General features: G+C 39.3%; 38 protein-coding genes. 4 read left to right on the top strand and 34 right to left on the bottom strand.

What is annotated here, in order from left to right; all coding sequences use genetic code 11:
• A partial coding sequence (locus JWP71_RS08125; protein ID WP_299498449.1) for a hypothetical protein occupies window positions 1-1,691 on the top strand: 1,691 nt, incomplete at its 5' end.
• A 148-nt stretch (window positions 1,692-1,839) separates the two neighbouring features.
• On the opposite strand, the gene sprA is transcribed toward JWP71_RS08125, so the two are convergent.
• The 13 genes from sprA to JWP71_RS08190 all read right to left on the bottom strand — a co-directional run bounded on the left by sprA (window position 1,840) and on the right by JWP71_RS08190 (window position 22,417).
• Entirely contained in the window at window positions 1,840-8,901 is a 7,062-nt protein-coding gene (sprA, locus tag JWP71_RS08130; RefSeq protein ID WP_299498450.1) for a cell surface protein SprA, read from the bottom strand.
• A gap of 24 nt (window positions 8,902-8,925) precedes the next feature.
• A complete protein-coding gene (ruvA, locus tag JWP71_RS08135; protein ID WP_299498452.1) occupies window positions 8,926-9,510 on the bottom strand; it encodes a Holliday junction branch migration protein RuvA in 585 nt (194 codons plus the stop codon).
• A 94-nt stretch (window positions 9,511-9,604) separates the two neighbouring features.
• Window positions 9,605-11,878, bottom strand: coding sequence for an NADP-dependent malic enzyme (locus JWP71_RS08140; protein WP_299498455.1), 2,274 nt, complete (start codon window positions 11,876-11,878; stop codon window positions 9,605-9,607).
• 97 nt (window positions 11,879-11,975) lie between these two features.
• The gene (locus tag JWP71_RS08145) at window positions 11,976-13,217 is read right to left on the bottom strand and encodes a lytic transglycosylase domain-containing protein (protein WP_299498458.1); all 1,242 of its coding nucleotides are present in this window, start codon (window positions 13,215-13,217) and stop codon (window positions 11,976-11,978) included.
• Window positions 13,218-13,283: 66 nt separating this feature from the next.
• The gene (gatA, locus tag JWP71_RS08150) at window positions 13,284-14,711 is read right to left on the bottom strand and encodes an Asp-tRNA(Asn)/Glu-tRNA(Gln) amidotransferase subunit GatA (RefSeq protein WP_299498461.1); all 1,428 of its coding nucleotides are present in this window, start codon (window positions 14,709-14,711) and stop codon (window positions 13,284-13,286) included.
• 99 nt (window positions 14,712-14,810) lie between these two features.
• Complete coding sequence (locus tag JWP71_RS08155; RefSeq protein WP_299498463.1) at window positions 14,811-14,972, bottom strand: twin-arginine translocase TatA/TatE family subunit; 162 nt, start codon at window positions 14,970-14,972, stop codon at window positions 14,811-14,813.
• Window positions 14,973-15,002: 30 nt separating this feature from the next.
• Entirely contained in the window at window positions 15,003-15,434 is a 432-nt protein-coding gene (locus JWP71_RS08160) for a twin-arginine translocase TatA/TatE family subunit (protein ID WP_299498466.1), read from the bottom strand.
• A gap of 52 nt (window positions 15,435-15,486) precedes the next feature.
• On the bottom strand, window positions 15,487-16,779 hold the full coding sequence (locus JWP71_RS08165; protein WP_299498468.1) for a peptidoglycan DD-metalloendopeptidase family protein: 1,293 nt from the start codon (window positions 16,777-16,779) through the stop codon (window positions 15,487-15,489).
• Between the two features lie 19 nt (window positions 16,780-16,798).
• On the bottom strand, window positions 16,799-17,605 hold the full coding sequence (locus JWP71_RS08170; RefSeq protein WP_299498470.1) for a DUF4292 domain-containing protein: 807 nt from the start codon (window positions 17,603-17,605) through the stop codon (window positions 16,799-16,801).
• Window positions 17,583-19,256 carry a tetratricopeptide repeat protein gene (locus tag JWP71_RS08175; RefSeq protein WP_299498472.1) on the bottom strand — a complete coding sequence of 558 codons (1,674 nt, stop codon included), beginning with the start codon at window positions 19,254-19,256 and terminating at the stop codon, window positions 17,583-17,585. Before JWP71_RS08175 ends, JWP71_RS08170 begins: the two co-directional genes overlap by 23 nt.
• Before the next feature lie 91 nt (window positions 19,257-19,347).
• Window positions 19,348-20,871 (bottom strand): polysaccharide biosynthesis C-terminal domain-containing protein, encoded by a 1,524-nt coding sequence (locus tag JWP71_RS08180; RefSeq protein WP_299498474.1) that lies wholly within the window; start codon window positions 20,869-20,871, stop codon window positions 19,348-19,350.
• 25 nt (window positions 20,872-20,896) lie between these two features.
• On the bottom strand, window positions 20,897-21,181 hold the full coding sequence (locus tag JWP71_RS08185) for an acylphosphatase (RefSeq protein WP_299498476.1): 285 nt from the start codon (window positions 21,179-21,181) through the stop codon (window positions 20,897-20,899).
• Between the two features lie 60 nt (window positions 21,182-21,241).
• Entirely contained in the window at window positions 21,242-22,417 is a 1,176-nt protein-coding gene (locus JWP71_RS08190) for an amidohydrolase family protein (RefSeq protein ID WP_299498478.1), read from the bottom strand.
• Window positions 22,418-22,551: 134 nt separating this feature from the next.
• Here JWP71_RS08190 and rlmN point away from each other — a divergent pair, with 134 nt between their 5' ends.
• Both rlmN and JWP71_RS08200 read left to right on the top strand, forming a co-directional pair.
• Window positions 22,552-23,601, top strand: a complete 1,050-nt coding sequence (rlmN, locus tag JWP71_RS08195; RefSeq protein WP_299498528.1) for a 23S rRNA (adenine(2503)-C(2))-methyltransferase RlmN — start codon at window positions 22,552-22,554, stop codon at window positions 23,599-23,601.
• Window positions 23,602-23,923: 322 nt separating this feature from the next.
• Complete coding sequence (locus JWP71_RS08200) at window positions 23,924-24,622, top strand: phosphoribosyltransferase family protein (RefSeq protein ID WP_299498480.1); 699 nt, start codon at window positions 23,924-23,926, stop codon at window positions 24,620-24,622.
• A gap of 99 nt (window positions 24,623-24,721) precedes the next feature.
• Here the strand turns inward: JWP71_RS08200 and JWP71_RS08205 are convergent, their stop codons facing one another.
• From JWP71_RS08205 to JWP71_RS08230, 6 genes are all read right to left on the bottom strand, one after another.
• Window positions 24,722-27,847: a PAS domain-containing protein gene (locus JWP71_RS08205; protein WP_299498482.1), complete on the bottom strand. Its 3,126-nt coding sequence runs from the start codon at window positions 27,845-27,847 to the stop codon at window positions 24,722-24,724.
• Entirely contained in the window at window positions 27,840-29,135 is a 1,296-nt protein-coding gene (glyA, locus tag JWP71_RS08210; RefSeq protein WP_299498485.1) for a serine hydroxymethyltransferase, read from the bottom strand. Before glyA ends, JWP71_RS08205 begins: the two co-directional genes overlap by 8 nt.
• Window positions 29,136-29,330: 195 nt before the next feature.
• On the bottom strand, window positions 29,331-29,414 hold the full coding sequence (locus JWP71_RS08215) for a type II toxin-antitoxin system YoeB family toxin (RefSeq protein WP_299498530.1): 84 nt from the start codon (window positions 29,412-29,414) through the stop codon (window positions 29,331-29,333).
• A complete protein-coding gene (locus JWP71_RS08220; protein ID WP_299498487.1) occupies window positions 29,411-29,542 on the bottom strand; it encodes a type II toxin-antitoxin system YoeB family toxin in 132 nt (43 codons plus the stop codon). The genes JWP71_RS08215 and JWP71_RS08220 overlap by 4 nt, the downstream gene beginning before the upstream one ends.
• On the bottom strand, window positions 29,530-29,691 hold the full coding sequence (locus JWP71_RS08225) for a hypothetical protein (RefSeq protein ID WP_299498490.1): 162 nt from the start codon (window positions 29,689-29,691) through the stop codon (window positions 29,530-29,532). Before JWP71_RS08225 ends, JWP71_RS08220 begins: the two co-directional genes overlap by 13 nt.
• Before the next feature lie 118 nt (window positions 29,692-29,809).
• Window positions 29,810-30,556 carry a segregation/condensation protein A gene (locus JWP71_RS08230; RefSeq protein WP_299498492.1) on the bottom strand — a complete coding sequence of 249 codons (747 nt, stop codon included), beginning with the start codon at window positions 30,554-30,556 and terminating at the stop codon, window positions 29,810-29,812.
• A 137-nt stretch (window positions 30,557-30,693) separates the two neighbouring features.
• Between JWP71_RS08230 and dxs the strand changes: the two genes are divergently transcribed.
• Window positions 30,694-32,622: a 1-deoxy-D-xylulose-5-phosphate synthase gene (gene dxs / locus JWP71_RS08235; RefSeq protein ID WP_299498494.1), complete on the top strand. Its 1,929-nt coding sequence runs from the start codon at window positions 30,694-30,696 to the stop codon at window positions 32,620-32,622.
• A 103-nt stretch (window positions 32,623-32,725) separates the two neighbouring features.
• On the opposite strand, the gene JWP71_RS08240 is transcribed toward dxs, so the two are convergent.
• The 15 genes from JWP71_RS08240 to JWP71_RS08310 form a co-directional block, all read right to left on the bottom strand.
• Window positions 32,726-34,342, bottom strand: coding sequence for a gliding motility protein RemB (locus JWP71_RS08240; RefSeq protein ID WP_299498496.1), 1,617 nt, complete (start codon window positions 34,340-34,342; stop codon window positions 32,726-32,728).
• Window positions 34,343-34,367: 25 nt separating this feature from the next.
• Window positions 34,368-35,504 carry a GDP-mannose 4,6-dehydratase gene (gene gmd, locus JWP71_RS08245; RefSeq protein WP_299498498.1) on the bottom strand — a complete coding sequence of 379 codons (1,137 nt, stop codon included), beginning with the start codon at window positions 35,502-35,504 and terminating at the stop codon, window positions 34,368-34,370.
• Between the two features lie 115 nt (window positions 35,505-35,619).
• The gene (locus JWP71_RS08250; RefSeq protein ID WP_299498501.1) at window positions 35,620-36,183 is read right to left on the bottom strand and encodes a DUF3109 family protein; all 564 of its coding nucleotides are present in this window, start codon (window positions 36,181-36,183) and stop codon (window positions 35,620-35,622) included.
• Window positions 36,184-36,188: 5 nt separating this feature from the next.
• Window positions 36,189-36,965, bottom strand: coding sequence for a DUF3108 domain-containing protein (locus JWP71_RS08255; RefSeq protein WP_299498503.1), 777 nt, complete (start codon window positions 36,963-36,965; stop codon window positions 36,189-36,191).
• Window positions 36,966-37,015: 50 nt separating this feature from the next.
• Window positions 37,016-37,531: a DUF2480 family protein gene (locus tag JWP71_RS08260; protein ID WP_299498506.1), complete on the bottom strand. Its 516-nt coding sequence runs from the start codon at window positions 37,529-37,531 to the stop codon at window positions 37,016-37,018.
• Window positions 37,532-37,605: 74 nt separating this feature from the next.
• Entirely contained in the window at window positions 37,606-39,717 is a 2,112-nt protein-coding gene (locus JWP71_RS08265; protein ID WP_299498508.1) for a SurA N-terminal domain-containing protein, read from the bottom strand.
• A gap of 117 nt (window positions 39,718-39,834) precedes the next feature.
• Window positions 39,835-40,413, bottom strand: coding sequence for an LPS export ABC transporter periplasmic protein LptC (lptC, locus tag JWP71_RS08270; protein WP_299498510.1), 579 nt, complete (start codon window positions 40,411-40,413; stop codon window positions 39,835-39,837).
• A 7-nt stretch (window positions 40,414-40,420) separates the two neighbouring features.
• A complete protein-coding gene (locus JWP71_RS08275; protein WP_299498512.1) occupies window positions 40,421-41,752 on the bottom strand; it encodes a hypothetical protein in 1,332 nt (443 codons plus the stop codon).
• Window positions 41,745-42,488 carry a type III pantothenate kinase gene (locus JWP71_RS08280; RefSeq protein WP_299498515.1) on the bottom strand — a complete coding sequence of 248 codons (744 nt, stop codon included), beginning with the start codon at window positions 42,486-42,488 and terminating at the stop codon, window positions 41,745-41,747. The genes JWP71_RS08275 and JWP71_RS08280 overlap by 8 nt, the downstream gene beginning before the upstream one ends.
• Window positions 42,488-43,180, bottom strand: coding sequence for a phosphoribosylformylglycinamidine synthase subunit PurQ (gene purQ, locus JWP71_RS08285; protein WP_299498517.1), 693 nt, complete (start codon window positions 43,178-43,180; stop codon window positions 42,488-42,490). The genes JWP71_RS08280 and purQ overlap by 1 nt, the downstream gene beginning before the upstream one ends.
• A 103-nt stretch (window positions 43,181-43,283) precedes the next feature.
• A complete protein-coding gene (locus JWP71_RS08290) occupies window positions 43,284-44,270 on the bottom strand; it encodes a DUF6427 family protein (protein ID WP_299498519.1) in 987 nt (328 codons plus the stop codon).
• Window positions 44,271-44,350: 80 nt separating this feature from the next.
• Window positions 44,351-45,334 (bottom strand): glycosyltransferase family protein, encoded by a 984-nt coding sequence (locus JWP71_RS08295; RefSeq protein WP_299498521.1) that lies wholly within the window; start codon window positions 45,332-45,334, stop codon window positions 44,351-44,353.
• A gap of 133 nt (window positions 45,335-45,467) precedes the next feature.
• Window positions 45,468-46,322, bottom strand: coding sequence for a UDP-2,3-diacylglucosamine diphosphatase (locus JWP71_RS08300; protein ID WP_299498522.1), 855 nt, complete (start codon window positions 46,320-46,322; stop codon window positions 45,468-45,470).
• 257 nt (window positions 46,323-46,579) lie between these two features.
• Entirely contained in the window at window positions 46,580-47,110 is a 531-nt protein-coding gene (locus JWP71_RS08305; RefSeq protein ID WP_299498524.1) for a DinB family protein, read from the bottom strand.
• A 78-nt stretch (window positions 47,111-47,188) separates the two neighbouring features.
• Window positions 47,189-47,491, bottom strand: coding sequence for a GIY-YIG nuclease family protein (locus tag JWP71_RS08310; RefSeq protein ID WP_299498526.1), 303 nt, complete (start codon window positions 47,489-47,491; stop codon window positions 47,189-47,191).
• Between the last annotated feature and the right edge of the window lie 16 nt (window positions 47,492-47,507).

Genomic DNA, 47,507 nt, shown 5'->3' on the forward strand with positions numbered 1-47,507 from the left:
GCACCGGTGGTTTATATACGGTTGATTTTTCTGATGCTGAACTAAAGGTGCTGGAAGGAAAACTAATTTTTTATAATATCACTTTTAAGCCCGATACTACTGTTTACAATAAACGCAACCAGCAGCATACCGCGCCTAATACGTTATTTGAATTTCATGCCAAACGGCTCATCTTATCACATATACATCCTTTCAGACTTTATTTTAAACATGTGTTAAACATTGGGCAAATGAGCTTAAATGCTCCGGAAATAAAAATCAGTTACCTGCTAAACCAAAATAAGGATACCGTTACAATAGATCACAAAACCCTTTGGCAAAAGATCAAACCCAACCTTAAGTCAATTCATATCGGCAATATATTTTTAAGTAACGTTAATTTTAAATATTACGATCACTCTAACAGTAAGGTACTTTTAACCGAACTGAAGGAAATGAACCTGCATGGCAGTGATCTGCTGATAGATTCGGCTACGCAGACTGATAAATCGCGGTTATTTTATTTTAAGGATATTGTGGCCAATCTTAACAATTATAAAGGCAAATTGGTTGGTGGGTTATATACCTATTCTATTAAAAAGCTTGAAATTTCAACACGTACCTCCCAATTAAACGCCCAGGGAATAACATGGGAGCCTGTTAAGGCTGGATTGTTTTTTAACGGCAACTATAAGGATAGATTTACCTTAAGGTTGGATTCGCTGCAGTTAAATAATTTTGATTTTTTAACCTATCATAAATTCCGCACGTTAAGTGGCTCGAGCATGATATTAACCCGGGGTACTTTTGAAGTTTTTAACAATCCCAATAAACCACAAACATTCAATAATAAAATATCCACGTTTCCAAATGTTGCTATTCATGGTTTAAAAACCGAAGTAACGATAGATACCGTTATTGTTAAACATATTAATGTTATCTATAGTGAACTCAATAAAAAATCGCAACAGGTTGGCACTATATCTTTTAATAACACCAGCGGCAAAATATTAAACTTTACCAATAACAACGTTGCTCTGCAAAAAAACAACCTTAGTAAGATACAGCTCACCAGCTATTTTATGGGCCATGGCAAGCTTGATGTAAGTTTTACATTTAATTTAACTGACAAAGATGTATCGTATAGCTATAAAGGCATGCTGGGCCCAATGGGCCTGCAGGCAGTTAATCCTGCTACCGTGCCATTGGCTATGGTTAAATTTACATCAGGAACACTTAAAAGCTTTAATTTTGATATCAAAGGCAATAGTAAGGTATCTGAAGGAAAGGTAGCCGTTTTATATAATGATCTAAAGGTTAATATTTTAAGAGCTGATACCGCTAACGCTGTACTTAAACAAAAATTTGTAGCAAGCCTATTTGCCAATATTTTTATATTAAAGCATAATAACCCTGATAATGAGGGAGAGATACCCCGGTCATTCAATGTGCTATATAAGCGGCCCATAAACTCGCCTTTTTTTAAAACAGCATGGCAAACATTACTTATTGGTATAAAGCCGGCCGTTGGTTATGATACAAAAACCCAGCAGATGGCCACGGCCCGCATGACACAGGGCGAGCTGAATAAGCAAAACAGAAAAATTAAAAAGAAACAGAGAATAGAGAAACGCGCGGAACGAAAATTGAAAAGAGAAATAAAGCAGCAACAAAAAGAGGCAGAGAAAAGTGTGGCGAGTAACGGGCAATAGTTTAACATGCTGCTTAATTTTCAATCGCTAAACATGTTAAGTTAGTAGTTAGCTTATTTAATATTGTTTAATTCAATGATTTTCAGAAAATTACAATTTTTGGTGTCCCAGGTGTCCCAGGTGTATTCACGTGTCCCTGGGACAGTATTTATTGCAGTAATAACTTCAAATTAACCCCAAAGTTAGTAAACGAGGTATTAAATGCCTGCGAGGTAAATGGCTTTGTGAGGTTGGAGTCGTAAAATAAACTCAAATTAAATCGCTGGCTGATGCTGTAATCAATAGATGGGCGGTAAGTAATATTTTGCGCTCCTGAGGATATCTGCGCCACCGTTACATCAGACTGGTATATTAAAGTTTTATTATCGCGTAAAGCAAAGTCAAGCTTAAATTTTATATCGTTTTTAAGTATAAAATTACTAAACAATCCAAAAGGGAACCGGAAATCTTTAGTATTATAGCCAAAACCAAACGTTATTACGTTTTCGTTTTGCTGCGTAAGCTGGCTGTTTAATAAGCTCAGGCTTAATGCACGGCTTTTTCTGTACTCTAAGCTGGTGGTTACGTTATTTTTAAAACGGATATCAAGACCTATCAATGGCACAAACTGCTCAAAAATAGTTATCTGCGAAAACTGGTATAGCGGCAGGAAATCATTATTAACATCCCTTGCACTTGCAGCGCCATTAGTTTGCTGGTATTGCAATAAAGTATTATACCCGTTTACTGTATAGGTAGATTGGTACCCATTACGCACATCAAATGAATCAAACAACTCCTGGAATAACGCCATGTGGCCAAAACCGCTATAGGTTAATTGCCAGTTAGGGATAGGTATATTAGGAAACTGGCTGAGGCTTGATCCCGAAGCATTTTTGCCCGTATAAGCTGCCAGGAAAGCCGGTACCAGTACGTTTTGCGAGTTTGGCCCGTAACCATCTGCATAACCGGTAGCCGGAACAAAGGAGTTTGGATTTACGCTGCCTAACCTTCTTGAAATAATAATCCGGTTATCTAAAAACTTTTGGAACGGTGCCGAAGTATTATCCACACCACTCTCTTTTGAAAATGCTGTAGCCAGAGAAAAATAAGAAATACTATAATCACCTGATGTTATAGGCGACAGGTCTTGGAACTCGCCCGTAGTGCTTAAAAATTTAAAATTGGTTTGATAAGTTTGATCCTGAGTTTTAAAAGCTGTTAACTGTATACGCAGATCATGCGTAGGTTCAACACTTGCTTTTAAGTGCAGATCTGAACTATATGTTTTTACATACAACTGGTTTTGCAGCGTATCTGATGATATCCATCCACGGCTTACCGCCTTGTTTCGTATATCGGTCTGGCTGCCCAATAAAAACCCTATGCCGGGTGCATCATAACTCAGGTCTTCGCCAAATAAGTTTGATTGCGGCAAATAACCAGGCAAAAACGTACCTTCTGTAAGCGTATAAGAACCGCTTATGTTTTTTATGCTGGTTAACAATCCAACCAAAACCCGCGTAATGGCGGGTGCTTTCTCATTACTGCCCTGCTTTAAGAATGCTATTTTATTGTATAGCATAGTTAAATTAAGAGCAGGATCTAATTGTATTTTACGCCCGTTTTGTATGCTGTTGCCTACGTTAAACACCGGGTTGCCAATTGCAAATTCAGGCGCAGCCTGCCAATTAAAGTTGGTGCTATAATGCGCCGTTAGCGATACCCAGTCAAACCCCGGTATTTTATTTAATGGCACTATATAATTTACGTTAAACGTATGGTTATAATTAGTGGTACGGCCAAGCTTGCGTATATTTTGCCATAACGTATCCATTTTTAAACCGTCAAGCTTGCCATAAGGCTCATCAACTACCGATAGATTGGTAGCATCAATATCCATGGTTAAAGATTTTGTAAGGTTCCAGCCCATGCCGTATACCCGTCTTATATTAAAAGATTTGTTATAGGTTGTTGGTATAAATACCGGGTTGTTTGGATCATTGTTTCGCAATATGTCTTCAGAATAAAAACGGTCAAAATCAATACTGAAATTTAAACGGGTAGGTGCCAGGCTAAAATTAATATCCCTAATCAGTGCAAGCGTATTGTTTTTGATGATCTTTTCAAACGGACTAATATACTTTGGCTTATTAGCAAAATTGTAAGCTAACGATGCATGATAGGTTTTCTCCAGATCGCTCTGTGTAGTAAAATCATGGTGCAAATATTCTGTAAATGCATACGTGGCATTAAAATTTTCAACATCATACACATGTACCGGCGCAGACGCGTTTACCCTGTCTTTATGCACGTTGGTAAAGTTTATACTTTTGCGCATGGTATAATCTTCGGCAGCATTTTTTATCGAGTCACGCTGTTGGGTTGATGTTGCGCCGTTAAGTGTTTGCTTTAACAAAATATCGGGTTGCGCTGGGTCATATTGGGGTGTAGATATCTGTTGCGAAACATTGATATAAGTAGGAATTTTCACACCGCTTTTAGCTGGTAAAAACTTACCGAGGTCCATATTGGCCGATATATCATAAGCTTGATTATCGCTTAATGACCTGTCTTCCATTTTAGAATCAAGCGTGCCAAAGCCTGCTGTGCTTTTACTGCCGGATACGGTAATATCGGCAAAATCAGCCAGTTTAAAATTAGCCCGCGCCACAGCGGCCCAACCACCTTTGTTATCAAAATCGGTAAGCCGCAACTCATCAAACCATACAATTGCCGATTTTGCTAATCCGTCATCAACCCCTGCAGGTGCATTATTTCTGTACGGATTACGCACCCCCAGCATGACCGTTGCTAACCGGCTCAGATCAGGCATACCCATAATGGTAATCTTATTATTTCCGGTCAAGTAAATAAACGGAACGTTTATGGGCCACGGCTTTCCCTGGTATTTCGCGTTGTTGCGAGCCACCTTGGCATCTGTTAAAAGCGATAAATCAATATCCATCGCGTTTGATGTAGGCCATATTGCATCTGCATTAGTTGTATTGGGCTGGGTAACCGCTAATGGTATTTCGTACTCGTAATAGTTATCCTGGTAATCTGCACCTAAACGGATAAAGGCAGTAACATCATTATCTTTCAGCAAGGTTTGATTTGCTTCGGCATGGATAAACATTTGCAGGTGCTTATACTTGCGCAGGTCATTATTAAAAGTTTTAAAAGCAGCCCTTGAATAACCATCAGTAAGATTAGTTATGGTGAGTGACAATGACTGTTCATTTAACTGCGTATTGGTTTGCAGGTTATTATAATCGCGCTGGCGTGTTATGCCGGGAGGCACCATATATGGTATAGGTACACGTTTACCGTTTTCTTCAATATTTACAGTTCCTACATTAATAGCCGAGTTGTCTAACGGCGGATTTGTAATTGCAGGGTCGGCAATAACATTTAACGGGTTGTTTTCGGTATTATACGCCCGCCAATCGCCGCGCACTAATTGTAAGGTCGCTAAACGCAATACAGCGGTATCGGCAAAATTGGTCATGAACATCCGCATAAAACGAATAGCTTTAAAATCCTGTATACCACCCACTGCCGATTGATATGCTGTAATAGGTATTCTAAACTGGTACCAGGTAACAGATTGTGTGCTGCCATCAGCCAGCTTAACTTGTGATGTTACTTTATCATTTACAAAGTTTTGACCCACAACCAGATCCTTTGGCCGCATGGATACTTTGTATTGAAAATACTGGTCATCCTGGCTCATGTTGTTATCATGATCAATATCCTCCCCATCGGGCAGGGATGTTGAAGCCGATGTTTGCAAACCCAGCAACGCCAGCGATTGCTGGGCAGTTTTTGAGTTACTTTCATTGCCATTATACTTAGCATAACGCTGTAAAATACTTGCTTTAGCGGCATCCTGATCTGCACCCAGGTAATACTGGTAATCATCAGATGATGGGTCATTAACAAAAGCATTGGCGGCTTGTTGGGTAACCTTGGTTTTAACAGATTGAATTACCGGAGCAAATTTACTTTGCTCATCAGCATCACTCAAACCATCCAAACCCACATCCTGCAGCTGGCGCGATGAGGGGTTGCTATCAAAAGCATTTACAACAGGTTGTCCTTTCGGCACACGGCCCCATGCGGTGGTGTCAATTGTGCTCAGATCGCCGTTAATTGGCAAGCCATTCTCTAAACTTTTGCGCCCATCTTTTAACACGTCTTCTGATATACTGCCCAGGTTAAAATACATATCACCACCCAATGATGCCGGTTTATAAATAAACGGATCAAGCACCCAAAATTCAATGTACTGCACATTTAATGCCTGGAAATCATTGCTGGAAATACCTCTGTAAACACCACCCCAACGCGAGGTTGGGTTCTGTAACGAACCATCTGTATTAATACTATTTGTAGTATAGTTATATGGGCCGCGCACTGTAGGATAAAAAGCCAGATCGAGCGTTGACAAAGCCACTGGCTGCCCGGTTACAGATTGTTGATAAGGAAATACTTCCGTTTGCAAAACCTGCCTTGCATAATGATTTGATAGCTGCGCCCTTGTAACCGAGGTCGAACTGGTATTAGTATAAAATATGGGGTCGATATTATAAAAGGCTAAACGGGCACGATTATAACCATAACTAAGATTATCAAACAAAGCAGCCTCTGGAAAAAGCTGCGGCGTAGCCGAAATTTGCCAGGTGTTGGCGCTCTTTACATCAATTATAGATTGACTGTTCTCAAAATCGTCCAGGTAGGACGTTCCGTTTGTTGAACCAGCATAGTTTAATACGCTGGGGCTGCCTGGTAACAACTGTGCAAACTCGCCGCTAAAGTTTACTGATGATGGCGCTTTAGTATGTATAAATGGTATTTTATCTACCATCCTTGTTAATAAACGTGAGTTTGATGAATAATTACCATCAAAGCCCCATATAGTATTTGATATAGACTCCTGCCCTATTGCCTCATTTTGCGATATTGGCTGTTCTGATAGGTGCATAATAGTGGCTCCCAAAGCCAGGTTAGGATTCACCTTATAGTCAAACCGCGAGCCGAATAATGATTTTTGCTGAACACCAAAAAGTTCATTATTTTCTAAATTTACAGTAATGGGCTGCCCGGATGTGAGTATCGCTGTATTAATTATATTTAAACGGCCCACGCTGTAATCAATAGTATAATCTGTACCCTCAACTAATTTTGACGCGCCTGCAGATACAATTACAGAGCCCTGCGGAATGTTGGTTGCATTAAGCTGGTAAACACCACCACCACCCTGCGCGCTATAGGTGCCTTTAATAGCATATCGGTTTAGTTGTGGGAAAAATTGCTGGGCGACAGTTTTGGTAGAATCATATATTTGCTGGTAAACATATCGTTTGATCAGGTCCGTTTCGCCGGGATTAAATTGTTTGGACAAGTCATTTCCAAAAGGCTCTATCACCGGGAACATTATGCGCCCGTTTTGCGAATCAATAGTTATCCCCTCTAAAAAGTCGAAGTAACCGTCTGGTTGTTTTTCATTTTGCTGGTTCAGGTTATCCAGGCCGGTTAACTGCAGCCAGAGCTTGCTTTTGGTATTTTGACCCTCCTCCATTATGGGCTTCTCAATGCCTGATTTGTCATCAAGCCGGGCTATGCTCAATTTAAAACCGGTAGAACTAACCTGGTACGCGTTTAGCGTATAAATATTCTTCATCATCAGCTTCCAGGTAGGAAGGTTGGTTTTTAATAAAGTATTTTTAAGTAGTTTTAAATAAAGTACTTTAGGTGTCGTAGGATCTACCGGGATATCGGTCGAAAATTCACCAACCTGGTATTGCTTGCCATTATAAGAATATTGATAAGCCACCGCGAGCACCTCATCATTATTTAATGGATAGTTAAGCGATATATAACCCAATTGCGGATGCAGCGTATATTCTTTTGGCGTAAGCTTTTGGGCATATGTTAATTTGGCGTAGTTATCGGTACCGCCGCGGGCGGCAAAATAGCTTATCAGCGAGTTTGACGGATCATTGGTTAAACGTGCGCCAGCGGGCAGGTTATTTAACAACGAGTTTGACTGATCAGTAAATCCAGGGCCCTTAAATCCTGCAGGCAGGCCTGAAAAACCCGCGCCGCCTTGTATTTGGGTGGTATTGTAAGGTGCGTTTTCACCAAGGTCCAAAAATCCAACCACGTCGCGCGAGTCGGTAGTTGAGTTTTTGCGGTTAGTTACCCATACCTCAATTTTTGTAATGTTGATATTTGAGCTAATGATGGGGATATTGGCCAGCGCCTTATTATAATTATTACGGAAGTATTGCGACAGAAAATAATGTTTGTTTGCCTCATAATCAGATGCCAATGCCGAAAAATTTCCTTGCTGCCCCTGGTTGTTTATGGTAATGGTTTTTGATTGCGACCGTTGTTGAGACAAAATAGAGGTTACGTTTAACTTACCAAACTTTAGTTTGGTTTTTATACCAAACAGTTGCTGCGTACCTGTAATAAGCGATGTGTTTAACGGCATGCTTACAGTACCTGCCTGTATTTCCTGGATGATCTCGTCCGGGTGACCCAAATAATCAAGCTTTACCTGGTTATCAAACTGAAACTGGGCATCGGTATTATAGTTAGTGGCTATCTTTAACTTATCGCCAATATTACCCGTTACATTCAACTGGATATGCTGATCGAAATTAAAGTTGAACTGCGTGCGTTGGCTGGCATTAAACAACGGATTTTGATTGCTGTTTATTTGCCCTGTCATAACAGCCTCGGCCGAACCTTGTGGTCTTATATCAATAACAGAACTGCCAAATATCCTTTCAAAAGTTTGACTATGCACGTTTATCTGCGGTATAAAACCCGGCTGTTGCTGTTGGTAGGCATAATTATCTGCCAATTTTTTAAAATAATCGCGCTTTTCTTCGGTTTGTTTTAAGCGTATATATTCATCAAAGGTGAGGTATACCGGTGGGCGGTACAATAAATTTCCTATACGCTCATAAAGTACATATTTGTTGGTAACAGCGTCATACTCAATAGTACGCGTTACACCAAAAGGCACCGGATCAAAAATTCCCTTTCGTGCTAATGCATTTTTTGATTCGGTATACTTAAAAGGAGTTTTAACTGTCAGCGAATCTTTATTAGGTGCAGCTATTGGTTTTTGCTGAGCATAGGTATTTTTAAATCCGCAAAATGCAGCTAGAGAGAGTACGCCAATAAGAAATTTATGAGTAAAATTTCTCGCCACAGATACGGTTTAAAATAGACGTAATTATAAACTTTTTAACGCGAACTTAATTAGCTGTTCAACAGTTAATACGCCGCTATTTTTATTCATTTCCTGTTCAAGCACCTTTTCGGCTACGTTGCGTGCAAAGCCAAGCATAACTAATGCTGCGAGAGCCTCGTCCTTAACGGTTTTAACAACAGGAGTTGTACTTAATGTGTCAGGACCTTCTTTTTTCAATTTATCCTGCAGTTCCAATATAACCCGCTGTGCAGATTTTGGCCCAATACCCTTTATACGTTGTATTAAAGCAACATTACCATTAATAATAGCCGTTTGTATTTCAACAGGAGTAATAGATGATAACATCATCCGGCCCGTATTTGGGCCGATACCCGATATGGATATCAGGTGCAAAAACAACCTGCGCTCGCCCTCATCTGCAAACCCGTATAAAGTATGTGCATCCTCTTTTACGTGCAGCCATGTAAATAGTTTACATCTTTCGACATCAGCCAATAAAGAATACGTGTTTAATGAAATATTGATATGATACCCCACACCACCGGCATCAATCACCACATATGCGGGGCTTTTAAAAACTAAACGGCCATCAATATAAGCGTACATTTTCTTGAGGTTTAAGGTAAAGGCGAAAGGTTTAAGGTTGAATATTAATAAAATATAACGTCAAAACTAATCTCTAATCTTTGTTCATTAATCTCTATTTATCTGCTTTTTCCTGCGCATCCACCACAGCGATAGTTACCATATTCACAATTTCGCGTACAGAGCTATCTAACTGTAATACATGCACCGGCTTTTTAAGGCCCAATAATATGGGGCCCACAGCTTCGGCGCTGCCAATTTCCTGCAACAGCTTGTAGGCAATATTACCCGATTCAAGATTTGGGAATATAAGCGTGTTTGCTGCCCTCCCCTTTAGTGTTGAAAATGGAAAGTTATCCGCAAGTAACCCGGCATTTAGAGCAAAGTTGGCTTGCATATCACCATCAACTATCATGTCAGGATATTTTTCATGCAATATTTGTACAGCTTCCCTTGTTTTTTCGGGGATAGGGCCGGCGTTAGACCCAAAGTTAGAATAGGATAAAATAGCAACCCGCGGATTAATATTAAATTGCTTTACCGAACGCTCTATTAATACCGTAATATCAACCAGTTCTTCAACCGTTGGGTTAACATTTACCGTGGTATCACCAAAAAATACAGGACCTTTTTGGGTAATCATCATGTACATACCAGCTACGCGGCGTACTCCTTTTTCTGTACCGATGATTTGCAATGCAGGTTTAACGGTATCAGCATAGTTTTTACTTAGGCCCGATATTAAGGCATCGGCTTCGCCAAACTGCACCATACAGGCACCGTAATAGTTAGAATCTGTCATTACCTGCCTCGCTTCAAACAAGGTTACCCCCCTGCGCTGGCGTTTTTTAAAATAAAATTGCGCATATTCCTCAGACCGTTTGGTGCCCAAATGCGGATCGAGTATCTCAACCTCGCCAAACTCCAGCTCGGTTTCTTTTATTATTTGTTTTATCTTTTCTACATCCCCAAGCAATATGGGGGTAGCTATACCCTCGTCTTTTACAATTTGTGCGGCACGCAAAATTTTGTAATTATCAGCATCAGCAAATACTACCCGTTTAGGGTTGTTCTTGGCTGTGTTGGTAATGTTACGCAGCAACTTATCGTCGGGCCCTATTTTAGAGCGTAGTTCTTCTGTATAAGCGTCCCAATCCGTTATTATCAGTCTTGCCACACCAGAATCGATCGCAGCTTTTGCAACTGCCGATGAAACTTCGGTAATTAACCGCTGATCCATTGGTTTTGGGATGATATAATCGCGGCCAAATTTTAGGTTACGGGCATTATAAGCCAGGTTAACGGCTTCGGGTACCGGTTTTTTAGCTATCCCGGCTATAGCATGGATAGCAGCAAGCTTCATTTCTTCGTTTATGGCACTTGCCCTAACATCCAATGCGCCTCTAAAAATATAAGGAAAACCTAATACGTTATTTACCTGGTTAGGAAAATCAGAGCGTCCTGTGGCAATGATCAGATCTTTACGCGAGGTAACGGCTATATCATAAGCTATTTCAGGCTCGGGGTTAGCCATGGCAAACACAATAGGATTTTTAGCCATAGCCCGCAGCATATCAGGCGTAACCACATTACCTGCTGACAGGCCGATGAAAACATCGGCACCCTTCATTGCATCTGACAGTGTTTCTATATCCTTACGATCCGTAGCAAACTGCAGGCGCATTTCGTCGAGATCTGTACGGTGCGGGGTTATTAATCCGTTAATGTCAAACATCACCAGGTTTTCTTTTTTAACCCCCAGCGCCAAATATATTTTTGTACAGGATACGGCGGCGGCGCCTGCACCATTAATAACCATTTTTATTTTATCCAGCTTTTTGCCCTGTATCTCGCAGGCATTCATCAAAGCCGCCCCCGATATAATTGCTGTACCGTGCTGGTCGTCATGCATTACGGGTATTTTCATTTCGGCCTTTAGCCGGCGTTCGATCTCGAAACAGGTAGGTGCCGATATATCTTCCAGGTTTATGCCGCCAAAAGTTGGCTCAAGTGCTTTTACAATAGTTACAAACTCATCAACTGTTTTGGCGTTTATTTCCAGGTCAAAAACATCAATATCCGCATATATCTTAAATAACAAGCCCTTGCCTTCCATAACCGGCTTGCTTGCCTCCGGGCCAATATTGCCCAGGCCCAATACCGCGGTGCCATTACTTATAACGGCTACAAGGTTACCTTTTGCAGTGTATTTATATACATCGTCAACATTATCGGCAATACGTAAGCATGGCTCTGCAACACCCGGCGAATAGGCCATGGTCAAGTCGCGTTGCGAATTTGTAGGCTTGGTTGGTACTACCTGTATTTTTCCCGGGCGCCCTTTCGAGTGGTAGTTAAGTGCGTCCTGTTTACGATTAGGTTTATCCATGTTCTAAAGTCTAGGCCCAAAGTTAACTTTTTTTGACCCGGTATTATAAAAAAAGCCCGGTTTTGACTTCAAAACCGGGCTTTTTTGCATTATTTTTTTATCCTCTGCTGATCTTAGCGAAAGGATTTAATTTTAATTTTTTGCCAACTATAGCTTTATTGCTTTGCAAATGATTCCAGGCTTTTATTTCGCGTATATCAAGACCATAATCAGCGGCAATGTTTTCTAAAGTCTCGCCTTCTTTAACAGTGTAATAATCAGGCGGTTTCACCCCTGCCGGTTTAACTGCATTAACAGGATCAACAAAACTAACCGCGCGTGCCGCAGGCACTATTTGCAGCTCAGGCTGTACTACAGCAGGTGTTGACGTGTTATTTAACACATCATACAATGCATTATAATTTCTTTTTTCTGCATAAGGGATAACCAATCTGCGCGGCAAAGCTGTGGTGCCGTTTACAATTTGGCGTTTATACGATGGGTTTAAAAGGGCCAGATCGCTTAAATCGACATTTAATGCCCTGGCCACATTGCTTAAAGCAATAAACTTATCTACCATAACGGTATCTGCACGCGCAGAAAAATTCCAGTTTTGGGTTATAATGTTATGCTTGCCTGCATAATTCATCACATAGGATACTGCAATATAAGCAGGTACGTAGTTCCTCGTTTCGGGCGGTAAATATTGACGAATTGACCAAAAATCCATAGCTCCGGCTTTTTGAACAGCCCGCTCTACATTGCTTTTTCCGCAATTATATGATGCAATGGCCAACAGCCAATCGCCAAACTCCTGATAGGCGTCCTTTAGATAGGCGGCCGCCGCGTAGCTGGCCTGTATGGGGTCGCGACGCTCATCAACATAGCTATCCATATTTAAACCATACATTTTGGCCGTAGTTGCCATAAATTGCCATGGCCCGGTTGCGCCAACTCTTGATACCGCGTTAGGATCAAGCTTTGATTCAACTATAGATAAATATTTAATTTCAACCGGAATGCCCGCTTCGCGAAATATCTTTTCATAAATAGGAAAATAATATTTGGACAGCCCCATAACCCTACCCATTTCTTCTTTATGCCGGGTGTACAGGTCTATGTAATTTTGCACGTATTCATTATAATCCAATTGCACATCCTTTTGGATAGAATCCAGCCGAAGCTTAAATATGGAGGTTGAATAAATACTAAGCGGAAGGGCTAAAACTGTATCCTGTGCAATTTTTTGTGAGTAATTACCGCGTGCCACCCGAGATGACGAATCTGTAGCCAGTAAGGAATGAGCTTTGACAATTTGCAGTGATAAAAGGCCAGTAGCAAAAATTAAAAATCTCTTCATTCTTTTTCGTTGAGAACAAGCGTATACGCTTTTCGGGCGCAAAAGTTTTACTAATATATTAATTTATTATAGCTCCAGGAAATATTTAGAGAAATTCAACAATTCCTGTTCGCCAAAATGTTTAGTTAATAACTGTAATCCTAACGGTAATCCATTCGTATTATTGCCAGCCGGTAATGAAATTGCCGGCGTCCCGCTTAATGAAGCCTGCACGGTAAAAATATCAGCCAGATAATTTACAACCGGGTCTGTTACTTTTCTACCGATATCAAACGCGGGCTCGGGTGCGGTTGGCATCAGCATAAAATCATATTCTTCAAATATTTTATCAGTTTTTTCCTGAATCAGCCTGCGTACTTTTTGCGCTTTGGCGTAGTACGCATCATAATAACCGGCACTTAATACAAACGTACCCATCATAATGCGGCGCTTAACCTCTTTGCCAAACCCTTCAGACCGTGACTTTTTATACGTCGACGCCAGGTCGGTGGCTGCTTTGCTCCTGTAGCCATAATGTACCCCATCAAACCTGGCCAGGTTTGATGAAGCTTCGGCCATAACTAAAATATAATAAGCCGGAACAAGGTAGTCCAGGTATTCAAAAGCGATGGGGGTAACGGTATGCCCCGCAGCGCGTAGTTTTTCTATGGAATTGATCAGCGTATTTTTTACTTCATCATCTACAGCCGGGCTTGATAAAGATTCCTGTAAATAAGCTATTTTCTTTTTATCTGTTGGCTTTTTCAGATCAGTAGCGTAAGCCGGTACAGCTTTGTTTGATGTGGTACTATCATACTCATCGGCACCAGCCATAATTTCTAACAAAAGCGCTGCATCTTCCACAGAACGGGTTATGGTACCCGCCTGGTCAAATGATGATGCGTAGGCAATTAAACCATGCCTTGAAACGTGCCCATAGGTTGGTTTTAAGCCAATTAAACCACAAAAGGATGCGGGTTGCCTTACCGAGCCGCCGGTATCTGTACCAATTGCGGCGTGACACATATTTGCCTGTACCGCAACGGCCGAGCCACCTGATGAGCCGCCCGACACCTTGGTAGGGTCGGCATAGTTTTTTACCGGGCCAAAATAGGATGTCTCGTTTGCTGCGCCCATGGCAAATTCGTCGCAGTTACAGCGGCCAATGATGATAGCATCTTCGGCCAATAAACGCTCAACTACAGTGGATGAAAAAACAGATTGGAAACCTGTTAATATTTTAGATGAGGCGCTTACTTTATGCCCCTTATAACAGATATTATCTTTAATGGCTATAACCATGCCTGCCAATCTACCGGCAACGCCTTGCTTTAGGCGCTGATCAATATCAATGGCACGCTGCAATGCCTCCTTATCAAACACTTCGTTAAAAGCATTTAAACCGGCATTAATTTCTATTTGACTGAGGTAGTTCTTTACTAGTCCTTCAACAGTAGTTTTACCGTTTTGTAACCCACTCTTTATTTCACTTAAAGAGGAATAAAATTTAGTCATGGGCCGAAAATAAAAAACTTATCTGTTGAAATCATAAATATTTTCAACAGATAAGTAGTATTAATAATAAGCTGCAACAAATTAATCTTGAAACGAAGACTAAACCTTTGGTTTATCTTCCTCGTTAGGATTGTTTTGCGCGTCTTTAAATTCTTTTACACCTTTGCCTAAACCTTTCATTAATTCAGGTATTTTTTTACCTCCAAATAGTAACAATACTATTATTAGAATGACAAAAATTGCCGGACCATCTAATCCCATGATAATTGAGTTTTATATAATTGATAAATATTATTCGTGTTTTGTGTTTTCATGCTCAGGTATTTGAGTCTCCCGCGTATGTTGTTCTTTTGCAGGCGTTTCTATCTCTACCTTATCTGTACCCGTCACCTGGCTTTCGCCTATAGGCATTGTGTTAATTACATGACTATCAGGCGCTGCATTATCAACATTATCTGTTGAGTGCTCTGCAACTAAAGGAGTTTCTTCAACCGCCGGTGCAGCTGCAGGCTCTTCCTTTTTTTTGTTCTCGTAGTTATCAATTTGGTTATTTATTTCGCGCTTAACACCCTCGGATGCATCCTTAAATTCACGAATACCTTTACCCAAACCTTTTGCCAGGCCGGGAAGTTTATCGCCACCAAAAAGCAATAATGTCACAAACAATATGAGCATTATTTCTGGCGCACTGAATTCAAAAAATAAAAAAACTGAACTAAACATAATCTTTTATTAAAGTTACAAATATAAACAATTAATGTATTACAAATTTAATCTACCTGCCGGCTAACCAAATTTTAGGATCAACGGGCGTTCCGGCTTTGTACAATTCAAAGTGCACTTGTGTTTCGCCGGTTATTGCGTCTGTTGCTGCCGTACCCAATATTTGCTTGGTAGTTACCTTTTGCCCCGCTGATACATTTACAGATTTAAGGTTTGAATATGCCGTTAAGTACTCGCCATGCCTCATAATTATTAACCATGTGCCCAGCACATTCTGCACCTTTGATACAGTGCCTTCAAATACTGCTCTTACCGATGCCCCGGTATTTGAACGGATATCTAAACCTGTACTTTCACTTTTTATGCCCTCTGTATAATAATTTCCAAATCCCTGGGTAATTTCGCCGTTGGCAACCGGCCATGGTAACCTGCCACGGTTACCTAAAAAGTCATTTGATAGTTTAGCTGCCTCTGGAGTTGCATTTAATATCTCGCTATTGGTTTTACGTACGGCAGGTTTTGCAGCAACAACAGGTGTAGCATCTTTATTTGCCGTCGCGGCTGCTGCGGCGGCGGCTTTAGCTTTTGCAGCCGCTATTCTTGCTTCTTCTTCGGCCTTGCGCCTTTCTTCGTCAGCTAACGCCCTGGCATATTGCCTAATAATTCTTGATACTTCTCTTTGTTTAGCCTGATATTCGCTGGCTAATTGCTTTTCTTGCTTAGAAAGATCTTTTACTACAGATAATTGATTATTCTTCTCGGCCCCCAGTGATTCTTTTTCTTTCTCCCTATCTACTAATAACGTATGTTTTTCTTCTTTGGTTTTATCCAGCTCAACTATCTTTACATGCAGATTTTTTTGTGTGGCCTCTATATGTGTAGCCTGGCGTTCACGGTAGGTAGCAAATTGCTGTAAATATTTTAAACGTTTATAAGCCTGATTAAAATCCTTTGCAGCAAAAATAAACATCAGCTTGTTATAAGCGCTCTGATTACGATAAGCAAAAAGCACCATTGCCGCATATTCTTTTTTTAATTGGTCTAACTGGCTTTGTAAGCTATGGACGGTATTGGTATTTTCTGATATCTGATTATCCAGGTTCCGCACCTCTGAATTTATTACAACTATTTTTTCTTCCTGTAGGTTTATTTTGGCTTTTAACAGATTTACCTGTTTTAATGTTGCCTTTTTATTGCTCTGCGTTTCCTGCAACTCGCGATTTAACTGATCTAACTGATCAGTTATTTTATCACGTTGTTTTTTTAAATCGGCACTGCTTTGTGCATGTACACCTATCGCTGCAAAAATACAGATTAAGAAAAATAGTACTTTTAAAAATTTCATCCAGTCAAAAATATTAATTTTAATTGGCCGGAGCATATCTTTCGGGAATATTGAATGGAAATTCTAATTGCTGGTCAAAATCTACCTTAGTATAATGCAAATTAGCCAGTATTTTTTTGTCTTTTATAATTGATGAAATATCTATTTGCGAAGGTATTATACGATTAGCAGCCTGGATAAAATTAGTATTATTTACCTGCAAAGATTGCCCGGCGCTTTGATTAGCTAAATTAAATTGAGAAACCTTCATATCCGGGCCCAACATTAATTTATAAATAAGGTCCTGCAAATTACCTGATAGCGTAATGTTGCCATTATCGGTTTGCAGGCTGGTGTTTTCATTTAGTAACTCGGGCATGGCATTACCTACCAGTAATGATTCAAGCGTTTTATAATTAACCTGTTTACTGGCATATTCATAGATATAGCTAAAAGATTTTATAGTATATAAACCCTGGAGCTTATTTACAATTTTTATACTATCGGGCGTAATTACCGCGCGTGCAACCTCTATACCCAATAAAGCCGTAATAGAAACCCAAATTTCCTTGTCGCGGCTAATACGTATGTTTAAGGTAACATCATTACTATCGCCATTAATATTAAGTTTGGTATTTGCCCGGCCAGAAAACGTATTAAAAACAATCTGCCTTCCTTTTATTGCCGCCAATTGGTTTCTTAGCAAAGTTTCATCGGGCGTTGTAGTTGGCGTAGTTATAGTATGAGTTATCCGTGGTGTGGGAACTAATTGCTTATGCGCTTTACAACTTATTATTGTCAATATGCAGTATACCAGCAATAAATTATTCAATATATTTCTTTTCATCTATTTTACGATCTAAAACCGGCGAATGTGCCCCGTACTCTTTGGCTTTTTTCCAATATTGTACCGCGGCCACGGCATCTCCTAAATAAAACAATATATCGCCATAATGTTCTGTTTGTACAGCGCTTTTACTCTTACCATGCGCAAGAGCTTTTTCCATCCACACTTTGGCTTCTTTATAATTTTTTTGTTTAAACAATATCCACGCATAAGTATCTTCAAATGCGGCATTATTAAGCTCAAGCTCATTGGCATGTTTAGCCATTTGGGCGGCCTTATCTAACTGCTCACCCCTCATTGATAAATAATAAGCATAATTATTTAACGTATATTTATTATCGGCATTATAACTTATCGATTTATCGTAGGCATCATCAGAGCTTTTAATGCTTTGCGTTTCGTGGTAATAATCGCCCAATGCCGAGTAGTTTAATGAAAGCAATTCTTTATCCTGAAACTCTACCGCTGCAACATTTTTAAAGTATCCTGCTGCTTTTTTATATTCCTTTTTTTGCAGCCAGGCCAATCCTACAAAATAATTCATCCAACCCTGATTGGGGAAAAAGGACAGCGCGGTTTCGCCATCTTTTATAACATTATCAATTTCGCCATTACTTAGCTCAAGCCGAACCAGTTGTTCGCGCACTTCATATATCTGGCCGTTTAGCTCAACAGATCGTTTGTAATTAGTTTTGGCTTCAGTATATTTTTCATTTTGCAACAGCATATCGCCATACAATGCGTAGGCTTTAGCATCATTTGGGTGCGCGGTTATAATTATCCGGCTTAATTCAAGTGCGCTGGCTTTAGCGCTCACATCAGGGAACTTTGGCAAATAGCCCATTACAATTCTTATTTCCTGGTCAATACTCAGATCAGGCAGGGCAAAGGCCAGCTGCAGCTCTTTAAAACTGGCATCAATATTTTTTTTCTCTCGATAACTATCAGCCAATGCCAGATGAATAAGCGGATTATTGGGGTCTATGCTTTTTGCCTTATCCAAAATCTTAAAAGCCTTATCATTGGCGTTGTTTGACGTATAAATTTCTGATAGCAGTAAATAATACTTTACTTGGTTTGGATTGGCCGCTATCATTTGCTCAAGTCCTTCGGCCGCCTTGTCAACCTTCCCTTGTTTCAGATAAATTTTTTGCTTGTTTATAATTAGCTCCTCGCTTGGGCCGGTTATTTGCTCTATCTGATCGTAAACCTTTAACGCCTCATCATACTTTCTTTCTAAAGCATATGTGTTGGCTTTATCATAGTAATATTCAATCTTATCCGGGTTAATTCTTATTAATTGATTAAATACATTTTCAAGCTTAGTAATATCATTGCTTTTTTCATAAACATCAGCCAATGATGACCAATACCATTCATTGTTGGGATTAATGGTTACTGCCTTTTCAAGCAGCGGCTGTGCCTCTTCAAATTTATTTTGTTGCTTTTTTATGTTTGCCAGTTCATACATGGAGGCATCGTTTGATGCATCAATGGCCAATACCTGATTAAACATTTCTATAGCCTGGCTATTTCTTTCGGCGGTTTTTTCTAACAATGCACTATAAAACAGTTTTTTTAGCGACACGCTATCCACACCCACCTCTTTACGCGGCGCTTTAGGGGTCTGTGCATACGCAGGATCAAGCACTAAGAAACAAGACGCAAGAAGCAACGCAGATACGATTTGCCGACTTTTAATTTTTCTTGCGTTCTTATTTAACCTATTCATTTCTTTGTTCCTACCTTTTAATAAAGACAGCCTTTAGTTCTTTTTGTTCGGCAAAATATGTGCCGACAACAAATAACATTAGCAACGCATTGCCTATAAATATATTATGACCAAATACATAAAATGACAGATAAACAAATACCGCTGCGATGATTATATAAACAAGGTTCTTTTTTAAGTTGTAAGGGATAGGATAATTGCGTTGCCCCCAAACGTATGAAAGTATCATCATAGTAGCATAAGCTATAAATGATATCCATGCAGAAGCCATGTAATTATATTTAGGGATGAATATCCAGTTTAAAACAATGGTCAATACCGCCCCTATGCCCGATATGTATAAACCATATTTTGTTTGGTCTGATAATTTATACCAAACCGACAAATTCATGTAAATACCCAGGCTTAAATATCCAAACAACAGCAAGGGCACAACCCCAAGGCCGCTCCAATATTCATTAGCGACCAAATGATGGTTAACAATTTTGGTTTGTTTGCCAACAATAACAACCGCCAATATATCCACATTTGCCACAACGGCTACGGTTATTAGGGCCACAGTTATCACAAAATAATTCATTATCCGGGCGTATGTATCGCCGGAGTTTTTATTTTTTGCATGGCTGAAAAAGAACGGCTCGGCACCCAGACGAAATGCCTGTACAAAAATGCTCAGGAATATGGCAATTTTAGCGCAGACACCATAAATACCAACGTACTTGTCGCTGGTTGCTTCGGGCAGCATATGTTTTAGCATCACCTTGTCTAACGATTCATTAATGAGATATGAAATATTAGCGATGAGTATTGGCCAGCTGTACAAAAACATTTCTTTGTACATAGCGCTATCAAATTTCAGTTTTAGCTTAAATATCTCTGGCAACAATAAAAATATGGTAAACACACTAGCGGCAGCATTGGCCAAAAAAACATAACCAACCCAATGTGGCCTGTACCAGCCAGACATCCACTGCGCACCAATTAAATGGTGCCCGATTATAAACGGTATACCAAACAAAAAGAACAAATTAAATAGCACCACAAATAATATATTGGTGCATTTTACAAACGCGTACTTCATCGGCCTGCCATCGGCCCGTATCTTGGCAAATGGGATAACACAAAAAGCATCAGCAATCAATATTACCAAAAAGCATTTTACATAAAAGGAGTAGTCGGCATGATCTTTAACTACACCTGCCTGCATATAGTTTATAATGTCGTCTAGAAAAAGCAGGCAAAACAATAAAAAAACCAGCGAAACAGCTATAACCACCCCAAACGCGTTGTTATAAACCTGTTGCTTATTATCGGCGCGTTTTTGCAGATACCTGAAATATGTAGTTTCCATGCCAAACGCTAAAATTGCGTTAACAATAGAGGCATTGCCATACATTGCTGTAAAAATGCCATTGCCGCCAACCGGCAGTGCACGGGTATAAATAGGCGTTAAGACAAAATAAATCATCCGGGAGATGATAGTACTTAAGCCATATATAGCAGTTTGCCCGGCAAATTTTTTAGCTGTTGACAATAGTTAGGCAATTAAGTGACGGGGATTATTTAAATAATCCCCTTTTCAATACTTCAAAATTACGATAGTTTTTTAATTCGCCCTCATTACTTTCAACTGTGGTAACTTCGGCGCCTTGAGGGCCCTCACGGCACCACTCTAAAAACATTTCTATCATAGCGGGTTCACCTTCGGCTTCTATAACTACATCACCATTGGCTTCATTTTTTATAGTTCCCCTTACACCCAGTTGATCGGCAACGGCTTTGGTTGATGCGCGATAAAAAACGCCTTGTACTTTACCTTTAACTGTAATATCGAAATGCTTCATGCTAAGGCAAAAGTAAAAATTAAAAAGTCAAAATAATATTATCCAAACGTGAAAGCCGGGTTAAATTAATCGCTTAACTTTTGTATCAGCTGTAATGTTTAAATCGTCAAGCCCCGTAATGAGGTTTAATCCGGGAGTTTTTCCGGCTTCTATAGTTCCTTTTTCTTTACCAATACCCAGGTAGTTTGCGCCATTTATAGTGGCCCATTGTAGCATTTTTTCCATACTTAATGTCGGGAATTTTTGCTGCAGCGCAAACATTTCACTTAAAATACAAAGCTTACTATTTGATGCCAAACTATCTGTACCCAGGGTTATGTTAAAACCCTGGTCTAAAAACAAATCAACCTTAGGCAATCTACCTTCAATATATAAATTTGCATTGGGGCAAAAGCACCAGTGTATTTTATGGTCGAACCGTTTTATAAAGTAAATATCTTTTAAATTGGTGCAGGTATTATGCACCAATAAAACATCCTGCCTGCCACTTAGCAAGGGTACTACCGATTGTAACGAATTGCGCGCCTGTGGCTTAAAATAACTTATATCAATACCAAAATGTTGGTACAGGTCATTAAAACCACCCAGCTTGTACCGGTAAAATTTATTCTCGTCCTCGCATTCCTGGTTATGCATGCTGATGGGGTTTTTAGCATGGGTATCGCAATATTTTTTTATCAGTTTAAATAATTCTTTTGATACCGAATAAGGCGCGTGCGGCGTAATAGAGCATGATTGCGGCTTAAATTCTTTTAACAGCGCCAATCCGTTATTAAAAATCTCTTCGGCTTTATTGGGTAAAAAGCCAAAGGTTTCAACAAAAGTATGGTAGTATAATTTACTCCCGGCTTTAATAGCCACGGTAGCGTTGCTGTTGGATATATCGCCAACGGCAACAATGCCATTCACGTACATATCATTATCAGCCTTAGCGGCAGCGGCCTCTATTTCTTTGCTATCAGTGTTCCGGTATTGCTGAATATCTTTAATAAAATTTACCAAACCATTATTCGGCGAAATTTTACCCTGCAGGTGTGATAACTCAACATGGCAGTGAGTGTTAACAAATCCGGGACAAATAATTCCACTTAATTGCTCTACAGGTACATTTTCTGCAGCAAGAGGTATTTGGTCTGTTACAGAAATAATTTTACCACTATCATCAACAGTAATAATTCCATTCTTAATCGGATCGGCACAAACAGGAAAAACGTAATCAGCTTTAAAAATTTTCATTAAATATAACTTAGCGGGTTTACCCCTCGTTTGTTAATTCAATAGATTAATACAATTAACTGTAAATTATTGTTTTTAATCTATTGAATTTTAAAAAAAAGATAGATTTTTAAATTTCGTACTTTTGCAATGTGATTGCTGAAAAAGAAAAAATTGATATCCGTAGCCTGAACCTGGAAAGCCTTCAGAAACATTTTATCCGGATGAACGAAAAAAGCTTCCGTGCTAAACAGGTTTATGAATGGCTATGGAAAAAATCATGCTTTTCGTTTGACGAGATGAGCAATATTTCAAAAGAACTACGTACTAAACTGGATGAAAATTTTGCAATTAATAATGTACAAATTAGCAACTCACAGTTTAGTGCGGATAAAACTATAAAAAATTCTTTCATTTTACACGATAAGCACCTAATTGAAGGCGTTTTAATTCCGACCCCGGGCAGAATGACCGCCTGTGTGTCCTCGCAAGTGGGGTGCAGCCTCACTTGTAAATTTTGTGCTACGGGATATATGGAGCGTAAACGCAACTTAAATCCTGATGAAATTTATGACCAGGTGGTGCTTATTGATAAACAGGCCCGCGAAAATTATGGCATACCATTAAGTAATATAGTTTACATGGGTATGGGCGAACCATTGCTGAATTATAAGAACGTTTTAGATTCGATTGAAAAAATAACATCTGAAGATGGCTTGAATATGGCTGCTAAACGCATCACCGTATCAACTGCCGGCATAGCCAAAATGATAAAAAAGCTGGGTGATGACGGTGTGAAATTTAACCTTGCCCTATCGCTGCATGCCGCTAATGATGAGAAGCGTAATACCATTATGCCCATCAATGAGCAAAACACATTAAAAGCTTTGGCCGAAGCGTTAAAATATTACTACGCCAAAACCAAAAACCCGGTAACTTACGAGTATATTATTTTTGATGGTTTTAATGATACTATACAGGATGCCGCCGAGCTGGCCCAGTTTTGCAAGCATTTACCATGCAAAGTAAATATTATCGAATATAACCCCATATCATTTGCCGCGTTTATCAACGCCGGCGAGGATAAAGTAGAAGCCTTTGCCGACCATCTGCGCAAAAATGGCGTAAATACTCACCTGCGCCGCAGCCGCGGTAAAGATATTGATGCCGCTTGCGGGCAGCTGGCTATCAAAGAGGGGCAGTAATTAGACGATATTTTTTAAAAAAATTGACAACTTTTAAAAAAAATGACAACTTTTAAAAAGGTGGGATTAGGGTAGACCAGGTTGGGTCGGGATATTCCATCCAGTCTCAAAAGCGGTACGATCTGCGATCAGGGGCGTGGTGGCAATTAATCTCAAGCTGTACTTTTTCTGCTACCGCAACCGAGGCTTTCTTTCCGCAATATTGGGATTTGTGCATGTCCGCCGGGGAATTAAAATAACCTGATAGCACACATTAAACTTTTTGAAGAAGAAAATTAACAGCGGGTTTCTTTTTCAAAAGAAATCCTGCTATATTAATACCATGAAACTGCAGAGTGGATACCTGGCCAATTTTATTTCCTTACTATTCCCCCAACTTTGCCCCGCCTGCGGCACAGATCTGATGGCGAATGAAAAAATAATTTGTACAGATTGCCTTTACAATTTACCTTTTACCAATTTTCATTTACAGCCTGATAATATTGTTGCCCAACAATTTTGGGGCAAAATAAATTTAGAAGCCGCTTACGCATTATATTATTTTACCAAAGGCGGTAAGGTGCAAAACTTAATGCATCATTTTAAATATAAGGGAATGCATCAAATTGGCAATTTGTTAGGTAACATTGCCGGCGGCCAGCTTAGCAAAAACAAAAAGTTTACTACTGTTGATTATATTATACCTGTACCCTTGCATAAAAGCAGGCTCAAAGAAAGAGGCTACAACCAAAGCGCCTGCTTTGCCAATGGCCTGGCCAGTAAATTAAACACGATGGTTGAGGACGCCAATCTGGTACGTGTAAAAGCCACCCAAACACAAACCCATCGCTCGCGCTTTGCAAGATTTGAAAATATGCAGGAAGTTTTTGTGGTAAAGGATATAGAAAGATTAAGAGACAAGCATGTACTACTGGTAGATGATATAGTAACCACCGGCTCAACTTTAGAAGCCTGCGCTATCCCCCTCCTGAAAATACCGGGACTGAAATTAAGTATTGCTACTATAGCATATGCGGAGTAGCTATAAAGAATGAAGATTAGTTATTAAAGATTAGGCCGATCAACTTTTTATAAAATTGGCTATTCACTAATCTTTATTCTTCAATTAACTAATCGTTAGCTATTGCTTCTGATACCTGCTTAATTTCTCGAGCAACATTTTAGGCTCGAAAGGTTTTAAGATATAATCGTTCATGCCGGCACCACCTATCTCATCAATCTGACTATTTAACATGGATGCGGTTAATGCTATTATAGGTACTTGTTTAAAGTAAGGTTCGTCTTTACTGCGGATGATTTGCGTTGCTTCTAAACCTCCCATTTCGGGCATGTGGATGTCCATTAATACAACATCGAATTTATTGTTTTCAACTTTGTTAACGGCTTCAAGGCCGTTTTCAGCAAAATCAACAGTAGCACCCCATTTGGTCAATATCTTATTTATTAATAATCTATTAATCTGGTTATCATCCACCACAAGCACATGTATACTTAATCCTGTTTCCACTTTATAATTATTAATATTATTACTACTGTTTGCCTTGTTAAATGTTATTGTAAACCAGAATGTCGAGCCTTTTCCGGGTTCGCTATCGACGTTTATTCGGGAGTCATGCAACTCTATCAGGCTCTTGCTAATTGCCAATCCTAAACCAGTACCACCATATTTACGCGAAGTATCGGCCTCGGCCTGTTTAAACGATTCAAATATCGTACTTAATTTATCATTTGCTATACCAATACCGGTATCTGTAACAGAAAAACGTATACGTACATTTTTATCATTATCATCTATTACCTTAAGCTCAACAGTTATGTCGCCCTTATCAGTAAATTTAACCGCATTACTTACCAAGTTTAATAATATTTGCGATAACCGGGCACTGTCGCCGATAACTAGTGCAGGTACGGCCGGATCAATCCGGGCATCAAGATAAATATTTTTCTCTTTAGTTTTATATTGCATCGAACCTGTAATACTTTGAACGGTTTCGCGCAAATCAAACTTTGCTTTTTCAAGTTCAATGTTTCCGGTTTCAATTTTTGTAAAATCCAGTACATCGTTAATCAGCCCTAACAAATTATCAGCAGAAAATTTAAGCACATTTAAATTTTCTTTTTGTGATTCCTGCAGATTTTCTTCTAAAAGTAAATGCGACATACCAATAACCGCGTTAAGCGGCGTGCGTATTTCATGACTTAGTACAGATATGAACACATCTTTAGCCTTATTAAGCTGCAATGCTTCCTCTTTCGCCTGCATAAGTTCCAGTTCAATTTTCTTTTTAGAACTTATATCAATAACTACTTCAATATATTTATCAACAGCTCCTTCTTTATTTAGAATGACCGAATTAATAACGGTGAGCCATATAGGTTGCCCGTCTTTACGATAGGCCAGCAGGTCAACCTCGAATGATTGTTTCTTTTCTGAAAACTCACGGGCCTTTTGTACAATAAAAGGGTCTGTAAGTTCGCCTTGCAATATATCTCCCAGGTGCTTGCCTTTAATACCGGCCAACGTATAACCCGTTATATCTTCAAAAGCATGGTTTATCCATTCAATTTCACCATCTCCATTATTTATAACAACGCCACTTGTTGTATTACTTGCCACTAATGAAAGCAACTTTAACTCGGCTTCGGCCTTTTTACGTTCGGTAACGTCAACCATGGTGGTTACCTGCCGCTCTACAGCACCGGCATCATCAAACAACGGGCTGTTTGACATAGCTACCCATACCGGCGTTCTGTCTTTTCTGTAAATTAATATTTCGACATCATATGGTCGTTCTTCCTGAACGGCCTTAACCGCGTTATTAAATACCTCCATGTCGGTATCCTCGCCCGTTAATAGGGTACCAAACTTTTTACCTTTCATCTCGGCCAATGTATAGCCTGTTATGCGCTCCATGGCCTCGTTCATCCATATTACCACTCCATTGGCATCACGGCTAAGCATGCCGCTTGGAGATTTACGTGCGGCAAATGATAGTATTTCCAGATCTTTCTCCGTATTTTTTCTATCGGTAATATCACTTATTACACGTATATATTTATAAACTTTTCCTTCATTATCATACAGCACAGAATTCATTACAGATATCCATATTTCTCCGCCACCTTTTTTGGTTATGAGCAGGTCTACCTGGTATGATTCTTTTTTACGTATTGATTCTTCCAGTTTTGCAAGATGGTGTGGCGATTGGGCTTTACCTTTTAACACGTGGCCCAGGTATTTACCCTTAACATCCTCATGGGCATATCCGGTTATTTGATCAAACGCGGCATTAGTCCAAATAACTTCATCATTAGCATCACTTATCACTACCCCGTTTACAATTTTACTGGCAACCAGCGATAGCTGTTCCAATTCTACTAAAATTTGCTTTTGATAAGTAATATCGCGTCCGCTGGCATACCACTTTTCGCTTTTGTAAATGCCACACCAACCAATCCATTTCACATCCCCATCGCGGCTAATCGTTTGAGTTTCTAATTCAAATGATTGCCCGGTTGCTATAGCTTTTTCAATAAGGGGTACAAATTGCTCGCGGTTATTACCAACAACAAAATCCCATAAAGAGTGCCCAATGGCCTGCTTAGGATCATAGCCCAAAATTTTACTAACCGAATTATTGATCAATTCAATATTAGAATCTTTATTAGCAATGAAATGTATCTGAGGCGAAGTGTCAAATAAATTAAAAAATTCTTTATGGGCGTTTAATGATTCTTCCAGTTCGCTTTTTTGTTTACGCAATAAAAAATGCGACATCACTTCGTCTGCCAGTGTACGCAAGGCATCACGCTGCTCCTCAGTTAGCTTACGCGGAACCACGTCAATAACACATAAAGAGCCTAAACGGTGCCCATCGGGATCAATAAGCGGCGCGCCTGCATAAAACCTGATACGGGTATCGCCCTTAACAAAAGGGTTATATTTAAAAGCGTTGTCTTCGGCTGCATTGTTGATCTCTAATATCTCATCATTAAGAATGGTATAGTTGCAAAAAGCGTCAGCACGCGAAGTTTGGTTGATATCCAAACCAATTTTTGATTTGAACCATTGCCTGTCGTTATCAATTAACGAAATAAGCGCAATCGGTACCTGGCATATATAGGAAGCCAGGCGGGTTATGGCATCATACTCCTTCTCTGGCAATGTATCCAGTACATTGTATGAACTAAGCGCGTTTAAGCGCTTAGTTTCAATATCAGATGAGGAGTCTTGTTTTTTAATCACTATTGACGGTGCCCTTGTCATTATACAACGGAAATTTCTCCGTTAGTTTATGCACCTTTTTACGTACTTTGTCTAAAGAATGTTCATTTTCAGGATCTTTGATAACCTCGTCAATTAATTCAACAATGGCATCCATTTGTTTTTCCTTCATGCCCCGTGTGGTTACAGCGGCGGTACCTATACGGATGCCCGAAGTAATAAATGGTGATTTATCATCATACGGCACCATGTTTTTATTAATGGTGATATCCGCCTTAACCAAAGCATTCTCGGCAGCTTTGCCGGTTACATTTTTATTTCTAAGATCTATCAGCACCAAATGGTTATCTGTACCACCCGATACGATCTCATAACCCCGGTCTGTAAACGCTTTGGCAATAGCAGCGCCGTTCTTTTTTACCTGCAGTATATATTTCATATAACTATCAGACAAAGCCTCGCCAAATGCTATTGCTTTTGCTGCTATTATATGCTCTAACGGGCCGCCTTGTGTACCCGGGAAAACGGCCATATCTAACAGGTTAGACATCATCCTGATCTCGCCTTTAGGCGTTTTAAGTCCCCATGGGTTTTCAAAATCCTTACCCATCATAATCATTCCACCACGCGGGCCACGCAAAGTTTTGTGGGTAGTAGTAGTAACTATATGGCAATGCGGCAGCGGATCTTTTAATAAACCCCTTGCTATTAAGCCCGCCGGGTGTGATATATCAGCCAATACCAATGCGCCAACCTCGTCGGCCACTTTACGGATGAATTCATAATCCCAATCGCGCGAATAAGCCGAAGCACCGCAGATAATCATTTTTGGTTTTTCGGCAAGGGCCACTTTTTTTAGCTGATCGTAATCAACATAGCCGGTATCTTTTCTAACCCCATAAAAATGCGGCTCGTACAATTTACCCGAAAAATTTACCGCCGAACCATGTGTTAAGTGGCCGCCGTGCGAAAGATCAAATCCTAATATTTTATCGCCGGGCTGTAAACAGGCCAGCATAACCGCTGCATTGGCCTGCGCGCCAGAGTGTGGCTGCACATTTACCCATCCGGCATTAAACAATTGTTTTGCACGCTCGATAGCGATGGTTTCAATTTCATCAACTATCTGGCAGCCACCATAATAACGTTTTCCTGGCAGGCCCTCAGCATATTTGTTGGTTGCTACAGATCCGGCAGCTTCCATAACCTGCTTGCTTACAAAGTTTTCTGACGCAATTAGCTCCAGTCCCTCTTCCTGACGCTGTTGTTCTTCATCTAACAGCTTAAATATAAGTTTGTCTCTTTTCATGTAATAAATAAAATCGCTGCTAAGTTAAGAAAGATTGATTGATTAGTAATTAGTTGATTATAGATTAGTTGGTTATGTGAGTAATTTGGAGTTACTAACATTGGGGAGATCCTCGAATTGAACCTTCCGATACCAGATTGCTATTTTGTATAATGAAATCGCAGAGAATAAACAGTAATAATGCTTTCTTCAACCTTATAAACAATGCGATGTTTCCTGATTAATGCACCTTGACCACATACCAGAAAGATTATGTTTGAGTACTTCCGGCTTACCTATACATTGAAAGGATCAGTTTGTATAGCTTGCAATAATTGCCGGATACGTTTCAGAATGATAACATTACCACTTTTCTTCCAATACACAAGGTTTTCTAACGCTTCGGCAGTAAAGTTTATGGTTTCCATATATCATCCAGATCAAGTTTGGTTACTTCACCTTTTTTCTCTTGTTCTATTGATCTTTTCAAATGTTCGGCATTTGCAGGAGATGACAATAAATAGGTTGTATCATCTGTTTCCTCAGCTGCTTTATAGTCAACATGCAGTGCATCCAAAAATACGAATAGCAGTTTCCTGCTCGTCAGTTGCGGGATGTATAGTTAGTGTTGTCATAATTCAAATATAACTGTTTTTATTGGGCTTGTCAATTATTGCAAATCCGATGATATCGAATCACTCCCCCTTCGCCGATATCCAAAAATTATTATACCCTAAGCCTATCTGTATATCAATCAGCTCCTGCTGCAGCATCTCCAGCACGGCAAGGAAGTTGTATACAAAATGCACCCGGTTTTCTGATTCTTTGGCGATGGCTTTAAAGTCCATCATTTTATTAATGCGCAGCAGGTCGTCAATAGCTTTTTTCTGTTTTTCGATGGTGTAAGGATATTGCGTTACGGTATGGGTAACTTCTTCACTACGATTATTATAATTGCGTATCAGGCGGCCATATACCATCATCAGCTTATACAAACTAACGTCTGATAATTCTTCGCCGGGGGTGGCAACGCGTTCGGCCTGTTCAAGGTCGTATTTAATATTACCACGTCGTTCCTGTTTAAGGCGCTCCTCCTCAAACGGGCGCACCTCTTCGCATAACTCTTTAAATTTTTTATATTCAATAAGCTTACGTATTAGTTCTTCTTTGGTATCTACTTCGTTTTCGCCGTTTTCGGCTTCGTGGCGGGGCAGCAGCATTTTGGCTTTAATGCGCATCAGCGTAGCTGCAACAAAAATAAACTCGCTGGCAAGCTCAATATTAAGGCTCACCATTTGATGTATATAATTTAAAAAATCGTCGGTAATACGGGCAATGGGTATATCGTGTATCTCCAGCTCATCCCTTTCAATAAAAAAAAGCAATAAGTCAAACGGTCCTTCAAATTGGGGGAGTTTTATTTCAAAGCCTTCTTCTTCCATATTTGCCTGTAAAAATACAGCTTATTGATTTTAAACAAATAAAAAAATGCAATATCAAACAAATAATAGCTATTATTTGTCCTTATTTACCAATTAAACTTGCTTAATTTGTAGGTTAAAATATTCTTATTATATCAATGCAGATAAAGGCCGGTGACTTATTAGAAAAGATAAACTATCCATCTGATTTAAAGAAACTTAGTGAAGATCAACTGGAGCAGGTTTGCCAGGAGCTACGTCAATACATTATTGATGTAGTATCGGTAAATGGGGGGCATTTTGCTGCAAGTTTGGGTGTGGTTGAGCTAACTGTTGCCTTACAATACATATTAAATACGCCTTATGACCAATTAGTTTGGGATGTAGGACACCAGGCATACGGCCATAAAATACTTACCGGCCGCCGTGAGGCCTTCCATACCAATCGGGTATATGGCGGCATCAGTGGTTTTCCAAAACGCTCAGAGAGCGAGTATGATACTTTTGGCGTTGGGCACTCTTCTACCTCTATATCGGTAGCATTAGGCATGGCGGTAGCGTCGCAATATAAAGGCGAAACCGACAGGCAGCACGTAGCCGTTATTGGCGATGGCGCCATGACCGCCGGTATAGCTTTTGAGGCTTTGAACCATGCCGGTATAGAAAATTCTAACCTGCTGGTTATCCTTAACGACAATAACATGTCTATTGATCCTAACGTGGGCGCGTTAAAGGATTACTTAACTTCTATTACTACTTCTAAGCCATATAACCGTTTCAGGGATGATATTGCCAACGTACTGGCTAAAATATCGTCAATAGGCCCAGACGCTTATAACATGGCGCAAAAGATAGAGAAAAGTATTAAAGGCACTTTACTTAAACGCAGCAACTTCTTCGAGGCGCTTAAATTTAGATATTTTGGCCCGATAGACGGGCACGATGTAAAAAACATGGTTAAAGTACTGCGCGATCTGCGTGATATACCCGGGCCTAAAATTTTACATTGCATCACTACTAAAGGCAAAGGCTACGCTTTGGCCGAAAAGGACCAGACCAAATGGCACGCACCGGGTTTATTTGATAAGATAACCGGCGAGATTAAAAAGACTAAACACGAAAAACCACAGCCTCCAAAATATCAGGATGTGTTTGGCCATAGTATTATTGAACTGGCAGAAAAGAACCCTAAAATAATGGGTATTACGCCTGCCATGCCGTCGGGCTGCTCACTTAACCTGATGATGAAGGCCATGCCTAACCGGGCTTTTGATGTGGGTATTGCCGAGCAGCATGCCGTTACATTTTCGGCAGGCTTATCTACACAAGGATTGATACCTTTTTGCAACATCTATTCAAGCTTTATGCAACGGGCGTATGACCAGGTGATACATGATGTGGCCATACAAAAATTAAACGTGGTGTTTTGCCTTGACCGTGCCGGTATTGCCGGGGCCGACGGACCAACGCACCATGGCGCTTACGATCTGGCTTTTATGCGCTGCATACCCAATATGACGGTATCGGCACCTATGAACGAGGAAGAGCTGCGTAACCTGATGTTTACCGCACAGCAGGATGATATGGGACCCTTTGTTATACGTTACCCGCGTGGCAATGGTGTTATGGTTGACTGGCAGCGTCCTTTTAAAGCTATACCTGTGGGTAAGGGCCGTAAAATATGCGATGGTGAAGATGCAGCTATATTAACAATTGGCCATATTGGCAATGAAGCGGTAAATGCTATTGCCGAGTTAAATACCGAGGGCTATTATCCTGCACATTATGATATTCGGTTTGTAAAACCTTTGGATGAAGCTTTGTTACATGAGGTATTTAAAAAATTCAACAAAGTAATTACGGTTGAAGACGGTTGTATAGAAGGCGGAATGGGCAGTGCTATTCTTGAATTTATGGCCGATAATAACTATAAGGCCCAGGTAATACGTTTAGGCATACCAGATCGTATTGTTGAACATGGAGAACAGCCTGAGCTTTGGGCCGAATGTGGTTATGATGCGAAAAGCATTGTTACCCAGGTGAAAAACATAGTTGTAAAACGCAATACTCATACAATTGCTTCATAAAGATTAAAGATTAGGCCTGGCAGGAAAGGTTAGTTAATTAAAGATTAAAGATTAGGTCTATCATCTGTAAATTGACAACCTGCTTAATCTTTAATCTCTACCCTTAATGCTTTAAGTAACTGGCCAGATCTGTATACATGGTGCGGAACGAGCTGCGCAGGCCAACTGTTATCATGGTTGTTTTATCTGTATAGTCGACATTTTTTTCCAACCTGTATATCCCACCTATCTCAATTCTTAAATTATATTTAGGGTTAAGCATGTAAGCTACTTTCCCTTCAAAATAGGTCATGTGAGTGGTTAAGCCCTGGCCTATATAATTACCGTACAAATGTACGGGGTCAGTATAAACTTTAAATATATCCTTACCGTAATTTAGCCCGTTCTCATCCAAACCATAAAGACTATAATTAATCTCTCCACTAAAATCAAACCGTTTATAAGTGTAGTTTAATAAACTTACCAGTTCCTTAAAATTGGCCCCGTACGGATGAGCAAGTGGTTCGCCCTCTTCACTATAATTTTTTATTGATTCCGTTTCAGAATAGGTATACGGCAATGCTCCGTTATATTCAGCCAAATAATTTAATGCCCTTATATTAAATAAATTGGCGCCTTTTAAACCTATTTGCCAGGCATATTTGTTTTTTATACTGCCTTTACCAGAGAAAAAATCCTGTGCCCTAAATTCATCTAAGTAAAACTGCCCATACGCGGTAATACCATCTGTTAATTTATATTTACCGTTAAACCCAATCATGGCATTGTCCGGCGATCCAATGGATGCTTCTACGGGCCTTAAAAATATTACCGGGTTAGCATAGTTAAAATCAAATCCTCTTTTGTTACCTAAACTATCAACATCGGCCCAAATTATGGCATCAAAAAATCCTATCGATAACCGGTTATTTACGTTCCAATCTAAATAATGAAACACTCCCCATTTTTTCTTGTAGCCATTAGTATAAGAAAGTTGTTTGGAGGCCGGATCTGTCATATAAGCCCACATTACCATATACTTTACATTACCAATATTGGCTGTAAGCTTTAAAAACGGATAAGCTGATGCATAATCTGATAATAGCACTGAACGATAGCCATCACCAATAAACGTTTTGTCATGTCCTGCTGTGATATTTAAATATTTTACCGGGGTATAAGATACTATGGCCGATACATCCGACCAGTCCTTCGTGGGTTTACCGTAACTACGATCATAAGCCTGACCAGGCACCATCCCAACCTGGTTAATATAAGTATCCAAATATTCGGGGAAAACAGCCTGGTTCTCAAACCCGCTCGAGTAGAAATAAAAATTTTTCCCTATTGTACCACTTAATTGGTAGCCTCTTGTATTTAACCATGTAGTTTTTTTTCCTGAAAAATCTCTTCCAATTGTTAAATCGGGTAAATAATCAGCAAAAAAAGTGTACTCTTTAGTTTTTACATCAATCAAATGCTCATTAAATATTTTACGGTACACCCAGCTATGGTGCCCAATCGTGTCAGTACCATAATTCATTAATGAATCATACCGGCTTTGCAACGTGCTATCAATAATATATGATTTTAACGAGGTATGTATCCGGGTTTTTGTTGAATAAAGCTCGTCGTTAAATTTTTGGTAAAACTGGTAAGAATAAGGCATATACTGAGCCTGTGCTGTAGCAACTTTAGCAAATAGTAAAAGCAGTATTAAACTGCTTAATATTTTTTTCATGCGGTAGTTTTAGTAATTGTATACGCTATTCGAAATAATTAAGAGTTTTAAAACCACCTTTTTTCAAATAATCATCTTTTTTCACCAGGTGCAGGTCAGACTCCATCATATCTTTAACAAGCGCTTGCAAATCATATTTAGGTTTCCATCCTAATTGTGTTTGTGCTTTTGTAGGGTCGCCTATCAGCAGGTCCACTTCTGTTGGCCTAAAATATTTTGAATCTACCTTAACTACAGTTTGTCCTGGTTTAAGGTTTTCGGTATTTAAACATAATTCCTCAGCCTTTTGCTTATCATAATCTATAATTACGCCGCGCTCATGCTCGTCTTTGCCACTAAACTCAATTTCAATACCCAACTCGTTAAATGCCATTTTTATAAAGTCTCTTACGGTTGTAGTTACACCGGTAGCAATAACGTAATCTTCTGCAGTATCTTGTTGCAGCATCAGCCACATCGCTTCAATATAATCTTTGGCGTGGCCCCAGTCGCGCCGAGCGGATAAATTACCTACATACAGGCAATTTTGCAGCCCTAAAGCAATTTTAGATGCCGCCCTGGTAATTTTACGCGTTACAAAAGTTTCCCCCCGTATAGGGCTCTCATGGTTAAACAATATACCATTACAGGCGTACATACCATATGCTTCACGATAGTTAACTATTATCCAATAACCATAAAGTTTAGCAACGGCGTATGGCGAGCGTGGATAAAAAGGTGTTGTTTCGCTTTGTGGCACAGCTTGCACCAAACCATATAACTCAGATGTTGATGCCTGATAAACGCGTGTCTTTTTGGTTAAGCCCAATAACCTTACCGCTTCCAATATACGTAATGTGCCTATACCATCGGCATTAGCGGTATATTCAGGCGTTTCAAAGCTTACCTGAACATGAGACATGGCTCCTAAATTGTAAATTTCATCCGGTTGGATCTCTTGTACAAGCCGTATTAAATTAGTGGAGTCTGTTAAATCGCCATAATGCAGTTTAAATTTAACGTTAGGCTCATGCGGGTCATGGTAAAGATGATCAATACGATCTGTATTAAATAATGAGGATCTTCTTTTAACCCCATGTACCTCATAACCCTTTTTTAATAAAAACTCGGCAAGATATGCGCCATCCTGCCCTGTAATGCCTGTTATTAAAGCTACCTTCATTTAATATTTACTATGTAATTTTTTAAGCTGCAATAATATCCAATTTAATTGAAAAACTATCTAATTGGTTAGGATAAATATTATACGGAAAGTTGAATAAAAAGATCAGAATGACTTATATTCCCGCTACTGTATCTTCCAGTTCTTTATACCATTCTTCGCCATATTTTCTTATCAGCGGGGCCTTCAAAAATTCGTGCACGTGTACTTTAAGCTCATCACCAAAACTGCATGCGGGGCTGCAAATGCTCCAACGGTCATAATTCAACACATCAAACTCAGGGTATTTTGTTATCCGGATAGGATATAAGTGACAGGAGATAGGTTTTTTCCAGTTTACGGCGCCTTCTTCATAAGCTTTTTCGATAGCGCATTTGGTTATGCCGCCCTCCCATATTACATAGGCGCATTCTTTGTTAACATCAACGCAGGGAGTGGTGTAGTCGCCTTCAAAATCGGTTACATAAGTTCCAACTTTTTCTATGGTTGCTATGCCTTTGGCAGTCATGTATGGCTTTACTTTGGGATATATCTCGTCCAGTATATGCAGTTCATCCGTATTTAACGGCGCGCCCGAATCGCCCTCTAAACAACAGGCGCCTTTGCATTTATTTAAATTACATACAAAATTTTCTTTTACTACATCTTCATGTACTAAAACGCTGCCAACTTCTATCATTTATTTTATTTATTTATCGGATTAAGTGGGTATTTAAGCCCTTTAGCATTTGTCAGATCCATTGTTACGCTACCTACAATTAGGCCTACATTGGCTTTTATAGGTATACGGTTATTATCATCAGTTATCCACAAGTATAGCTTGCTGTTTTGTTTAAAAATACGGCCCGGTATAATTGTCGGGTTAAATTTAAGACAATTAAATTTACCTAATGAACAGCTCACTGCTTCTTTGCCTATATAGGTAATATTGAGGGTATAAATACCGTCGTCCAGAAAATAAGGCAAATCAAACTTATCCCCTACTTTGATCTTTGAAATATCTATATTTCTTGCAAAATAATACGCGGATACAAAATCAAACACCCGCCCTTTAAATTGAAAACCACCTTTGCCGGCAGTTATTTTACCATTTTCATGATCAAAACTTACCTTGTCGGTATGTTTCCAGCTCCCTTCGCGCCTGTTTTCCTGGTAAAGGTAGGGCAATAACGTTTTATGATCTACCCAGGTTTCATAGCGGTTACGTACTTTATAAAAAACATCAAATGTGCCTGCGGTTTTGCCATCGGCAATAATATGAAAAGTAGGGTGCCCGTTAATCTTCTCGCCATCCTCAATACGTAAATTTGCCTCGGCTCCCGTAAAAATCCCATATTTTAAACGGTAGCTTAGCTGTTCGCCAGCCTTAAAAACCGGTTCATGAATGCTCTTGAGTTCCTGGCTAAAAACGGCCGTAAAGCAGTTTGTAATAAGTATGATAGTAAAAAGACTCTTCTTCATTTATAACTTATTAGCCCTGTCTATTCTCCGGTAAGGGAGGGTTAGGTGGCTCAATCCTTCTTTTTATAAATAGGCACGGTAGAGCATGGCTCGCCAAACATCAGGCTCTTTACAACCGGAGTGAGTTTTTTTCCCAGTTCAACGTATGCAGAAACAGGTACATCAATATCTCCACAGCCTTTTATTACCAAACGCTGATCGCGGTACTGCTCCACATCTAATTTAGCTATGGCCTTTATATACAAAACGGTTTCTAATACCTCGGCATCACCAAATACCACTTCGCTGACATAAGGTGCCATCCGGTTAGCCAATAACAAATAGGCCCATGCAGGTACAATAGCATCGGCTGTGCAGGTAACAGCTACATTTTTACCTGCATATTGTGTCCAATCATGTTCTTTTACAAACTCCCTGAAATCTTTCTCACGTAGCATTAATCCCTGGAACAGATTGTCCTTAATATCATAGATAACACGTTCGCCGGGCGCATAAAACTCGGCCGGGTCAAGTGTAACCAAGCCGCTTTGTGCTACCTTATTCACAAAATTTTCCTGTATTTCCATTGTTTTCAAAATAAAAAATCCGGGATGACGTATTACTAACGTTATCCCGGATACAAAATTACTTTAAAATATGTCTATAACAGCTTGGCTCTGTAATCTTTTACATTGTCCTTATCTTTCAGGGCTTCAAATAACTGTCCTTCTGATCGCTGCAACATTGCCTGGCCTATTTGTTCTTTCTCTCTTACTGCGTTTGTAAGTGGTGCCGGGCTTATAAAATTATTAACCGTAAACACATAAACACCTTGCTGACCTGCAATCGGTTTAGAAATTTTATTAATCGGTGAGCCAAAAACAGAACCTACAACTTTATACTCTGCCGATGAACCCGGAATAACAGGATTAGCAAAAACAATATTTTGTACCGGAACAACTTTTGCACCAACCTTTTGAGCAATCTGTTCAATAGATGATGAGCCACTTATGGCTGCTGCAAATTTATCGGTTAATAATTTACCTTTTACCTGGTTCCTTACTGCCGGCTCTATTTGTTTTTTAACCAGATCAAGGGCTAAAGTTCCCTGTGGCTTAATTTGTGTTACATGTGCAACTATGTATTGGTTACCTACAGTAAATACCTGATCAGAAACATCACCTTTGTCTGATTTAAATGCCCATCTAACTAAATCACGCGCATCATCAAGTCCGGGCAAAGTACGCGCCACACCAGCTACGTCATCAGCGGTTCTAATACTTAAACTTCCTTTTTTTGCCTGAGCATCAAAGTTATCTTTTGTTAAAGAAATCAGGAACGCCTGTGCTTTACTGTATGCAGCTGATTGTGTTTTGGTGCTTGCAGACAAGGGCTTATCAATTATTGCAACCTTTACTACTTTTGATGATCCTTTTTGATCTTCAATCTGGATCAAATGAGCACCATATTGCGTGGTAACTATTTTAAGATCACCTTTTTTACCGTTAAAAACAGCTTCTTCAAAAGCAGGCACCATCGAGCCGCGAGCAAACATACCCAGTTCGCCGCCTTTAGCTGCCGAGCCCTTATCAACCGAAAATGTTGAGGCAAGATCTGCAAATGTTTTTTTTCCTGATTCAATCAATTTCTTAAGTGAGTCTGCTGTGGCGATTGCCTTTGCCATACCACCATCTACAGGGCTAATTAAAATATGTTTTGCTTTTACAGAATCCGGACCAACAACGGTACTAACCAATTTAGCTAATTTATAGCTGCCATTTGACAAGTACGGACCAAAAACAAATCCAATTGATGCTTTAAACATCACCGTATCTATTTTAGGGTCAAGCTGGCCCTTATGCTGATAAGTAAGCGGTGCTTTTGTTTCGGAGTTTATTTGTACAAACAATGAATCATTAGTACTGGCTTTAAAATCAGGTATAAGCTTGCTAATTTGTTGTTTTATAGCCGCCGAATCTTCTGTCGAAGGTGCGCCATTAAAGCTTACGTAGCTAATGCTTCTTAATTCCTGCGGATTTTTAAATTCTGCTTTATGCTCATCATAATAGCTGCTATAGTCAGCATCGGTTAAAGTAACTTTGCTATCTGCAACTGATGCATAATCTAATACTGCATATTTAAAATTGGCCAGTTTATTTTTGTTTTCGTAATTATCCTTAGCATCAAGCGAATTAACATACAAGCCATTCGTAACCATCGACATGTATTTCTCGCCTAACTTTGCTTCAATTAACTGCGTTACAAACTCAACCCATCTTATTTTTTGCGGATTATCATCTTTTTGGCTTTTTATATTATTAACAACGCTAATTAAATTTGCGCGGTCAAACCTACCGGTTTGTGGATCGGTAAAAGCTTGTATAACCTGTCTGTCCGGGTTAGTGCCGGTAGTCATAGCTTGTGTTTCATCCGGACTAACAACCAAACCAAGTTTTTCAACTTCTTTTCTGATAATAGCTTTGCTCACAAACTGGTTCCAGGTATTATCCTGAACATAGGCAGTAATTTGAGGCGTAACACTGGTTTGACCAGACTGCTGCCTAAACTGTGCCGTATTTTGGTCGACAGCCCTATTATAATCATCTAAAGGGATTTTTTCATCACCTACAGCGCCTAATACATTGGTATCATCTTTTAAAAACGATCCGCCACTTTTTATTACTTCGGTAGCGATAAAAGCAAGAAGTGAAAATCCTATTAGTCCTGCGACAATTTTACCCATCCGCTCACGCAGGTAACCCATTACAGCCATATACTTATCCTATATTTAATTAAATTTTTATATTCTTAATTATATTCTTAAAAAGAGCGCGCAAGATACAATTTTTAGTAAAATTATATAACACAAATTTTTACGTCAAATATACACCTATTGTGTGGGCATATCTGTAACATTAAATATACCGGTTGACGCTCCGAATTTAGGATGGCTTAGCTTATCATCACTTTTAAAATTTATCCCGTTTATTACATTACCGTCTGATGTGGTTACTTGTACCGGCTTGTTAGAATAAATAATTTGTTTCACCTGGTCCCATATTAACTCGTCTGATTTAAAGGTTTCGCCCTGGGCATTGGTGGCCACAACATTTTTATAAAACTCGGTTAGCTGTTCTTTATCGCGCTGAACGGCAGAATCAGAAACTATAGTACCGCTTTCTGTAGTATTCTTATCATAAAAAATAACTTTAACGCCTTTGGGCATTATGTAATAAGATTTAGCTACGGCGTAATGAATTAACAAAGGGGTAAGCATTTTACCTTTAACTATAGCCGAGTCGCTATAAATAACTTCAACACCCCTGGTGGTATCAATTGGCTGGCTCACCAATTTTGCTGATATTTCCTGTATCTTCTTAAGATCATTTTCGCATGCCCCTAAAAGCAGCATGCTTAAAAGCAGTGCCGGCAAAAAAAAGGCTGATACCTGTTTTACCCGACTATGCATTACTCAATTAATCAAATTTATAACGTTGGAACCACTTATCGTTAAGTGTAAAACCTAAATGCAGGTTAATATAGTTTTCTTTTACAAGACCATTATTTAGTGTGCCGCGTTGCCCTACTTCGGCAGAGAAGTTAACTTTATAAAAACTCATGCCACGCGATGCAAGTGGCATACCCAAACCAAAAGTAACCGCATGCGATTTTATATTAGTATAACCGCTGCCGGTAGAATTAGCTATGTTATAATAGCTTTGATCAAATATTAATCCTAAACGATAATCAATAGTAGCCCAGTAATTGCCCAGCGCATTTATATTAGGGGTATATTGGCCACCCATATTTAATGTCGAGCTATTGGCCATACCTTGATTTACGCCACCAATGCTTAAATCAGACCAATGGCCGGTACTATAATCGGCACCAATTAAATACTTCTGATCTTTTTGATAGGATATACCGAAGTGGTTAATTTGAGGCAGTTGTATTTTAGTTGCAGTCCCCTTCGTATTTACTAACGTATCTGCAGCAGTATTTTGGCTACCATTAATAATAGAATACTGGCTAACAATATGGGTGCTTTGCGCGCCAATTTTTGAACCTAACGATCCTGAATAACCCAGTACAATATGACGCGTTGCTGAAAGATCTATTTGATATTGAGCACCATAATCAAAATTTATACCGCCAACAGTAAGATCCTGTTCATCTCTTGAATTTAAGGTTCCCAGCGCGTCATATTCTGTAGAGCGATAATGTTTCAAATCGCCAAATATGTATGATGCATTAAAACCTACCATTAAACCCTTCACTATTTTAGTACCATAACCTATATAAGCTTTTGACAAGCTGCCTTCGCCACTATAAATATTATGAACTGCTACCGTATCAGCCGGATTTTTTGTACCGAAGTTTGGTGATGTAATGGTATAATTATAACCCAGTTCAGTATAAGGCATCAAGCCAAAACTAAATGCCGAATGTGCGGCAACAGGTATAGCAAACGCGATATGGCTTAAACGAAAATTTGAATTTGTTTGAGATGACTGGCCGGTTTGGTTTAAATTAATAATGTTGCCATACAAGCCAATATCAATAGTTGTAAGATCTATTGCAGCGTATGAAGCAGGATTAATGGAGTTAATTGTATTATACCCGTTTATTTTATTTATACCGGTAGCAATACCACCCATAGCTGCATTTTGAGGTAACCACTGTGGGGTAAGGTCACCTAATCCGAATTGTGAGTATGGGGAGCTTGTAGTTGCCGTGGATTGCGATTTTGCCTCAAATACGATAACTGCAAGTAAAAGTGTTATAAAAAATTTAGTATATTTAATCATTATGCTTTTGTGTAGCTGCGTTTAATCCTTTAAGAACCAGGTAAGGTTCGATTTTTATATAGGGGGCAAAGATGCTATTTTTCAATAGAGTATCAAAAAAAATACTGTCGCCTCCTGTAAGTATTATGTTTAATTCTTGTTTATTTTTCGCGTAGCTTTCAATAAAGCCATTAAGTTCAAATTTAATCCCATTTTGCACACCTGATGTTATGGCTGTTTGTGTATCCTTACCACTGTTACCTTCAAAATTTTCATTCGCACTTATTACCGGCAGGTTTGATGTATAATGGTTCAGCGCATTATAACGCATATTTAATCCCGGCGATATGCTTCCACCAAAATAATTTCCTTCAGCATCTATCCAGTCATAAGTTATACAGGTGCCCCCATCAATTACCAGGTTGTTTTTTTGGGGATATAAATAATTGGCTCCTATAACAGCAGCCAACCGGTCAAGTCCCAGTGTTTGTGGTGTACGGTAATGATTATGGATGCCTGTGGTCATTCCGGTATTAAAATATATTAACTGTGTTTTTACTTTCAACCCGGTTTCCCACTCTTCGCTGTTTTTTTTTACTGATGAAATGATGGTTTTATTAACATGATAACCGATTAATAAATTATCAAGTATTTTAATATCAATTGCTTTATAATGTTCTGTATAAACTATTTCATCCTGCTCAAATATGGCTATCTTGATAAAAGTATTACCTATATCAATAACCAAATTGGCCATCAGGCTTTAACCATTGATAATATTGACTCAAAAATTGCCAGCCCGTCTTCGTTAGCTAACAATGGATCTGCCGCACGCTCCGGATGCGGCATAAAGCCAAACACATTACGATTGGTATTGGTTATTCCCGCTATATTTTCTATTGACCCGTTAGGGTTAGCTTCTGTAATAATGTTGCCGGCCTCGTCGCAATATCTAAACAAAACCTGGTCATTATCATTTATTGATTTTAACACATCAGCGTCGGCAAAATAATTTCCTTCGCCATGAGCAATAGGTATTTTTAAGGCACGTTGCAGATCAATCTGGGCAGTAATTAATGATTGGTTTGTTTGCGCCTTCATGTAAGTGTTACGGCAAATAAACTTACGGTTGCTGTTATGCAATAAAGCACCCGGCAGTAAACCAGCTTCGGTTAATATTTGAAAACCGTTGCATATACCCATTACATAACCGCCTTTAGCAGCAAATTGTATAACCTGCTCCATTATGGGCGAGAAACGTGCTATTGCGCCAGAGCGAAGATAATCGCCAAATGAAAAGCCGCCGGGTAGTATAATAAAATCTGCACCTTGCAGATCATGATCTTTATGCCATAGGCGAACAACCTGCTGACCCATTATTTTATCTAACACATGAATAATATCTTCATCGCAATTAGACCCCGGAAATATAACTACACCAAATTTCATCAGCTACCTGTTTTAATAATAATTAATAGGTGTGTACAACAACCTATAATTGTTTCATGCTACAAATCTAATATAACAGCCGAAATTTGAACGAATGTAAAAGTTAAAAAGTGTTAAACTGAAAATAAACTATACTGATGAGCAGTATAAAAAACAAACTTTCATACAACCAACGTGTATTGGCGTATAAAAAATAGTAAGCAAAAAACACCGCTGCAGGGATGGTGCAAAGTAAAAAATGGCTTAAATTAAACTCGGCCTTTACATAAAATGATAGTCCGGCAACCAAAAAAACCATAAATAACAACTGGAACGATTTGCGCACCTGTACGTAACTCCTGAAAAATATCTGCCTCATCTTAAAAATACAAAGTATAAAAATAATGATGACCGGAATTAGTACCAGGTAATGATAATATTGAATGTTAACATGACCCGGAAATTTAGTACCTAATGGCACCCAAATAGTATAAAATACATTTATATTTCCCTTTAGATAATAAAATACCGCTAAAAATAAAAATACAGTAATATAACCCATTATGCCGGCTCCCCACTCGCGCCAGTTAAAGGGTTTAAAAATTATTAAAGCTATCCAGATGGTTAAGAAGAAATAAATAAAAGGAAAATAAATTAATGAGCCTATAGCTACTATCATTCCCAAATCATAGGCTGTTGATTTTGCATCATCAGTCTTATAAAGGCTAAATAGTTTATACAGCATCCATATCACCAGGAAATTACATATCAGCGGCGGACTCAATATTAGGAATGGCGTAAATAAAGTGGTAAGAATAATATACATTAGGGCAGGTAAAAAACTGGGCCTGCTTAATAAACCATATTGGTTAACTACGCGGTTTATCATTAAAGCCTGTGCAAATACCAAAACACCTGCAAGGAATATATTAAGTACCGGATCTAAGGCATATTTATAAGCGCCGGGCATCCATAGCCGGGCAAAGGGTTCAACAAAGGTAAATTGTATAGTGGCCGGCGCATGATAAACGTAACCTATACGCAGCAAAAACAATAAAATGGCCAGCCATAAAATATTAAACGGATTATAGGTTCTGAACACATTTATCATGGCTACAATATTAGCAGAAAAAGCGGTGATGTTAAAATCAATAATCCTGTATTTACTTCGTAATGGCGGTAAGAGGACTTCTACCTCGCGAATCGCTGCACCATATTATCCACAATCTGCGCGGTTTCATCAGGAAAATCAACCCATACTTTGTTATCTTCCTTTATCCAGTGATTAATACGGGCAACAAAGCTATCATCAATAGCTTGCATAACGGGTACACCCAGTTTGGATGCGGCTAAGGCATTGCATTGCTGTTCATATTGCCCTTGCATAGGTATCATCATTAACTTTTTTTGCAGAAACAGTGCTTCGGCCGGACCCTCAAAACCACCACCGGTAAGTAACCCTTCGCAACTGGCTAAGCTGTTGTTAAACCCTTCATTATTTACCGGAAATATTTGAACATTACCTATTTGCGAAACTGTTTTTTGCCGTTTAGAGAAAATGTGCCATTGCACATTGGTTTCATTTAAATATTTAGACAGTTTTTTATCATCATAAGCAGGCAGGTAAACTGTATAATGGCCCAAATTGCTGGTTTGCAGATTACGTATCTCACTGCGTATTACCGGGGTATGTATAAAATCATCATAACGCTCAAAATGGAATCCGATATGGTGCGTTGTAGGCGAATAATATTTAAGCAGCCATTCGCCGTAGTTCCATTTGCCTGGCCGCGGTGTTTTAGGCGAAACAAACGCACACTGATGACTTAATGATACCGAAGGAATTTTTTGCAGCCTGCATGCCCAGGCGCTAACGGGTTCAAAATCATTAATAATAAGGTCATACTCTTTTAAAGGCAAACTATGCATATCCCGCCATAGCTGCGGCATATCCATTATTTTATATGTGGCCCATTTATCAACACCGCCATTGGTGCCAAATACAAAACTAAAACCGTGAAACTTATATTTAAGCGGTTGCGCCAGGGTAACTTCGGCCTGGGTGCCGCTAACTAACAGGTCCAACTCGCCATATTGCTGTAACAGAGGTACTATCTCACGTGCACGGCTAATGTGTCCATTGCCTGTTCCTTGTATGGCGTATAGTATTTTCATGCGGCTATGCCCGTTGTAAGATTTAAATGTTTTTTAAAATTGCAAGGTTTTAAAGTTTACAACTTTTAAAAGCCCTAAAGTAAAAAAAATGGAGCTAACCTTACAACATTGTACATTTAACATTTCTAACAACCTACGACTTTTCCTGCCTAAACCGCTCTAACAAAACATTCACGTCAAGCATAGCGTTCAAATCCTCGGCATCGGTTTTATCGTCCTCATCCACGTCTGTTTTAAAATTGTTGGGGTCGTATTTAAATATTTCCCATTTGCCATTATGATATTCTAACGCGGTAAGGCTCTCTACCCAATCGCCGCTGTTTAGATATAACACTTTGCCCGGGTTATCAGTAGCCGTCATTTCTCTTATCTCGGCATGATGTATGTGCCCGCATATTACATATTGATATTCTTTAGCTACGGCCAGGTCGGCGGCGGTTTGCTCAAATTGGTTTATAAATTTAACGGCATCTTTAAACCTTGCCTTTACCTTTTGCGAGAAGCTCATTTTTTCTTTGCCCATTGCAGTTAAAAACCAGTTGGTAACACTGTTTAGCCATATCAGCGTATCGTAACCTACTGCGCCCAATTTTGCCAGCCATTTAGAGTGTTGCATGGTAACATCAAATACATCGCCATGAAATATCCAGGCTTTTTTGCCATCAACATTTAACACCAATTTATTAAGCAGTTGGAATGAGCCCAGGTTAAAATCGGCAAACTTGCGCAGCATTTCGTCATGATTACCGGTTAAATAGTAAACGGGCGTACCTTCGGTAACAAATTTTAGTATGCGGCGCACCACCTTCATGTGCGCTTCGGGCCAATACGATTTGCTAAACTGCCATATATCAATAACATCGCCGTTAAGAATAAGCATTTTGGGCTTTATGCTTTTTAAATATTTAAGCAGCTCTTTGGCATGACAGCCATAAGTACCTAAATGCACATCGGATATAACTACGATATCAACTTCACGCTTTGCCATTAAAATTGGGGGGATAAAATTCCATCCGGTAAGAAATACCGGTTATATGGAAGTGGAGAGTTTTGATCCAACGATTACTCGTCGTCTTCGTCTTCATTAACTTTCATTTCATAAGGGCTTAAGTAGAATGCGCCAACCAGCAGCAACAATCCTACAATAACCATATACGCGTACTCAAAATGCAACATATCAAGTTTTTACAAAAGTCGGTTATTAAATTTATTATAATGTTAAGACTATGTTAATTCTTAAAGGTTTCACGCTTTTAAAAATTTATTTTCTATTCGATCTAACTGTTTTAAATGATGCTTAGTATGGATCAAAATAAATTTAAACCACTCTTTGGCATCCAGGTTACCTAAACGGGGGTGTTTATGCCGGTTTTGCGGTATGGCATCTTTAATGAATGGGGCAAGCTCACCCATACGCTTGCGGCATTTGATCAGTAAATTTTTAGCTTCTTCTTTACTGATCTTATTTACCGGCATTTTAGCCGAGACTTTTTCTGGCACTTTTATTTTTACCGGCGGAAAACGGTGAAAAAACAAGACCAGCATACCCAGCAAATTCAATCCTTTTGCAGTGGGCTGGCAGGTGCCATTTATACACCGCTCCATCGCTATAGATGATCCTAAATCAGCCTGCAGAATATGAGAATACACTTCGGCATATGACCATCCGCCTCCTGGAGGCGTCACCGTAAACTGTTCGTCCGGAATGGTATCCAGCCTGCTGCGATAAACATCCAGTACAGTTTCAATAGCCTTAAGCCCGGAAGCAATTTTCATACTTAATTTTATTTATTCAACTGCATGTCATCTCGAACGATAGTGAGAGATCTTAAACGCCTGGCAGGTAATGAATAGCTATTCCGTTACCTGTTTATTTAAAAAGTTCCATTCAGGATTTAATGCTTCTATCAACGAATTCTTCTTTTTCCTGCCCCATTTTTTAATTTCTTTTTCTCGTTCAATAGCATAGTTAATATGAGTAAAATGCTCATAATAGACCAGGTTATAGCAATAATACTTTCCTGCAAATGTGCTTTTGTTACCCTTATTTTCTGTGTGCTCATATAGCCGCCTGCTTAAATCATTAGTGACTCCAATGTACAAAACTGTCTTTTCAGGGTTAGTGGTGATGTAAACGTAAAAATTATAATTCCACATAACACTTCAATACATA

Origin of the sequence: Mucilaginibacter sp. (assembly GCF_028287845.1) — a bacterium.
Taxonomy (GTDB): domain Bacteria; phylum Bacteroidota; class Bacteroidia; order Sphingobacteriales; family Sphingobacteriaceae; genus Mucilaginibacter.

Bases quoted from the DNA above. Each gene is read 5' to 3' on its own strand.
- JWP71_RS08280 (WP_299498515.1), bottom strand. From the start codon at position 42,488: ATGGCCAATTTGGTTATTGATATAGGTAATACTTTTATCAAGATAGCC.
- JWP71_RS08155 (WP_299498463.1), bottom strand. From the start codon at position 14,972: ATGGGATTAGATGGTCCGGCAATTTTTGTCATTCTAATAATAGTATTG.
- JWP71_RS08240 (WP_299498496.1), bottom strand. From the start codon at position 34,342: ATGAAAAAAATATTAAGCAGTTTAATACTGCTTTTACTATTTGCTAAA.
- JWP71_RS08170 (WP_299498470.1), bottom strand. From the start codon at position 17,605: ATGAAAAGAAATATATTGAATAATTTATTGCTGGTATACTGCATATTG.
- JWP71_RS08265 (WP_299498508.1), bottom strand. From the start codon at position 39,717: ATGGCTGTAATGGGTTACCTGCGTGAGCGGATGGGTAAAATTGTCGCA.
- JWP71_RS08200 (WP_299498480.1), top strand. From the start codon at position 23,924: ATGAAACTGCAGAGTGGATACCTGGCCAATTTTATTTCCTTACTATTC.
- JWP71_RS08145 (WP_299498458.1), bottom strand. From the start codon at position 13,217: ATGAAGAGATTTTTAATTTTTGCTACTGGCCTTTTATCACTGCAAATT.
- JWP71_RS08165 (WP_299498468.1), bottom strand. From the start codon at position 16,779: ATGAAATTTTTAAAAGTACTATTTTTCTTAATCTGTATTTTTGCAGCG.
- JWP71_RS08220 (WP_299498487.1), bottom strand. From the start codon at position 29,542: ATGGAAACCATAAACTTTACTGCCGAAGCGTTAGAAAACCTTGTGTAT.
- JWP71_RS08295 (WP_299498521.1), bottom strand. From the start codon at position 45,334: ATGAAAATACTATACGCCATACAAGGAACAGGCAATGGACACATTAGC.
- JWP71_RS08140 (WP_299498455.1), bottom strand. From the start codon at position 11,878: ATGGATAAACCTAATCGTAAACAGGACGCACTTAACTACCACTCGAAA.
- JWP71_RS08230 (WP_299498492.1), bottom strand. From the start codon at position 30,556: ATGGAAGAAGAAGGCTTTGAAATAAAACTCCCCCAATTTGAAGGACCG.
- gatA (WP_299498461.1), bottom strand. From the start codon at position 14,711: ATGACTAAATTTTATTCCTCTTTAAGTGAAATAAAGAGTGGGTTACAA.
- JWP71_RS08275 (WP_299498512.1), bottom strand. From the start codon at position 41,752: ATGATTAAATATACTAAATTTTTTATAACACTTTTACTTGCAGTTATC.
- JWP71_RS08310 (WP_299498526.1), bottom strand. From the start codon at position 47,491: ATGTGGAATTATAATTTTTACGTTTACATCACCACTAACCCTGAAAAG.
- JWP71_RS08250 (WP_299498501.1), bottom strand. From the start codon at position 36,183: ATGATAGAAGTTGGCAGCGTTTTAGTACATGAAGATGTAGTAAAAGAA.
- glyA (WP_299498485.1), bottom strand. From the start codon at position 29,135: ATGAAAAGAGACAAACTTATATTTAAGCTGTTAGATGAAGAACAACAG.
- JWP71_RS08290 (WP_299498519.1), bottom strand. From the start codon at position 44,270: ATGATAAATGTGTTCAGAACCTATAATCCGTTTAATATTTTATGGCTG.
- JWP71_RS08260 (WP_299498506.1), bottom strand. From the start codon at position 37,531: ATGGAAATACAGGAAAATTTTGTGAATAAGGTAGCACAAAGCGGCTTG.
- ruvA (WP_299498452.1), bottom strand. From the start codon at position 9,510: ATGTACGCTTATATTGATGGCCGTTTAGTTTTTAAAAGCCCCGCATAT.
- JWP71_RS08255 (WP_299498503.1), bottom strand. From the start codon at position 36,965: ATGAAGAAGAGTCTTTTTACTATCATACTTATTACAAACTGCTTTACG.
- JWP71_RS08300 (WP_299498522.1), bottom strand. From the start codon at position 46,322: ATGGCAAAGCGTGAAGTTGATATCGTAGTTATATCCGATGTGCATTTA.
- JWP71_RS08160 (WP_299498466.1), bottom strand. From the start codon at position 15,434: ATGTTTAGTTCAGTTTTTTTATTTTTTGAATTCAGTGCGCCAGAAATA.
- dxs (WP_299498494.1), top strand. From the start codon at position 30,694: ATGCAGATAAAGGCCGGTGACTTATTAGAAAAGATAAACTATCCATCT.
- JWP71_RS08185 (WP_299498476.1), bottom strand. From the start codon at position 21,181: ATGAAGCATTTCGATATTACAGTTAAAGGTAAAGTACAAGGCGTTTTT.
- lptC (WP_299498510.1), bottom strand. From the start codon at position 40,413: ATGCATAGTCGGGTAAAACAGGTATCAGCCTTTTTTTTGCCGGCACTG.
- purQ (WP_299498517.1), bottom strand. From the start codon at position 43,180: ATGAAATTTGGTGTAGTTATATTTCCGGGGTCTAATTGCGATGAAGAT.
- JWP71_RS08305 (WP_299498524.1), bottom strand. From the start codon at position 47,110: ATGAAAATTGCTTCCGGGCTTAAGGCTATTGAAACTGTACTGGATGTT.
- gmd (WP_299498498.1), bottom strand. From the start codon at position 35,504: ATGAAGGTAGCTTTAATAACAGGCATTACAGGGCAGGATGGCGCATAT.
- JWP71_RS08190 (WP_299498478.1), bottom strand. From the start codon at position 22,417: ATGAAAATTTTTAAAGCTGATTACGTTTTTCCTGTTTGTGCCGATCCG.